The 56,656-nt window shown below is 65.9% G+C and carries 53 protein-coding genes, 1 pseudogene and 1 riboswitch (1 of these 55 cut by a window edge); of the genes and pseudogenes, 38 read left to right on the plus strand and 16 right to left on the minus strand.

The window, feature by feature from the left end:
* Positions 1–65: 65 nt before the first annotated feature.
* The 32 genes from Q362_RS23635 (at position 66) to Q362_RS0112525 (ending at position 27,563) form a co-directional block, all read left to right on the plus strand.
* Positions 66–569: a hypothetical protein gene (locus Q362_RS23635; protein WP_157470086.1), complete on the plus strand. Its 504-nt coding sequence runs from the start codon at positions 66–68 to the stop codon at positions 567–569.
* Positions 569–784 carry a TraR/DksA C4-type zinc finger protein gene (locus tag Q362_RS0112375; protein WP_157470088.1) on the plus strand — a complete coding sequence of 72 codons (216 nt, stop codon included), beginning with the start codon at positions 569–571 and terminating at the stop codon, positions 782–784. Before Q362_RS23635 ends, Q362_RS0112375 begins: the two co-directional genes overlap by 1 nt.
* Positions 781–1,152 carry a hypothetical protein gene (locus Q362_RS0112380; RefSeq protein ID WP_028318951.1) on the plus strand — a complete coding sequence of 124 codons (372 nt, stop codon included), beginning with the start codon at positions 781–783 and terminating at the stop codon, positions 1,150–1,152. Before Q362_RS0112375 ends, Q362_RS0112380 begins: the two co-directional genes overlap by 4 nt.
* 3 nt (positions 1,153–1,155) lie before the next feature.
* Positions 1,156–1,404: a hypothetical protein gene (locus Q362_RS0112385; RefSeq protein WP_028318952.1), complete on the plus strand. Its 249-nt coding sequence runs from the start codon at positions 1,156–1,158 to the stop codon at positions 1,402–1,404.
* The gene (locus tag Q362_RS24275) at positions 1,404–1,901 is read left to right on the plus strand and encodes a DUF1804 family protein (protein WP_028318953.1); all 498 of its coding nucleotides are present in this window, start codon (positions 1,404–1,406) and stop codon (positions 1,899–1,901) included. Before Q362_RS0112385 ends, Q362_RS24275 begins: the two co-directional genes overlap by 1 nt.
* On the plus strand, positions 1,898–3,589 hold the full coding sequence (gene terL, locus Q362_RS20470) for a phage terminase large subunit (RefSeq protein WP_084312664.1): 1,692 nt from the start codon (positions 1,898–1,900) through the stop codon (positions 3,587–3,589). The genes Q362_RS24275 and terL overlap by 4 nt, the downstream gene beginning before the upstream one ends.
* Positions 3,586–5,010, plus strand: a complete 1,425-nt coding sequence (locus tag Q362_RS20475; protein WP_157470090.1) for a hypothetical protein — start codon at positions 3,586–3,588, stop codon at positions 5,008–5,010. The genes terL and Q362_RS20475 overlap by 4 nt, the downstream gene beginning before the upstream one ends.
* Positions 4,991–5,965, plus strand: a complete 975-nt coding sequence (locus tag Q362_RS0112405; RefSeq protein WP_028318954.1) for a structural protein — start codon at positions 4,991–4,993, stop codon at positions 5,963–5,965. Before Q362_RS20475 ends, Q362_RS0112405 begins: the two co-directional genes overlap by 20 nt.
* A 47-nt stretch (positions 5,966–6,012) precedes the next feature.
* On the plus strand, positions 6,013–6,330 hold the full coding sequence (locus Q362_RS0112410; protein ID WP_028318955.1) for a hypothetical protein: 318 nt from the start codon (positions 6,013–6,015) through the stop codon (positions 6,328–6,330).
* Positions 6,327–8,447 carry a phage major capsid protein gene (locus Q362_RS0112415; RefSeq protein WP_028318956.1) on the plus strand — a complete coding sequence of 707 codons (2,121 nt, stop codon included), beginning with the start codon at positions 6,327–6,329 and terminating at the stop codon, positions 8,445–8,447. Before Q362_RS0112410 ends, Q362_RS0112415 begins: the two co-directional genes overlap by 4 nt.
* A 54-nt stretch (positions 8,448–8,501) precedes the next feature.
* Positions 8,502–8,981, plus strand: a complete 480-nt coding sequence (locus Q362_RS0112420) for a hypothetical protein (RefSeq protein ID WP_028318957.1) — start codon at positions 8,502–8,504, stop codon at positions 8,979–8,981.
* Positions 8,981–9,622, plus strand: coding sequence for a hypothetical protein (locus tag Q362_RS0112425; protein WP_028318958.1), 642 nt, complete (start codon positions 8,981–8,983; stop codon positions 9,620–9,622). Before Q362_RS0112420 ends, Q362_RS0112425 begins: the two co-directional genes overlap by 1 nt.
* An 11-nt stretch (positions 9,623–9,633) precedes the next feature.
* The gene (locus tag Q362_RS0112430) at positions 9,634–10,131 is read left to right on the plus strand and encodes a hypothetical protein (protein WP_028318959.1); all 498 of its coding nucleotides are present in this window, start codon (positions 9,634–9,636) and stop codon (positions 10,129–10,131) included.
* Positions 10,128–10,691, plus strand: a complete 564-nt coding sequence (locus Q362_RS0112435; protein ID WP_028318960.1) for a hypothetical protein — start codon at positions 10,128–10,130, stop codon at positions 10,689–10,691. The genes Q362_RS0112430 and Q362_RS0112435 overlap by 4 nt, the downstream gene beginning before the upstream one ends.
* Before the next feature lie 2 nt (positions 10,692–10,693).
* Complete coding sequence (locus Q362_RS0112440; RefSeq protein WP_028318961.1) at positions 10,694–10,981, plus strand: hypothetical protein; 288 nt, start codon at positions 10,694–10,696, stop codon at positions 10,979–10,981.
* A complete protein-coding gene (locus tag Q362_RS20480; RefSeq protein ID WP_035216622.1) occupies positions 10,978–11,163 on the plus strand; it encodes a hypothetical protein in 186 nt (61 codons plus the stop codon). Before Q362_RS0112440 ends, Q362_RS20480 begins: the two co-directional genes overlap by 4 nt.
* Complete coding sequence (locus Q362_RS0112450; RefSeq protein ID WP_028318962.1) at positions 11,163–12,587, plus strand: phage tail sheath subtilisin-like domain-containing protein; 1,425 nt, start codon at positions 11,163–11,165, stop codon at positions 12,585–12,587. The genes Q362_RS20480 and Q362_RS0112450 overlap by 1 nt, the downstream gene beginning before the upstream one ends.
* A 30-nt stretch (positions 12,588–12,617) precedes the next feature.
* Entirely contained in the window at positions 12,618–12,977 is a 360-nt protein-coding gene (locus Q362_RS0112455; RefSeq protein WP_028318963.1) for a hypothetical protein, read from the plus strand.
* On the plus strand, positions 12,974–13,333 hold the full coding sequence (locus tag Q362_RS0112460) for a hypothetical protein (RefSeq protein WP_028318964.1): 360 nt from the start codon (positions 12,974–12,976) through the stop codon (positions 13,331–13,333). Before Q362_RS0112455 ends, Q362_RS0112460 begins: the two co-directional genes overlap by 4 nt.
* Entirely contained in the window at positions 13,302–13,466 is a 165-nt protein-coding gene (locus tag Q362_RS23640; RefSeq protein WP_157470094.1) for a hypothetical protein, read from the plus strand. Before Q362_RS0112460 ends, Q362_RS23640 begins: the two co-directional genes overlap by 32 nt.
* Positions 13,459–15,336, plus strand: coding sequence for a phage tail tape measure protein (locus Q362_RS22295; RefSeq protein WP_051554247.1), 1,878 nt, complete (start codon positions 13,459–13,461; stop codon positions 15,334–15,336). The genes Q362_RS23640 and Q362_RS22295 overlap by 8 nt, the downstream gene beginning before the upstream one ends.
* Entirely contained in the window at positions 15,336–16,628 is a 1,293-nt protein-coding gene (locus Q362_RS0112475) for a DNA circularization N-terminal domain-containing protein (protein ID WP_028318965.1), read from the plus strand. The genes Q362_RS22295 and Q362_RS0112475 overlap by 1 nt, the downstream gene beginning before the upstream one ends.
* Positions 16,618–17,685 carry a phage baseplate assembly protein gene (locus Q362_RS0112480; RefSeq protein ID WP_028318966.1) on the plus strand — a complete coding sequence of 356 codons (1,068 nt, stop codon included), beginning with the start codon at positions 16,618–16,620 and terminating at the stop codon, positions 17,683–17,685. The genes Q362_RS0112475 and Q362_RS0112480 overlap by 11 nt, the downstream gene beginning before the upstream one ends.
* Positions 17,682–18,170: a phage baseplate assembly protein domain-containing protein gene (locus tag Q362_RS0112485; RefSeq protein ID WP_028318967.1), complete on the plus strand. Its 489-nt coding sequence runs from the start codon at positions 17,682–17,684 to the stop codon at positions 18,168–18,170. Before Q362_RS0112480 ends, Q362_RS0112485 begins: the two co-directional genes overlap by 4 nt.
* Entirely contained in the window at positions 18,170–18,535 is a 366-nt protein-coding gene (locus Q362_RS0112490) for a phage GP46 family protein (RefSeq protein WP_028318968.1), read from the plus strand. The genes Q362_RS0112485 and Q362_RS0112490 overlap by 1 nt, the downstream gene beginning before the upstream one ends.
* On the plus strand, positions 18,535–19,302 hold the full coding sequence (locus tag Q362_RS0112495; protein ID WP_028318969.1) for a baseplate J/gp47 family protein: 768 nt from the start codon (positions 18,535–18,537) through the stop codon (positions 19,300–19,302). The genes Q362_RS0112490 and Q362_RS0112495 overlap by 1 nt, the downstream gene beginning before the upstream one ends.
* The gene (locus Q362_RS20490; protein WP_051554249.1) at positions 19,292–19,852 is read left to right on the plus strand and encodes a putative phage tail protein; all 561 of its coding nucleotides are present in this window, start codon (positions 19,292–19,294) and stop codon (positions 19,850–19,852) included. The genes Q362_RS0112495 and Q362_RS20490 overlap by 11 nt, the downstream gene beginning before the upstream one ends.
* A complete protein-coding gene (locus tag Q362_RS22300) occupies positions 19,849–20,964 on the plus strand; it encodes a glycine-rich domain-containing protein (RefSeq protein WP_157470096.1) in 1,116 nt (371 codons plus the stop codon). Before Q362_RS20490 ends, Q362_RS22300 begins: the two co-directional genes overlap by 4 nt.
* A gap of 12 nt (positions 20,965–20,976) precedes the next feature.
* Positions 20,977–21,546 (plus strand): hypothetical protein, encoded by a 570-nt coding sequence (locus Q362_RS0112510; RefSeq protein WP_157470098.1) that lies wholly within the window; start codon positions 20,977–20,979, stop codon positions 21,544–21,546.
* Between the two features lie 320 nt (positions 21,547–21,866).
* A riboswitch (cobalamin riboswitch) is annotated at positions 21,867–21,994 on the plus strand.
* Positions 21,995–22,137: 143 nt separating this feature from the next.
* Complete coding sequence (gene cobT, locus Q362_RS0112515) at positions 22,138–23,202, plus strand: nicotinate-nucleotide--dimethylbenzimidazole phosphoribosyltransferase (RefSeq protein WP_028318971.1); 1,065 nt, start codon at positions 22,138–22,140, stop codon at positions 23,200–23,202.
* Positions 23,203–23,394: 192 nt separating this feature from the next.
* Positions 23,395–24,615, plus strand: coding sequence for an MFS transporter (locus tag Q362_RS0112520; RefSeq protein WP_028318972.1), 1,221 nt, complete (start codon positions 23,395–23,397; stop codon positions 24,613–24,615).
* A gap of 116 nt (positions 24,616–24,731) precedes the next feature.
* The gene (locus Q362_RS0112525) at positions 24,732–27,563 is read left to right on the plus strand and encodes an FAD-binding and (Fe-S)-binding domain-containing protein (protein ID WP_028318973.1); all 2,832 of its coding nucleotides are present in this window, start codon (positions 24,732–24,734) and stop codon (positions 27,561–27,563) included.
* A 101-nt stretch (positions 27,564–27,664) separates the two neighbouring features.
* Here Q362_RS0112525 and Q362_RS20500 read toward each other — a convergent pair whose 3' ends face one another.
* Positions 27,665–29,863, minus strand: a complete 2,199-nt coding sequence (locus tag Q362_RS20500; protein ID WP_084312666.1) for an EAL domain-containing protein — start codon at positions 29,861–29,863, stop codon at positions 27,665–27,667.
* A gap of 131 nt (positions 29,864–29,994) precedes the next feature.
* Positions 29,995–33,255 (minus strand): fused isobutyryl-CoA mutase/GTPase IcmF, encoded by a 3,261-nt coding sequence (icmF, locus tag Q362_RS0112535; protein WP_028318974.1) that lies wholly within the window; start codon positions 33,253–33,255, stop codon positions 29,995–29,997.
* A gap of 344 nt (positions 33,256–33,599) precedes the next feature.
* On the opposite strand from icmF, the gene Q362_RS0112540 reads away from it, so the two are divergent.
* Positions 33,600–34,664, plus strand: coding sequence for an MBL fold metallo-hydrolase (locus tag Q362_RS0112540; RefSeq protein WP_084312668.1), 1,065 nt, complete (start codon positions 33,600–33,602; stop codon positions 34,662–34,664).
* Positions 34,665–34,683: 19 nt separating this feature from the next.
* On the opposite strand, the gene Q362_RS20505 is transcribed toward Q362_RS0112540, so the two are convergent.
* From Q362_RS20505 to Q362_RS0112595, 11 genes are all read right to left on the minus strand, one after another.
* A complete protein-coding gene (locus Q362_RS20505; RefSeq protein WP_051554253.1) occupies positions 34,684–35,211 on the minus strand; it encodes an HD domain-containing protein in 528 nt (175 codons plus the stop codon).
* Between the two features lie 66 nt (positions 35,212–35,277).
* Positions 35,278–36,507, minus strand: a complete 1,230-nt coding sequence (locus tag Q362_RS22305) for a PAS domain-containing protein (RefSeq protein WP_028318976.1) — start codon at positions 36,505–36,507, stop codon at positions 35,278–35,280.
* Positions 36,508–36,726: 219 nt separating this feature from the next.
* Positions 36,727–37,380: a flavodoxin family protein gene (locus Q362_RS0112555; RefSeq protein ID WP_028318977.1), complete on the minus strand. Its 654-nt coding sequence runs from the start codon at positions 37,378–37,380 to the stop codon at positions 36,727–36,729.
* 179 nt (positions 37,381–37,559) lie between these two features.
* Positions 37,560–38,912, minus strand: a complete 1,353-nt coding sequence (locus Q362_RS0112560) for an alginate export family protein (protein ID WP_028318978.1) — start codon at positions 38,910–38,912, stop codon at positions 37,560–37,562.
* A gap of 175 nt (positions 38,913–39,087) precedes the next feature.
* Positions 39,088–41,556, minus strand: coding sequence for a helix-turn-helix domain-containing protein (locus tag Q362_RS0112565; RefSeq protein ID WP_245590221.1), 2,469 nt, complete (start codon positions 41,554–41,556; stop codon positions 39,088–39,090).
* A complete protein-coding gene (gene arfB, locus Q362_RS0112570; RefSeq protein WP_028318980.1) occupies positions 41,553–41,969 on the minus strand; it encodes an alternative ribosome rescue aminoacyl-tRNA hydrolase ArfB in 417 nt (138 codons plus the stop codon). Before arfB ends, Q362_RS0112565 begins: the two co-directional genes overlap by 4 nt.
* Positions 41,970–41,979: 10 nt before the next feature.
* Complete coding sequence (gene pncA / locus Q362_RS0112575; protein WP_028318981.1) at positions 41,980–42,591, minus strand: bifunctional nicotinamidase/pyrazinamidase; 612 nt, start codon at positions 42,589–42,591, stop codon at positions 41,980–41,982.
* Entirely contained in the window at positions 42,588–44,021 is a 1,434-nt protein-coding gene (locus Q362_RS0112580; protein ID WP_028318982.1) for a nicotinate phosphoribosyltransferase, read from the minus strand. The genes pncA and Q362_RS0112580 overlap by 4 nt, the downstream gene beginning before the upstream one ends.
* A 155-nt stretch (positions 44,022–44,176) precedes the next feature.
* Positions 44,177–44,449, minus strand: coding sequence for a hypothetical protein (locus tag Q362_RS0112585; RefSeq protein WP_028318983.1), 273 nt, complete (start codon positions 44,447–44,449; stop codon positions 44,177–44,179).
* Positions 44,450–44,662: 213 nt separating this feature from the next.
* Positions 44,663–45,670, minus strand: coding sequence for a serine/threonine protein kinase (locus tag Q362_RS0112590; protein ID WP_028318984.1), 1,008 nt, complete (start codon positions 45,668–45,670; stop codon positions 44,663–44,665).
* A 365-nt stretch (positions 45,671–46,035) separates the two neighbouring features.
* Positions 46,036–46,434 (minus strand): winged helix-turn-helix transcriptional regulator, encoded by a 399-nt coding sequence (locus Q362_RS0112595; RefSeq protein WP_084312672.1) that lies wholly within the window; start codon positions 46,432–46,434, stop codon positions 46,036–46,038.
* 114 nt (positions 46,435–46,548) lie between these two features.
* Between Q362_RS0112595 and Q362_RS0112600 the strand changes: the two genes are divergently transcribed.
* The 3 genes from Q362_RS0112600 to Q362_RS0112610 all read left to right on the plus strand — a co-directional run bounded on the left by Q362_RS0112600 (position 46,549) and on the right by Q362_RS0112610 (position 48,063).
* A complete protein-coding gene (locus Q362_RS0112600; protein WP_028318986.1) occupies positions 46,549–47,184 on the plus strand; it encodes a flavodoxin family protein in 636 nt (211 codons plus the stop codon).
* Between the two features lie 99 nt (positions 47,185–47,283).
* Positions 47,284–47,472: an NADPH-dependent FMN reductase family protein gene (locus Q362_RS24280; RefSeq protein WP_211248489.1), complete on the plus strand. Its 189-nt coding sequence runs from the start codon at positions 47,284–47,286 to the stop codon at positions 47,470–47,472.
* A gap of 81 nt (positions 47,473–47,553) precedes the next feature.
* Positions 47,554–48,063: a nitroreductase family protein gene (locus Q362_RS0112610; RefSeq protein ID WP_028318988.1), complete on the plus strand. Its 510-nt coding sequence runs from the start codon at positions 47,554–47,556 to the stop codon at positions 48,061–48,063.
* Positions 48,064–48,095: 32 nt separating this feature from the next.
* Here Q362_RS0112610 and Q362_RS0112615 read toward each other — a convergent pair whose 3' ends face one another.
* Positions 48,096–49,040 (minus strand): universal stress protein, encoded by a 945-nt coding sequence (locus tag Q362_RS0112615; protein ID WP_028318989.1) that lies wholly within the window; start codon positions 49,038–49,040, stop codon positions 48,096–48,098.
* 390 nt (positions 49,041–49,430) lie between these two features.
* On the opposite strand from Q362_RS0112615, the gene Q362_RS0112620 reads away from it, so the two are divergent.
* Positions 49,431–51,125: a potassium channel family protein gene (locus Q362_RS0112620; protein ID WP_028318990.1), complete on the plus strand. Its 1,695-nt coding sequence runs from the start codon at positions 49,431–49,433 to the stop codon at positions 51,123–51,125.
* A gap of 193 nt (positions 51,126–51,318) precedes the next feature.
* Positions 51,319–53,448, plus strand: coding sequence for an LTA synthase family protein (locus tag Q362_RS20515; protein ID WP_245590222.1), 2,130 nt, complete (start codon positions 51,319–51,321; stop codon positions 53,446–53,448).
* A gap of 139 nt (positions 53,449–53,587) precedes the next feature.
* On the opposite strand, the pseudogene Q362_RS20520 reads toward Q362_RS20515, so the two are convergent.
* Both Q362_RS20520 and Q362_RS0112635 read right to left on the minus strand, forming a co-directional pair.
* Positions 53,588–55,237 (minus strand): annotated as a pseudogene (locus Q362_RS20520) (MFS transporter).
* Positions 55,238–55,647: 410 nt separating this feature from the next.
* On the minus strand, positions 55,648–56,656 hold the 3' portion of the coding sequence (locus Q362_RS0112635; RefSeq protein ID WP_028318991.1) for a catalase. It continues 443 nt past the right edge of the window; 1,009 of the gene's 1,452 nt are visible here — the last part of the coding sequence; its start codon lies off the right edge, out of view; its stop codon occupies positions 55,648–55,650.

Consider the following 56,656-nt stretch of genomic DNA (forward strand, 5'->3'; position numbering starts at 1 on the left):
GTGGCCTGGTTGCAGGCCCTGCACACTATCTGGCGCTGGAAGCGCCGCAAACGTGAGGAAACACAATGACCGACCAAGGCAAGACGTATTGCAAACTGGGGGTGTTGATCGTCGGCGCGATGCTCGCCCTGACCGTGTCGTTTTTCGGGTGCCAACCCAACAGCGGGCAGTCGACTTTGGGCAACGGCCAGATCGACGCGGTCGAGGCGGCCACCATCCGGGTGGCGGTCGGCCTGGCCATGGCGGCAAAACCGGAAACCATTGCCCCTGCCTATGCCGTATCCACTGCGTTGCTGGCCATTCTGGCCGACGAATCCGGAGCGGTGGCGTCGGTTGCCATGATCAGGGACGCGGTCGCCGGAGAGACGGCGAAGCTCGATCTCGATCCGGTCACGGCGGCATCGTTTACCGACCTGGTCGGCTTGATCGAAGCGCGGATCGCCGAGCAACTGGCCGCCGCCGACATTCCGTCGTCGGGCCGGATGGTGGTGATCCGGGAGGTTATCCGCATCGTCCAGGAAGCCGCCGCTGCCCGCCTGCCCCTTGTAGGGACGAAGCTGGCGGCCTGATGGACGAGGCCGACATCGCCTGCGGCAACCAGGAATGCCTGAACAGAAGGGCGCTCGCCGAAGCGCTGGCGGCCATGCCCCAGGGCGAGGCGGCGAGGGAATGCGAGGATTGCGGCGAGGAGATTCCCGAGGACAGGCGGCGGGCGGCGCCGGGATGCACCCGGCGCATCCGCTGTCAACAGGCGTTTGAACGCCAACGGAAGGAGAGGGGATGAGCCCGAACGAGGCGGCAAGCATCGCGGCCATGGTCGCGATTATCAAGGAGATCGGCACCTGGCCGGCGATCGTCGTGCTGGCCATGTTCCTGCTCGCGCCCTGGCTGGTGATGCTGTGGGTGTCCAGGGGCGTGGAGAAGCGGCATGCGCAGGCCGTGAAAATGTACGAGGACAACGTGATTCTCGTACAGCAGCATGCGACGCTGGCCAAGGATTACGCGCGGTCGGTGGACCGGTGGGAGAAGATCACCGAGACGGTGCTGTCGGTGGTCAGTCTCAACACCCAGGCGCAGACCCGGTTGGTCGAGACCATCCGGAACAACGAGTTCTGCCCCGAACTCCGGCACCAGAAGCCGGTCAGGAGCTGACGAATGAATATGGAGCGCGCCGCCATGCGCGGCCGCCTGGCCGAGGCGGAACAGAAGCGGCAACGGCTGGAGCTGCTGATCGAGGGCTACTGCACATCGATCCGCGCCGGCCTCAACACGGCCCTCGCGCCACCGGCCGACCTGGAAATCCCGCAACTGGGGGCGACCTGGGAAGCCCTGGAAAATGCCTGGGGCGAACTGCAGGTGGCGATCGGCGAGATCGAGCGGCTTCGGCGGGGACTCGCGGACTGATGGCCGTCAAGGGCGACAAGGCGCGGCTGTACGACGTGGCCTTCCGCATGTATGCCGCCGACGGCAAGAGCCTGACCGAGATCGAGCAGGCCCTGGGCGTCAGCCGGCAGACGCTGTCGCAATGGAAGGCGGATACCCGCCGGCCGAGCGACAACCTGGACGAGTGGGACCGCGCCCGGGAACAGAAGCGGAGCAACGTGCAGCGGCTGCGCGCCCTGTTCGACCGCGAGCTGAACGCCCTGGAGGCGTCGGTGGCCGGCAGCCTGACCGCGGTGCAACTGGACGCGGTGACCAAGCTGGGCTCGCTGGTCCTTCGGGCCGAGCAGCACGAGGCGGCGGCCGCGCTCAAGGCCGAGGCGATGCGCGGAACGCTGTTTCTCGATTTCGTTCGAGACATGATCGTCTTTGCGGGCAAGCACGATCCGGCGCTGTTGCAGGCGCTGGAAGATAATTTTGACGACATGATCGCCTGGGGTCAGGAGAAATACGCGGCATGACTACGGCAGCGCGACAGAAGCGGTTCGACCGCGAGGTGGAATCGATCCGACAGACGATCCAGGCGGCAGCCAAGCCGTTCGCCGAGGACAAGCGGGCGCAGCGCGCCCGCAAGCAGCGCGCCGCCACCGACCTGGAGTTTTTCTGCCGTACCTATTTTCCGCATTACTTCAGCAAGCCGTCCAGCCGGCTGCACAGGTATTTCGCCGAGAGATACCCGGCCATGATTGAGCATTCGATCGCCACCGGCGAGGGGGACAAGGAGGCGGACGCGGCCCCGCGCGGCAACGCCAAGTCGACCTGGACCACCTTCGGCCTGGTGCTGTGGTGCGCGGCCTTTCGCAAGCGGTTCTACCCGATGATCGTTTCCGAGACCGGGCCGCAGGCACAGAGCTTTTTGTCCTTCATCAAGCTGGAGATCGAGAGCAACGAGCGGTTGGCCCAGGATTTTCCCGAGCTGGCCGGAGAGGGTCCGGTCTGGCGGTCGGAGTATGTCATCACCCGCAACGGCATCAAAATCCATGCCGCCGGCGCCGGCCAGAAGCTGCGCGGGTTCCGTCACGGCAGCAAGCGCCCGGACCTGGTGATCTGCGACGACCTGGAAAACGACGAGTCGGTGGAATCGCCCGACCAGCGCAAGAAGCTGGAAGCCTGGTTCTTCAAGGCCCTGATGAAGATCGGCAACAAAACCACGGTGTACATCCTCATCGGCACGGTGCTCCACGCCGAATCTCTCCTGCAGCGGCTGCTGGAGCGGCCCGGCTGGAAAGGACAAAAGTTCAAGGCGGTGATGCGCTGGGCGGACAACAGAATGCTCTGGGACGCCTGGGAAGCCATCTTCGCCGACATCTCGCGGGGCAAGGACGCGGCCGAGCAGGCGGCGGACGCCTTCTTCGCCGCCCACCGCGAGGCCATGCTGGCCGGGGCTGAAGTGCTTTGGCCCGAGGAGGAGGACTACTACTACCTGATGAAAATGCGGTTTACGGACGGGCCGGCATACTTCGACAGCGAGAAGCAGAACGAACCGCTCAACCCGGAAGACCAGGTGTTTTTGGAGGAATGGTTTCAGGACTGGGACGACGATGTCGACCTGGAGGGGCTGCCTCATGCCGGCGCCTGCGATCCGTCCCTGGGCAAGAAGAACAAGCGCAACGATCCGTCCGCGATCCTGGGGGGCCGCATGAAGGAGAAAGTCCTGTACCTCGACATCGCCGACATCGACAAGCGCCAGCCGGACCGGATCATGGCCGACATCATCATGTATCACGAGCGCGACCCGTTCGACAAATTCCGCATGGAGACGGTGCAGTTCCAGGAGTTCTTTGCCCGCACCTTCGAGATGCGCGCCCACGAAGAGGGCAAGACCATCAATATCGACGAACACATGCCGAACACGGACAAGGATCTGCGCATCATCAGGCTGCAACCCTGGATCAAGAACGGTTGGATCAGGTTCAGATCCGAGCATCGGGAGCTGAAGCGGCAACTGGTCTATTACCGGCCCAAGGGCCGGGGCGGCCACGACGACGGCCCCGACTGCCTGGAGATGCTGCTCGGCCTGTGCGAGGAGGGCTTGCACGGCGCGGCCGTGGCCGAGGTTCCGGCCGGTGACCGGGCCGACAACTACCATGCTCCGCGTGGCGGCCGCCTGTTCGGCGTCCTGCTGGGCGCCCTGCGGAGGGCCGTGTGATGGGCTGGGGCAAGCGATTCATAGGCAGGTTGTTCGCCGCCGAGATCGAGCGGCAGGTCGGCGAGCGGCTGCCGGCCGCGGTCGGGCAGGAACTGTCGATGATCGGCTGGCGCAAGCTGACCGGTGCACCGACCCGCGAACTGCCGATGATGGACCAGAACAGGGCCATCGAGGTGGCGTACTGGCTGTGGAAGACCAATCCCCTGGCCAAGTGGATCATCGAGGTGACCACCGCCTTCGTGGCGGCCAAGGGCATGCCGGTAAGTTGCAGGAACCTGGAGGTCGGGCAGGTGCTGCGCGATTTCTGGGACGATCCGGTCAACCGCCTCGACATCCACTGGGAGAATTTTGTGCGAGAACTGGGCATCTACGGCGAACAGTGCTGGCCAGCCTTCGTGGCCGAGCAGACCGGCAGGGTGCGCCTGGCCTACGTCGATCCGGCATGGATTCAGGAGGTGTTCGCCGATCCGGAGAACGTCAAGATCAAGATCGGCCTGACCGTGGGCAGCCCGGACGGCGGCGGCCACCCCAAGCGGTACCGCATCGTGCTCAACGAGGAGAACCAGCGGTTCCTGTCGCCAGCGGCCGAGGCGCTGCGCGAGACCTTCGGCGACGGCGAATGCTTCTTCTTCACCGTCAATGCCCTGACCAACGAGATGCGCGGCACCTCGGACCTGTTCACCGTGGCCGACCATCTCGACCACTACGAGCAGTTCATCTTCGACCACGGTGAGAAGTGGGCGAGGTTCAACGCCTTTTTCTGGGACGTGACCGTCCAGGGCGCCGACAAGAAGAATCTGGAGGCGGAGCGCGCTGCCTATACACCGCCCCGCAGCGGCTCGGCCTTCATCCACAACGAGAAGGTCAAGGCCCAGGCGGTCTCGCCGGATATGAAGCCGGACGACTCCCAGTCCGCCGGCAGGATACTGCGCAACCATGTGCTGGGCGCCTCCGGCCTGCCCGAGCACTGGTACGGCGGCGGCGGCGACATCAACCGGGCCACGGCCGCGGAAATGGACGGCCCGGCCAAGAAGATCATCGCCAACCGGCAGGAGAAGATCAAGAACATGCTGGAGATGATCTTCGATTACGTGCTGTGGCACGCGGCCGACTCGCGATACCTGAATGTGCCCGATGACGAGCTGTACGCATACGAGGTGCAGACGCCCGAGGTCGACGAGAAGGACGTGGCCAAGCTGAGCACCATGCTCCAGCAGGTGAGCGCCGCCTTGACCGCGGCCGAGACCCAGGGCTGGATCGACAAAGCCGAGGCGGCCAAGGCGTTTGCTTATTTTCTGGCCTTCATTGGCTACGAGTATGACCCAGAAGCAACCGATCTCGCGCCCGAGTATGCCGATTACCGCGGCAAGGGCCGGTCGGACAGGGACAATGGAGATAACGATGGCCTCGGTCAGCGCTGAGATCCTCCGCCTGCTCAAGGCCAAGGACCGGAAAATCGTTTCCGGCGAGGAGGCGCTGCGCGGCCTGATGGCCGACGTCCGCCGCCAGGTGCTCGACCAATTGCGCCGGGCGACCGGCGGCAGCTACACCGCCCTGCTGCTCAAACAGCAGTTGACCGACATCGAGCGCTACCTGAGCGCATTCGAGTCGGCGGCCGGCCTGGAGATGTCCTCGCTGCTCGACGCGGCCTGGGACATGGGCGGGGGCCTGGTGCCCGCCGCGGTCCGCGCCGGCGGCATGCATGTGGCCTTCGCCCATATTCCGGGCACGGTGCTGCAGGTGCTCAAGGACTACAGCTTCCATAAGATATCCGGCTTGGCCGCCGACGCCTTCACCCGCATCCGGGGCGTGCTGTCCCTGGGCATTCTCGGCCAGCAGACCCCGCACGAAGTCGTGCAGGCCATCGCCGGCAACCTGGTCAGCCCGGGCGTGTTCAACTCGCTGGAGGACCGGGCCGAGGTGATCGCCGGCGTGGAGATGGGCCGGGCCTACTCGACGGCCACCCAGGAGTCCATGCGCACCGCGTCCGGATCGGTGTCCGGCCTCAAGAAGCAGTGGTGGCACGCGGGCCATCCCAAGCGGCCGCGGCTGAACCACCTCAACCTGCACGGCCAGGTACGGCCGGTGAACGAGCCGTTCACCATCGGTTCCCTGGCCATGATGTATCCGCGCGACCCGAACGCGCCGGCCAGCGAGGTGATCCGCTGCGGCTGCGACCATGTGCCCTACCACGAGGAGTGGGGCATAGACGAGGCGCTGCCGATCTTCAACGAATGCGGCGAGGAAATCGCCCGGCGCGGCGAACGGAAGGCATCCGACCCGATCCTGACCGGGAAATTCGATGTGGGCCGCATCGGCAGCGCGGCGTCCGGATGCGCCCATGACGCCGGGTGTGTGTGTTATAAACGGTTATAACAGCCCTGACGGCCGCAAAAAGGGCCGGGCAGGCAAAGGAGGAATCAATGGAACAGTATCTGGCAGGATTGACCTTGCGCACCAGCGAGCGGCTGGAGGGGGAGAACGGGCGGCGATGGGTACCGGTCGAACGGCCGCTGACGCCCGCCGACGTGCTGGCCGTATCCGACCTCGGCGACACCGTGGTGATCGTGGCCGCCGATGGCCGCAAGCATGTGATAGCCAAGGCGACGGCGCCACCGGACGACCCGGATGCGGGCGGCGGACAGGGCGGGGACAACCCCGGCCCGGCCGAAGAGCGCGCACCGGAGCAAACGGCTGCCGATCCGGCCGGCGGCAAGAAGACCGGAGGCAAGGCAAAATGACGACGGTCATCGAGCGACTCCAGGCGGCGGTGACCGACATGGGGCAGGACGACCTGCTCCAAGCGGCCTCGATCCTGCTGGCCGCCGACGGCGATCCCGACGACGCGGACTACGGCTACAAGTGGCGGGTGCGGGTGGTGGAATACGGCCTGGGCCGGGACGGGCGGGTCAACTGGCCGCGCGGCCCGCTCCAGGCGGCCCTGCCCCTCTACGACGGGGCCAAGGTCTTTGCCCTGCAGGACCAGCAGCACCAGAGCCCGGGCAAGCCGTTCGGCAAGTCGGTGCGGGAGATCGTCGGCTGGCTGGCCAATCCGGCCGATACCGGCGACGGCATCGAGGCCGACTTTTACGTGCTTAAGTCCGCGCGGTGGCTGCGCGACAATCTCGTCGACAGCCACCGGCGCGGCAACCCGAACCTGTTCGGCCTGAGCCACGACGTTGCGGCGCGCTCCCGACAGGTTCGGGTTGGCGACAAGGTGGTCAAGGAACCGGTGGAGATACTCGGCGTCGAGGTCGACGTGGTGTACGCGCCGACCAACAACGGCAGATTTCTGCGCATGATGGCCGCGAGCGGCCAGGAGGAAAGCATGAAATACAAGGAAAAATTGCTGGCCGCGTTGAAGGCGGCCAAACCCCAGGTGTATGCCACCGTCGACGTGGAAACCGTGACCGAGGACGAACTGATCGGCCTGCTGGCCGCTGTCGAGCAGCCGGAGGACAAGGGTGCCCGCGACGCCGGCATAGAGGCCCGCATCCATGCGGCCATGGCCGCCCTCGGCGAGCCGGTGCAGCAGCAGTTGCGCGATCTGAAAATCGCCCGGCTCGACCTGGAACTGGACCGGCAGTTGGCCGCGAGCAAGCTGCCCGAGGATGCGCAGGCCAGCCTGCGCGGCCGGTTCGGCGGCACGGAATGGGACGCCGAGCAACTGACCGCCGCGGTCAGGGAGATGAAGGAGATCCTCGACAAGGCATCCGGATCGGGGCTGCCTTCCGGCGCGGGCGGTGCCCGGGTGGTGCTCGATTCTGTGGAGAAGATCCAGGCCGGGTTCGACAAACTGTTCCGCGTACAGACCGCCGATTCCGTGGCCGCCATTCCGGCGTTCGCCTCGATCCGAGCCGCCTACGTCGAGCTGACCGGCGACACCGAGGTGCGTGGCTATTATGAGAATGGCCAGCCGCCGGCGCGGCTGCACGCCGCCTACACCTCTGCCACCTTCGCCTATGCGCTGGGCAACACCCTGTACCGGCGCATGATGCAGGACTACCGTGAGCAATCCGACTTCGGCGTCGGCCGGCTGGTGGGAGCGCATATCCGCAACGCCCGCGACTTCCGCGCCCTGGAGTCGGTCAATATCGGCTACTACGGCGACCTGCCCGACATCGATCCTGAGGATAATGACTACACGGATCTGGGCGTGGTGAGCGACGAGGAGATTTCCTACGCCCTCAACCAGAAAGGCGGCATTATCACCATCACCCGCAAAATGATCGTCAACGACGACATGCGGGTGGTCGAGCGGATCATCTCCCGCCTGCCGCGCGCGGCGCGGCGCACCCTGGCCAAGCGGTGCTGGAACAAGTTCATCGCCAATGCCACCTACAAGGGCGACAGCAAGGCGGTGTTCCACGATGATCACGGCAACCTCGGCTCGGCGGCCTACAGCATCGCCGCCGCCCTGGCGGCCAAGACGGCCATGGCCCAGCAGACCGAGCCCGAGAGCGGCGAGCGGCTGATGCTGCGGCCGGTGACCGTGGCCTATCCGTCCGAACTGTACAACATCGTCAAGAACGTCAACGCATTCCAGCCGCAGGCGGTGAGCGTGGACAACGGCAACTCCATGGCCGGTTTCTTCCAGTCCGAGGGCCTGGTCGAGTGCCCGTTCATGACCGACGCCAACGACTGGATGATGTTCGCCGACCCGGCCGAGGTGGAGATACTGGAGCTGGCGTTCCTCAACGGCCAGCAGGAACCGGAGATGTTCGTGGCCGACCAGCCCGGCGTGGGCCAGATGTTCGTAGCCGACAAGATCCAGTACAAAATCCGCCACGAGTACGAGTGCGAGATCATGGATTACCGCGGCTGCTACAAGGCGGTCGTGGCTCCGCCCCAGGGATAATCACTCCCTGATCAACGAAACTTTGAACGCATGCGGAAGCATGAGGAGAGAAGCATGAATCGTCTGACCCTGATTTGCACAAAGGCCCCCTTTCTGGCCGTCGTGGCGCTGGCCGTCCTGCTGACGGCCCTGACGCCGGCTCTGGCGGCCACCAACACGCCGAACCCGAGCCCGGCCAGCCCCGGCTACATGGTGCTGCCGCTGCCGTTTTCGCGGACCGTGTCCTCGGCGTCGACCGTGACGATGGCGCGGATCGCGCTGCCCTTCCCGGCCACGGTGGTCTCGGTGACCGCCAGCGCCGAGACCATCGACCTGGCCAATGAGGACGAGACCTACACGGTCGACGTCAAGGAGGAGACCACCTCCATCCTGGACGATCCCATCGGCCTGGCCGCGGCGGACACGGTCTACCAGGGGGTGCTGGTCGACACCGCCCTGGCCGACGAGGCGGTGCTGACCGTCGAGCTGACCGCGGCCGGCACCACGCCGTCCATCACCGACGTGACCGTGCTATTGGTGCTCAAGAGGCTGTAATGGCGCTGATCGACCTGATCAAGGCCAGGGTCAAGGACGACTCCGGTCGCCTCACCGACCAGGCCGATTACCTGCCGGCGGTGGATGCCGCCCTGGAACAGTACGGCCAGGACCGGCCCCGGCGCATGGTGGCGGACCTGGCCGGCTCAGGCACGGCGGACATCGACCTGCCCGTGGACTGGGAGCCCGAACTGTCGCGGATGGTGGCGGTGGAGTGGCCGGTCGGCCTGGTGCCGGCCGCCATGCTGGCCCCCTGCGAGTGGGAGATATACCAGGCGCCCGGCGGCGAGGTGCTGCGGCTGCGCACCGCGAGCGTGCCGGGCGTGGATGATCCGGTACGGATCACCTATACCCTGCCCCGGACCGAGCAGCAGATCGCGCGCGGCGACATCGACGCGGTGGCTAACCTCGGGGCCTCGATGTGCTGCGAAACCCTGGCAAGCCTGTTCGCGCAGACCTCGGACCCGCTGATCGGAGCGGACGTGGTCAACTACCGCACCAAGTCGGCCGAGTTCGCGGCCCGGGCGAAACGGTTCCGGCAACTGTACCACGATCATTTCAACCTGGGCGACGACGGCGGCCCGGCGGCGGCCATGGTCACGGCCCAGCCGCCCCCGTGGCGAGGCCGGCTGACGCATTGAGGGGTAAGGCCATGATCGATTGCAGAATCACGACCAAGGGCGCGGCGCTCACCGGCGATCCGGCCGCCATCGTGCGCAGGAACATGCGGGCGGCCATGCACGAGGCGGTGCAGTTCGGCGTGCGCGCGGTCAAGGGCCGCACGCCCCAGGGCGTGATGGGCGCCCAGGGCGGCCTGCTGGCCTCCATCCAGGGCGAGGTGCGGGCACCGGGCGGCGACATACTGGGCATCGTCGGCACCCCCAGCATCTACGGCCCGGTGGTGGAGGCAGGGCGCAAGCCCGGCGGCAAGCTGCCGCCCAAGGGCACCATGGTGCGGTGGATCGAGGTCAAGATGGGCTTGAGCACCGAGGAAGCCAAGGGCGTCGAATACCCGGTGCGCCGGGCCATCGCCCGCAAGGGCACGGCGGGCGCGCACATGTTCGCGGAAACGCTGGACCAGGATGCGGCCGTGTTCGAGCGCATTTTCACCCGGCATGGCCTGAATATGATCAGGGAGCTGTCACGATGAGCGACCAGGCGCTCAGGGCGGCGATACGGTCCCGGCTGCTGGCGCTGGGGGCCGGGATCGGCAAGGTGCACGATTACGGGCGATGGGCCAACACCCCGGCCGATTTCAAAACGCTGTTCCAGGATGCGAACAGCAAGAAGATTTTCGGGTGGGAGATCAGCAGGATCGGGCTGAAGGTGAGCCAGGGCCGCACTATGCACACCCGGCGGGTGGCGCACCGGTACATGATCACCGGGTATTACGGCCTGGACGACGCCGCCGGCACCGAAAAGACGGTGGGCGCCCTGGTCGACCAGATCGTGGTGCAACTGGCCTCGGTCCGACTGCCGGGCACGGTCAACGACCTCATGCCCGCGGTCAATATCGAAACGAGGATGTTCGGGGGCCTGCTCTGCCACGTGGCCGAGATCGTGCTGCCCGAGGTAACCGAGATCCTCGACCTGAACGAACAGCCGGCGGACGAATACCTGGAGGCGGTGGGCCTGGAATACTATCTGACGCCCGGCGACGACCAGCCCGACGCGATCGACCTGGTCACGCTCAGTCCAGAGGGAGAATAACGATGGTGGGCGATGATATGGGAATACATGTGTTAGTAGCGTCCTGGGTGTCAATGAAGCCTTATTGGCTATGGGTTGTGTACGTTTGCATTCTTTTCAGTATTACGGTGGCGGCGGCAATCATTGGCATCGTGTGCGCGATAATTCAAACGGCCATCGATGAGGCTTACGAATGGGGAGGCATGCTGAAGGATGTGATCTGCCATATTGGCCATGCCAAGTATCTCAACGTTCGGCGGCGACAAGAATGGAAGAGCAGGACATTCCTCAACGAAAGGAGGGAATCATGAAGGTACAGGCGGCCAAGGGGCTGAAATGTCCGATGGAGGACGACCCCAGGCGATACATCACCGACGAGAAACCGGTCGCGGTGCCGGCCACGGCGTACTACCGCCGCCTGGTGGCCGACGGGTCCCTCGTTGAGATCAACGCGGCCGCGGGCAAAGCGGCCACCACCAAGGGAGCAGAGTGATGGCGTCGAAGAACATCAGCTTTGACAGCATTCCGGCGTCGATCCGCAAGCCGGGCAAGTATTTCGAGTTCAATTACAAGCTGGCGGTGCGGACCCTGCCGGCCAACGAGCAGCGGGTGCTGATCGTCGGCCAGCGGCTGGAAGCCGGATCGGTGGCGGCCCTGGTGCCGACCACGGTCTTTTCCGACGCCCAAGCCGCTGCCTGGTTCGGCACCGGCAGCATGGCACACCTGATGTGCCGGGCGGCGATCACGGCCAACGCCTACCTCGACCTGACCGTGGTGGCGCTGGACGACGGCGCCGGCGCGACGGCCACGGGCACGGTGACCATCGCCAACGCGGCGTCGTCCGCCGGCACGCTCAAGCTGTACGTCGGCGACCGGGCGATCGAGATCGCGATCGCATCGGCCCAGACCGCCGTCGACGTGGCCGCGGCCCTGAAGGCCGAGATCGACACCTACGGCGACCTGCCGGTCACCGCCACGGTGGCCGAGGCCGTGGTGACGCTCACGGCCAGGAACAAGGGAACGGTGGGCAACCAGATCGGCCTGGCCTACGAGCTGACCGCCGGCGCCACCACGGTGACGCTCTCCGGCGCCAGGCTCTCCGGCGGCACCCTCGATCCGGATATCGAGGACGCACTGGCCGTGGTCTTCGCCGAGCAGTATCACGTGGTGATCACGCCGTACAACGACCAGACCGCGCTGACCGCGCTGCGCACCCACCTGGACGTCGTTTCCGGCCCTTTGGAACAGCGCGCCGCCATCGGCGTGTACGGCTACGACGGCGCCCTGGCCGGCGCCACCACCCTGGCCGGGCAGATCAACTCGGGCCGGATCACCGGCGCCTATCTGCGCGGCACCCGCTCGCCGGCCTGGGAGCTGGCCGCGGCCTACGGGGCGGTGATCGCATTTGAGGAAGACCCGGCCCGGCCGCTCAACACCCTGGCCCTGACCGGCATCCATGCCCCGGTCATCGACCAGCGGCTGTCGCGCACCGAGCAGGAAAATTGCCTGCGCAACGGCGTGACACCCCTGGAGGTCGGCCCGGGCGAAGTGGTGCAGATCGTGCGGGCCATCACCACCTACACCCTCGACCCACAGGGGATCGCCGATATCGCCCTGCTCGACCTGACCACGATCCGCACCCTGGATTACACGCGCAAGGCGTGCCGGGAGCGGATCAGCCTGCGATTCCCGAGGGAGAAGCTGAGCAGCCGCACGCCGGACCGGGTCCGCGCAGAGCTGCTCGACGTGCTATTTAAGATGGAGGATCTGGAATTCTTGGAGGAGGTCGCGGCGAACAAGGACGGCCTGATCGTCGAGCGCGACCTCCAGGACCCGAACCGGCTCAACGCCAAGATTCCTGTTGACGTGGTCAACGGCTTGCACGTGTTCGCCGGCCGCATCGACCTGTATCTGTAACCAGGGCTGGACCCGCAAAGGAGGCAAGCCATGTCCGAGTATGTGACCAGGGTGCTGCTCGAGGTGAACGGGCAGAATATCGAGGATTTTTCCTCGGTGACCGAAGGCGAGTACGAAACCGCCAAGCCGATCAAGCTGATGAACGCCACCGGCTTCGGCGCGACCACGCCGCGCTACCAGGTGGAGGTGGACTACGTGGTGCCGTCCGACAAGCCGGAATTCGATTTCACGGCGGTGAAAAACGGCACCCTGACCATCGACAAGATGAACGGCGTGCGTGTGACCTACACCGGCGTGTACTGCCTCAAGGTCGGCCAGACCAAGTACGAGCAGGAATCCGAGGGCACCACCCGGACCATCACCCTTGGAGCGCGGGGGATGACGCAATGAGCATCGTGAAAACCGGAACCCTGCCCAAGGGGATAGAGATCGACGGAAGGGTGTATCGGGACTACGAGCTGCACGAGCAGATCGTGGCGCATGAGGTCGAGGTCATGGAGTCGGAGGACGCCGACCGGGCGGCAAAAAGCGCCCCCTATTTCAACGTGTGCATCATGGCTAGGCGGATCCGGATGATCGGCCTCGATCGATCGGTCACCCCGGCCGAGATCATGGTTATGTCCGTGGGCGATTTCAACCACCTGAGCTGTGCCGACAAGGAGGTGGCCGCCCAGCGGGCCACGTTTCGAGAGGAAGGCGCGGGCGGCGCGGCAGATGGAGCTGATGCTCCGCAAGCTGGGGTTTAGCGGCGGCGAGATCGCCGCCATGCCGGTCGGCGAGGCGCGGGGCTGGCTGGAAGCGCAGGCCGAACTGATGCGGCCGCCGGGTAAGAGACGGAAAAAATTCAGGGTGTTGCAACAGGACAAAAACAATGGCTGAGCGGATGCAGATCTATGTGGAGATGCTGGGACGATCCGGCAATCTCCGCACCGAACTGAACACCGCCAAGGGCGCAGTGCGATCCTGGGGCAACGCGGTCCGCAGCGAGTTCACCGCCTTGCGCAACCTGGGCGGATCGGTCCAGGGGAAATTGGCAGCACTGGGTATCGGCTTTTCCGCAGTCAAAATCATAGGCGACTCGGCCCGGCTGGACAAGAGCCTGACCCGGACCAAACAGACCGCCTCGGCCACCGCCGGCGAGATGGCCCTGCTGCGCCACGAACTGTTCACCATGGCGAAGCTGACCGGTCAACCGCTGGAAGAGCTGCGGGCCGCTTTCGACGCCCTGGTTCAATCCGGTCTGGACTACAAGTCAGCACTGGAAACAATCCGCGGCGTTAACATCGGCTCGGCGGTCACCGGGGCGAAATCCGAGGTGTTGAGTGGAGGGTTGACCGTCGGCGCCACGGCGTTCAATTATGATTTGTCAAAACCAGGGCTTGCTCTCGACTTGCTCGACAAGATGACTGTGGCCGGGCGGCAGGGCAATGCCGAACTAGAGAACTTGTCCGACATTTTTGCCCGCGTCGGTGTCAACGCGGCCAGCGCGGGCATGGGCTTCGAGCAGGCCCTCGCTTTTATTGAAGGGCTGTCTCTCATCGAGCGAAACCCTGAACGTCTGGCCACCTTGGCCGACAGCACTCTGCGGCTGTTCACAAACCAGAAGTATATGAAGACCGCACAGAAGGCCACGGGCGTGCGGTTTTTCGACCGGAATGGAGAACGGCGCGACGCCATGGCCATCATCGCCGACATCAAAAAACAGTATGATCGGCTGACCACAGACGCGCAGCGCGCCAACTTCATTCAGAAGGCATTCGGCGGCGCCGATCTGGATACCCAGAAAGGCATGCGCACTTTCCTACAGGGCGATGCTCTCGACAAGGTCGGCCAATTCACCCGTGAACTTGGCAACGCCGGCGGCACCCTCGTCCGCGATCTGGACGAGGCCACGGGCAACATGGTCGACCAGGTCGGCATGCTCAAAAACGATTTGAGGGAGGCGGCGGACGGTTTCGTCAAGCCGATGAACGCCACTCTGGCCGAATGGATCAAGTGGGCGCGGCGGTCCAAGGAAGACGGAGGCGCGGGCCTATCCGGCGAGGACATGATCAAGTACGGCGCCGGCGGCGGTCTCGGTCTACTGCTGCTCGGCCGCTACGGCGGCATGGCCGCCAAGCGACTGTTCAGCGGGCCGGCCGGTCTGGCCGCCGGCGTGGTCCAGGGCAAGGCGTTCGAGCACATGGCCGGTGTCACGCCGGTGTTCGTAGTCAATATGCGGGGGTCAGGGCTCGGCGAGAAGGTCGGCGGTCTTTCCGTGGGCACCGGCGCGGCGGGAGCGGGAGCGGCCGCATCTTCGATTGGAGCCCCCATTCTGTTGGCCGGGGCTGCCGGAGCCGGGGTTGTCGGCACGGCTCTGTATGGTATGTGGGATTCAGTTGCGCTGACCGTCAGACAATTGTCGGGGAGCGCACTGTCGGAGGCGGAACAGCAGCGGCTTCTCAACTACGCGGTCCTGCCGGAGGCCAGCGTGGCCGAGGCGGGCATGCATCAGGGTGCCGAGCGCCTGGCCGACATCGGCGGCAGCCTGGCCGGCGTCGACGGCGCCGCCGAAATGTGGATGCAGAACATGGTGGCCGAGATGGTCCGCGCTGAGCGGGAACAGGTGATTGAAAACAAGATCAACATGAACATCGCCATCGATCAGAACGGCCGCGTGGTCACCAGCACAAGCGACCCGAACACCCAGGCCACGGTCAACACCTCCCGCCGGGGCACCTTCGGCGAAACCGGGGAGGCTCCGCGCTGATGCCCGACCTCTACCCAGCCAGCATCGACGGCATCGATCTCGAAATCGAGACGGTCGGCGACGAGTTCAGCAAGGCCATCGTCAAGCACGAGTATCCGCATCGGGACGGTGCCCTCCTGGAGGACATGGGCCAGCACGCCCGCACCTGCCGGATCAAGTGCCATTTCTGGGACGACGGCGGCGGCCATGCCACCTACGACGCCCACCAGGATCTGCTGGCCCATCTGGAAAGCAGGGAGATTGTCGAGCTGGTGCATCCCCAGCACGGCCCGCTGCGCGGCGGCATCGAATCCGTGTCCGTGCAGCACGACGATACCGACCGGCACGCCGAGATCGAGATCGTCTTCGTCCACGGCCAGATCGAGGACACCGACGACACGGCCCACGAGGACGTGGAGGGCGCCGTCGAGTCGGCCTACATGGACAGCATCGAAGAGCAGAAGACCGAGTTCGGCGAGGACATGCTGGCCGCCATCGGCCCGGAGGCCAACGCCATCATCGGCACGGTGCTTGATCCGGCCATGGGCATCGTCGAACAATTCAACTGGGTGTCGGGCATGGCCCGTCAATACCTGCAAGGGGTGGAGTCGTTCGTCGGCCTGCTGGAGGGCACGCTCAACCAAGTGACCAACCCGGCCAACTCCCTGATATCGATCATCAGCTACGGATCGGACCTGCCCGGGCGGGTGATCGGCGCCCTGGCCAGATGCACGGAACGCTATTCCGAGTCGATCGGCGGCAAGGATGCCGATCCGTCGCGGTATGTCGGCTCGCTGATCGCCTGGTCCGACAACCTGACGGCCGAATCGGGCGATTTCTCCAAGACGGCCAGGATCGGCACGGCCAGCCAGGTGGCCGTGCATACGGCCTACTGCTACAAGGCGGACGAGGAATTGCGCCGGGTCCGGCGTCGCTCCGAGGTCCGGCCGGCCTTCGATGCGAAGGGCAAATACACGCCGCCGGCATATACGGCCGCGGACCAGCTCATGACCGAACGGGAACTGGAAAACACCCTGGCCGAGGTGCGGGTGCGTATCCAGGCGGCGGTCGGCCTGGCCCGGCAGGCCACCAGCTTGAAGCGGTCGGCCCTGCTGCTGATGCAGCACGTCGGCGAGGTGAAGATCGAGCGCGACAAACTGGCCACGGTGACAATCGACAATCCGCTGCCCCTGCACTTGATCTGCCTGCACCACGGCCTGTCCTACCGGGCCGCCGAGCGGCTGCTGGACGTCAACAGCGCAATCCGCAACCCCAACGAGGTGAGCGGCGAGGTGACCATCTATGCCGAGTGACGAGGTGAGACTCGAGGTGGCCGGCCGGCGGATCGAGCGGTTCGTCTCCTACGAGATCGGCGCCGACATCTACGTGGCCGACGACGCCTTTTCCCTGGAGGTGGCCAGACCGGAGATCACCATCGAACCTGGTCAGAAATGTGAGCTGTATGTCAACGGCGAGCTGGAATTGACCGGCATCGTCGACCGATGTTCGCGGCGGTTCGACAAGAACGGTTTGACCTACCGGATCGAGGGGCGAGACCTCATGGCGCTCCTCGTGGATTCCTACTGCGAGGAGTTCAAGTCGGTACAGGGCAAAAAACTCTCGGAGCTGGCTGAAATGCTGCTGGCCACGGTGCCGTTCATCAACCGCAAGACCATCGAGTATCAGGAGGACGTGGTCGGCAAACTCAAGGGCAAGAAAAAGACCGTGGACGATCCCCTGGTCGGCTACATGGACACCCCACAAAAGATCAGCCAGATCGAGCCGGGCATGACCGTGTTCGAGGTGCTTAAGAACTATGCCGCCAGCCGCGGACTGATGTTCTGGGCCAAGCCGGACGGCACCTTCGTGTTCGGACGGCCCAAGGTCGAGGGTGAGGCGGTGTACGAGCTGGCCAACCTCCTGAGCGGCCGGGGCAACAACATCATCGATGGCGAGGAAATCGACGACATCAGCCAGCGGTATTCCAAAGTGGTGGTGATCGGCCAACAGCAGGGCAGCGACGACCTGGAGGACGCAGCCGCCGTCAACACCCGCGCCGAGGCCGTTGACGAGACCTTTCCTTTTTACAAGCCCTACGTGACCACGGACAACAACGACGCCCAGAGTCCGGCGCTGCACGCCCGTTTCATCATGGAGCAACAGCGCCACGAGGGCTATCAGTTGATGTACACGGTGCAGGGACACAGCCAGCGCGGCCGGAACTGGCAGATCAACGAGCTGTGCGGGGTGCGCGACGAGGATCTCGGCGTGGACGAGGTATTGCTGGTCTATGCCCGGACCTTTTCCCGGTCGAAGACCGGCGGCACCACCACCAAGCTGCGGCTGGGCAAGCCGGGGGTGGTGGTGTGATCCGCGCCCGCATCGCCGCTATCGCCGAGGGCGCGATCAAGATGTTCAGCGCCGCCGGCAGGGCCGGCGAGAGCTTCGCCGGACGCGAATATTTCCAGCACTACGGCTTCACATCGCGGCCGCTGGCCGGCGCCGAAGGCGTCCTGATCAAGGAGGGCAACCACATCGTCATGGTGGCCAGCGACGACCGGCGGTACCGCATCGCCGTGGCCGATGGCGAGGTGGCTATTTACACCGACGAGGGCGATCATGTGCACCTCAAGCGGGGGCGGGTGGTGGAGATCGAAACCGAGACCCTGTTGATCAGGGCCGGCACCAAGGTCCGGATCGAAACGCCGCAGCTCGAAGCCACCGGCGAGATTGTTGACCGCTGCGACGCCGATGGCCGGAGCATGGAAGAGATGCGGACCATTTATACCAGCCACACACACACAAACACGCAGCCGGGCAGCGGCAACAGCGGCACGCCCAACCAGGGGATGTAATGGACTACGCCATAACCATCGCACAGGGCTCCCTGGCCGGGGCCATGACTTGGGACGAGTGCGGCGACCTGGCCAACAATGTGTATCTGAGCCTGGCGGTGGAAAAAGGCAGTTGGTTTCACAATCCCGATTTCGGTCTGCGGAGGCGTGAACGGATGAAAAATACCGAACAAAATGCGGCCCTGATCCGCCACGATTACCTGGAGGCGTTGCAGTGGCTGCTCGACACCGGCAAAGCCAAGGAAGTGCGGGTGAACGTGCGGCGCGACCGCGCCATTGACTTGGGCCGGCTGCTGATCGATGTCGAGGTGCGACAAACAAACGATCGCGCGGTGGCGTTCACGTTTTTCCAGGAGGTGGCCTGATGGCCTACGAAAAGGGATTCGACGAGATTCTCAACGACATCCTGACCGATTTCCAGAACACGTTCCCCGGCGTCGACGTGTCGCAGGGTTCGTTGGCTCGCATGAAGGCCACCGGGTATGCCTCGGCGCTGTGGGGCCTCTATAAATATATGGAATGGATCGGCCGGCAGGCATTCCCGGACACCGCCGACACGGCGGCACTGGAACACCACGGCTGGGTCAGGGGCGTGCCCAGGACCGCCGGCGAGACCGATGCGGCATACCTCGCCAGGCTGCTCAACTATTTGAGGCGGCCTCCGGCCGGAGGCAACGCCAACGATTACGAGGTCTGGGCTAAAGAGATCGACGGGGTAGCACAGGCATACGCTATCCCTCTCGCCCAGGGCGGCGAATCGGTAGACGTCATCGTGATCGCCGATACCACCACCGGCTCCGAAATCCCTGGCCAAAACCTGCTGGACGATGTGGCGGCACATATTGCCGAGGTGCGGCCGGTGGGCGCCCGTTTCGTGCGGGTGTTGGCTCCGGAAATAATCGAGCAGGACGTCATCATGACCGGGGTCGGCGTTGGACTGGCTGATATAGTTGCTGGCGAGATATCGGCGTATCTGTCTTCTTTTATTCCCGGCGCGGTTCTCTACTTGCCGCAGCTCGATGCGATCGCCGTGGGTAAGGGAGTTCCCAATCCCGTACTCACTCTCCCGGCGGCAGCTGTGACGCCCTCCAGTAATGAGATGATCCGCCCCGGAGTGATCGATGTCTCTTAGAGCCACGCTGCAATACCTGATGCCGATCGAATTGGGAGGCAACCATCAGCTCGATCTGTCACACGATGCCCGCATGCTCGATGCAGCGATGAAAACGGGCGAATCACTCTTGTCTGAGATGTTCGCCGATAGCGCGGCTATACTTCTGACCACCTGGGAGAGGGTGTACGGCCTGACAGCCGCGGCAGGTTTCGAGGAGCCCTTGCAAATGCGCCGCGACAGAGTCACCAAGACAATTCGGGCGAGGGGTGGGCTTTCAATCCCCTATTTCATCAACCTGGCGGCAGGGATGGGCTATGCCATCTCCATAGAAGAGCCGATTCCCTCTATGACGGGATGGTTGTGCGCCGGCGGGGAACTCATGAGCGGGGAAGTTCTATGGCAATGGGGAGCCAATGTGGGCGGCATGAACATATATTCTTTTCGGGCAGGGAACTCTAGCGTTGGGGAAAGGTTGTCGTGGTGGCCCGGATACGCCGAACTTGAAGCTGTTTTTGCCGAGCTGCGGCCAGCCCACACTTTTGTGTATTTCAACTACGAGGAGGAATGATGCAACGGATAGAAAGCGAATCCGGGCAGTTCAGTGGCGGCAATCCGGCCACGAACACCAAGGGCACGGTGGTCACGGCCGAATGGCTCAACACTATTCAAGAGGAAATCGCGAACGTGGTAGAGAACACCGGGGCGGCCCTCGACGAGGAGGACGACAGCCAGCTCGCCAAGGCAATTCAATCCGGTGCTCTTCGGAGCGCCTCCGCTGGCGGCACTGCGGACGCCATCACCGCCAGCTTTACGCCGGCCATCGGCGCGCTGACCAACGGCATGCTGCTCCTGGTGCGGGCTGGCGCAGCCAATACCACTCCGACGCCTACATTCAGCCCCAACAGCGGGGCGATCACCGCAACAATCGTCAAGGGCAATAACCTGCCGCTTGTGGCTGGCGACATCGCCGGCGCTGGGCATTGGCTCGCGCTGCAATACGATAGCGTCCTGGACAAGTGGGTGTTGCTCAATCCGGCCAGTCCTATCACGGGGCATGGAGTCCAAAAGTTCACCTCCAACGGATCATTTACCCTGCCACCCGGCATCAACACAATATGGGTATCCGGTTGCGCCGGAGGGGGTGGAGGCGGTGCTGGTGGGTGCCGCCCGACCACGTCGCTTTTGGGGGGTGGGGGGAGCGGTGGAGGAGCCGGCCAATTTTGCATCAAGCAGCCGCTGTCTGTGGTTCCCGGAAGCGTAATCAATGTCACAATCGGGGGCGCCGGCGCCGGGGGTGTACCTGTGGCGGGCGAGGCCGGAAACAACGGCACCGCCGGCGGCAACACTAGCATCGGCGCATACATATCTCTAGCCGGTGGCGGAGGGGGTGTAGGCGGTGGTGGTGGGGCAGGCAGCGGTGGAGGGCGGGGGGTAGTGGGGTATCCGGTGGGTAACGATGGCTCAGATGGGCTGGGGGGCGGCACCGGCAACGGGGGCATGGGGGCATCGGGTCCTTTTGGCGGCGGTGGCGGTGGGGCTCGCTCGACCTCGGCGGCCTCGGCGGGCGGAACCTCCGGGCGGAATGCCGGTGGATATGGGGCTGGTGGTGGTGGCGGCAGCTCTGGCATTGATGGCGCAGGTGGGGCAGGATCTCCTGGATTAGTGATAATCGAATGGTGAGTGGTGATCATTATGGCAAAATATGCATATTACAACCCCCGAGATGGTCACATCATGCAATGGATCGATACAGATGTGCGATTGTACCACCTCCCTGCTGCGTCGTTGCTACACGAGTGCGACGACGATGAGTGGCAGATGCAGCATCAGGGCGAGATGATGGTTTCCGGCGGCGAGATCGTGCCGTATGTGGCACCGACGGTGCCGGCTGTCCCCTCGATGGACGCCGTGCAGCAGGAGCGCTCCCGCCGCCTTGCCGGCGGCTACGACTACGATTTCGGCGACGAGCGCGGCACGCACCGCATCGGCACTACGGATGCGGACATGGCTGGCTGGGATGAGGTCTCAAAAGCGGCGGCGGCTTATATCGCGGCCGGGGATCCGGACGCCGAGATCGGCATCGTCACAGATACCGGGCCGGTGATTGTCACCGCCGCCGAGTGGCAGCAGGTGTTGATTGCCGCACACCAGGCCCGTCAGCCCATCTGGATGGCCAGTTTCGCCCTCCAGGCCATGGACCCGATTCCGGCGGATTTCACTGATGATAGATGGTGGGATGCTGGAGGTGCCCAAGGCGCCTGATAACAAGGATGGGACTGGGGAGGGCAGCCACCCTCCCCGAACATACCGTGCGCCAACACGGAAGGTCAAGACAGAGGAGAGTCGAGCTAAGTTGCGCACAGAACTTTTGGTGAGGAATTTTTAACCCTCGCTCAAAATTTTTTTGATTATATCAAACGGTTTCCGGCGGTCAGTTATCGCAATTTTTCTGGTCGAGTTTTCTCGCGCCGCTCCAGGAACAGGCCCTGTCCCGGATCTCCGGTTGACACTTCCTGATTTTGTCGTACACTGGCGAACGCCGTGCCGGGACGCGCGGCGACAAAGCAGGCAGCTCTATAAACGGAACACGGTGCGAGTCCGTGACGGTCCCGCCGCTGTAACCGGAAGTTGAAGCCGCACGCCATCGGGCAGGCCACTGACCGCAACCGGTCGGGAAGGCGCGGCCGGTAGTCTCCGGAAGTCAGAAGACGTATAGAGCGGGTATTCGAGGAACACGATGGCAAAGGGTTCTGGCAGGGCGACGACCGCCCTGGGGAACCCTTTTTTTTGCGTCCCGGCCAGCGTCCCGGCGCCGGCCCGGCCCGACATCACGCGTGTACGAGAGAGGAAACCATGCAGAGACTGACCACCGCGATAAAGACCATCCGGCCGCTGGACGCGGCCATGCACCGGGCCGCCACGGAGCGCCTGGCCGACCAGGCCCGGCCCAGGGGGAGCCTCGGCGTCCTGGAGCCGGTGGCGGCCCGGCTGGCGGCGATCGCCGGCACCCTCGATGTGCGGCTGCGCGCGAAGGTCATCGTCACCTGCGCCGGCGATCACGGGGTGGTGGCCGAGGGGGTCAGCCTCTTTCCCCAGGAGGTGACCGTCCAGATGGTCCACAATTTTATCGACGGCGGCGCCTCGATCAGCGTGCTCGCCGCCTATGCCGGGGCCGGGGTCCGGGTGGCCGATCTGGGGGTCAACCATGATTTCGAACCGGACCTGCCCATTTTTCATAAAAAGGTCGGCAGGGGAACTGCCAATTTCGCCAAGCAGCCGGCCATGAGCCGGCAGGAGGCAATCCGCTCGGTGGAGGCGGGCATCGAGATCGTCGACGAACTGGTGGCGGCGGGTCCGGTCGACCTGCTCGGCACCGGCGACATGGGCATCGGCAACACCACCGCCTCCTCGGCGATCATCGCCGCCTTTTCGGGCCTGGAGGTCAGCCGGCTCACCGGCCGGGGCACCGGCATCGACGACCTCATGCTGGCACGCAAGATCCGGGTGATCGAACGCGCCCTGGCGCTCCACATGCCCGATCCCGACGATCCTCTCGACGTGCTGGCCAAGGTGGGCGGCTATGAAATCGGCGGTCTGGCCGGCCTGGTGATCGGTGCCGCGGCCCACGGCATCCCGGTGGTCTGCGACGGCCTGATCGCCACGGTGGGCGCCCTGATCGCCTGCGAACTGGCGCCGGCGGCCAAGGCCTATCTCTTCGCCGGCCACCATTCGGTGGAAATCGGGCACCGGTTCATGCTGGAGCGGATCGGGGTCGCGCCGCTGCTCGATCTCCAGTTCCGGCTGGGCGAGGGCACCGGCGCGGCCATGGCCATGCATCTCTTGGATGCGGCCACCCGCATTCTGGCCGATATCAGGACCTTTGCCGAGGTCGGCATCGGCAACGCCCAGAAAAAATAGACGAATGAACCGGGCAAACGGCTCTTCGGCCGGATGGCCGGTACGGGTCCGCACCCGCCCGGCGCCGGCTTCTTTGCCGTGGAATTGTGCATGCCGCCGGCGCGCGGACGTGGTAGAGAGGGGAGGGACGTGCGGGCCGGCCATGGGGCTTTTCCGACGACGGCCCCAAACGCATCAAGGACAGACCCGACCATGACGCAGCCCGCAGCAACCGGCACCAACGCCGCCGCCCGTCCGGAGCGCATCGCGCTCAAGGTCCTGGTGGCGATCAGCATCTCCCATTTCCTCAACGACCTGATCCAGTCGCTGATTCCGGCGATCTATCCCCTGCTCAAGACCGGCTTCGATCTCAGTTTCACCCAGATCGGGCTGATCACCCTGACCTTCCAGATGTCCGCCTCCCTGTTGCAGCCCCTGGTCGGCCTGTACACGGACCGCCATCCCTTGCCCTATTCCCTGCCCTGGGGCATGGGCTGCACCCTCGTCGGGCTGATCGCCCTGGCGTACGCCCCCAACTACGGCCTGCTGCTGTTGGCCGTGGCCCTGGTCGGCACCGGTTCGGCGGTGCTGCATCCGGAATCCTCGCGGGTGGCCCGCATGGCCTCGGCCGGGCACTACGGCCTGGCCCAGTCGATTTTCCAGGTCGGCGGCAACGGCGGCACCTCGGCCGGACCGCTGCTCGCCGCCCTGATCGTCATCCCCTACGGGCGCCTGAGCCTGGCCTGGTTTTCCCTGGTCGCCCTCCTGGCCATGATCATCCTCTGGCGGGTCGGCGGCTGGTACGCCCGCAACCACCGGCAGGGACGGCGGCTCAAGGTGGCCGCACCGGCCGGCGACGACACGAACCGGTCCTCGGCGGTCTGGCCGGTGGTGGTGCTGCTGGTGCTGATGTTCTCCAAATTCTTTTACACCACCAGCCTGCACAGCTATTTCACCTTCTACCTGATGCACAAGTTCCAGGTCTCGGTGCAGACGGCGCAGCTCCATCTGTTCGTCTTCCTCTTCGGCGTGGCCGCAGGCACCATGCTCGGCGGGCCGATCGGCGACCGCATCGGCCGCAAGCAGGTGATCTGGTGGTCGATCTTCGGCGCGGCCCCCTTCGCCCTGATCCTGCCGTACGCCTCCCTGTTCTGGACCGGGCCGCTCACCTTTGTCATCGGCCTGCTGATGGCCTCGGCCTTTCCGGCCATGGTAGTCTATGCCCAGGAACTGTTCCCCGGCAAGGTGGGCATGATTTCCGGCCTCTTTTTCGGTCTGGCCTTCGGTTTGGCCGGGATCGGCGCGGCGCTGGTGGGCCGCCTGGCCGACGTCCACGGTATCGAGGCGGTCTACCGGTTCTGCGCCTGGCTGCCCCTGCTGGGCCTGGCGGCGGTGCTGCTGCCCGACCTGCGGCGGCGGCCGTCCGGAGACTGAACGGGCCACTCGGTATTCCTTCGGAAAAACGGCCTTTTCTTTCCCGTGGCATTCTCTCCGGGAATACCGTATCCTACGGCATCATTCCCCTGCAACCCGAGACCAGGAGGTATGCCATGCTGACCGGAAAATACCGCGACTTTTTCCGCCGGATCAAGACCACCATCCCCGCCGACCGGCTGGTCATCGACCCGTTGCGCACCATCGCCTACGGCACCGACGCCAGCTTCTACCGGCTGATCCCCAAGATCGTCATCGACGTGGAGAATGAAACCGAGGTGCGCCGCATCCTGCGGGAGGCGGGCAGGCTGGAATTGCCGGTCACCTTCCGCGCCGCCGGCACCAGCCTGTCGGGCCAGGCCATCACCGATTCCATCCTGGTGCGCCTGGGCCGGGGCTGGAACGACTACCGGGTGCTCGACCAGGCCCGCAAGATCCGCGTGCAACCGGGGATGATCGGCAGCCACGCCAATCGCATCCTGGCCGAGTTCGACCGCAAGATCGGGCCGGACCCGGCCTCCATCGACAGCGCCAAGATCGGCGGCATCCTCGCCAACAACGCCAGCGGCATGTGCTGCGGGGTGGAGCAGAACAGCTACCGCACCCTGGATTCGATGCGCCTTATCCTCATGGACGGCACCGTGGTCGATACCGGCGACGACAAGAGCCGGGCCGCCTTCCGCCGCAGTCACGGCCACATCCTCGACGGCTTGGCGGATCTGCGCGCCCGGGTGCTGGCCGACGCCGAACTGGCCGAGCGCATCCGCTACAAGTTCAGGATCAAGAACACCACCGGCTACAGCCTGAATGCCCTGGTCGATTTCGACGATCCCTTCGACATCATGCAGCATCTGCTGATCGGCTCGGAGGGCACGCTCGGCTTCATCGCCGAGGCGGTCTACCGCACGGTGATCGAGCACCGCCACAAGGCCAGCGCCCTCATGTATTTCCCGGATATCCGCACCGCCTGCGAGGCGGTGATCGCACTCACGCGGCAGCCGGTGGCCGCCGCCGAGCTGATGGACCGGGCCAGCCTGGCCTCGGTGACCGGCCAGCCGGGCATGCCCGAGTTCCTTGCGGAACTGGCGCCGGCGGTGACCGCCCTGCTGGTGGAGACCAGGGCCGAGACCGCCGAGGCGCTCGCCGCCCAGATCGACGGCATCAAGACGGCGCTGGCCGGCACCCAGACCGTGCGGCCCATCGAGTTCACCGCCGTCCCGGCGGAATTTTCGCAACTGTGGAAGATCCGCAAGGGGCTCTTTCCGGCGGTGGGCGCAGTCCGCCGCACCGGTACCACGGTGATTATCGAGGACGTGGCCTTTCCCATCGAGCACCTGGCCGACGCCACCCTCGACCTCCAGGAACTGCTGCTGCGCTATCGCTACACCGAGGCGATCATCTTCGGTCACGCCCTGGCCGGCAACCTCCATTTCGTCTTCACCCAGGATTTTTCGACCCAGGACGAGGTGGTGCGCTACCGCGATTTCATGGCCGACGTGGTCCGGCTGGTGCTCGACACATACAAGGGCTCGCTCAAGGCCGAGCATGGCACCGGCCGCAACATGGCCCCCTTTGTCGAAAAGGAGTGGGGTGAGGCGGCCTTTGCCCTGATGCGGGCGATCAAGCACCTGTTCGATCCGGGCAACCTGCTCAATCCGGGGGTGATCCTCAACAGCGACCTGGAGGCCCATATCAAGAACCTCAAACCGCTACCGCCGACCCACGAACTGGTGGACAAGTGCATCGAATGCGGTTTCTGCGAACCGATCTGCCCGTCCAAGGACCTGACCTTCACTCCTCGGCAGCGGATCGCCGGCCGGCGCGAGATCAGCCGGCGGCTGAGCGGCGGTTCGGGCGAGGCGCCGGTGCGCCGGCTGGTGCGCTCCTACCGCTATCAGGGGATGGACACCTGCGCCGCCGACGGCCTCTGCTCGACCCTGTGCCCGGTGGGCATCGACACCGGCAAGATGATCAAGGCCCTGCGCGAGGAGGCCCACGGTTCGCTGGCGAACGCCGTCGCCACCTGGACGGCGGACCATTTCGGCGGCGTGGCCCGGACCGCGGCCGGGGCGCTCAACACTGTCGACCGGCTGCACCGGCTGGCGGGAACGCCCGCGATGGAGACGGTGACCGCGGCGGCGCACCGGGGAACGGCGGGCCTGGTGCCGCAATGGAACCGGGCCATGCCCACCGGCGCGCCCAAGGTGGCGGCCGAAGTCCCGGCGGCCGCGGACCCGCTGGCCGTGGTCTATTTCCCCAGCTGCGCCAGTCGGGCCATGGGCGGGCCGGCCCGCGAGGAAACCGACCGGCGCGGCCTGCCCCAGCAGACCCTGTCGGTGCTGGCCAAGGCCAACTGCGCCGTGATCCTGCCCGAGAACCTCGACGCCCTCTGCTGCGGCCAGGCTTTCGAGAGCAAGGGCTTCCGGCTCCAGGCCGACCGCAAGGCGGACGAGTTGAGCGATGCCCTGCTCAGGGCCTCGCGGGACGGCGCCATCCCCGTGCTCTGCGACACCAGCCCCTGCCTGATGCGGATGCGCGCCACCCTGGACAAGCGGCTGCGCCTCTTCGAGCCGGTGGCATTCGTCCTCGAGTTCCTCAAGGACCGGCTCCGCTTCACCCGCAAGGAGGCCAGAATCGCCCTGCACGCCACCTGCAGCGCCCGCAAGATGGGGTTGGACGCCAAGCTGAGGGAACTGGCCCTGCTGTGCGCCACCGAGGTGGTGGTGCCGGAGGACATCTTCTGCTGCGGCTTTGCCGGCGACCGGGGATTGAATTTCCCGGAGCTGAACGAATCCGCCCTCCATGGCCTGGCCGATCAGGTCTACGGCTGCGAAGCCGGCTATTCCACCAGCAAGACCTGCGAGATCGGCCTCGCCCTCCACGGCCGCATTCCCTACCGGTCGATCTTCGCCCTGGTGGACGAGGTCACCGCGCCGCTCGGCCCCTAAGGGCGAAGCGATCCGCGTTGCGGCTCACCCCGCGGCCGCCGGTGGGAAGACGGTTCGGGACCGAGGTCCCCGGCCCGTCAGCGGCCGCGTGCGGTTCGATGTCAGGCGTGGTGCGTTGCTGCGCCAACGGAGGGGGAGGCGGGAGAGCCCTGGCCGCCATTGTGTCGGCGGATATAGTGGAGGCAGTCCTCGCCGGAGACGGGCCGGCAGAATACGTAGCCTTGGAACATGTGGCAGCCCATGTGGAGAAAATGTTCCAGTTGTTCCTGGTTCTCGATACCTTCGACCACGGTGTTGAACCCGAGCGTCCGGTTGAGTTTGACGATTGAGCGCACAATGGGATCGTTGACCTCCCGGTCCACGACAAGGGTCAGGGAACGGTCGATTTTGACCGTGTCCACGGGGAATTCGCGCAGGTAACGGAGCGAAGTGTGGCCCATGCCGAAATCGTCGATGGCCACACGCACCCCGCTTAAGCGCAACCGGCGGAGCATGGCCAGGGCGGCGGCATCGGGTTCGAGCATGGTCGACTCGGTGATTTCCAGTTCCAGCAGCTGCGGCGGCATCCCTACCTCCTGGAGAATTGCCGTGACATCGAGATCGAAACCGGGTTCGAGGATCTGCCGCGGCGTCACATTGACCGATATGACCACATCCTCGGCGACCAGCCCCCTCCAGGCGATGCGCTGGACGCACGCTTCCCGGAGGATGAAACGGCCGAGCCAGCCGATGCCGGCGGTATCTTCGGCCAGGGCGATGATGAGTGGCGGCGGGATGAAACCGAAGACCGGATGCCGCCAGCGCAGCAGGGCCTCGACGCCGCACACCCGATTGTTGGCCGCGTCGATCTGCGGCTGGTAGACAAGGAACAGTTGATCGTCGCGGTACAGCGCCACTTCGAGATCCTTGGCCAGCAACTTGGCGATGCGGCCGGATTCGCCCGGCTGATCGAGGCATTTGCGGCCATTCGGTCCGACCGCGTGGCTTTCGGCGGCGTGCGCCAACACACCCAGCACGCGCTTGCCCCGTTCCCACCGCAGGCGGTCACAGATCCGGACAAAAGGAAAATAGAGCGCCGTGCCGATGGCGAGGTTGACGAGTTGCATGCAGGCGCCGGCGAGCGATCCGGTGGCGATGTAGCCGCTGAGCAGGGCCGGGGTGGTCCAACTGGTGGTTGCGATTGTCCGGGGCAGCAGGTCGAGCACCGTGGCCAGGTAGGCGGTCGCGGTCTGGATGAGCGGGACGAGGAGAAAAGGGAACAGATAGACGGGGTTGAGGACGAGCGGAATGCCGAACAGCAGCGGTTCGTTGACGTTGAACAGGGCGGGAAGCAGGGCGAACAGGCACAGCTTGCGATTGCCGTCGTTCCTGCCGCGGATGAGGATCGCCAGGATGAGGCAGAGCGTGCAGCCCGACCCGCCCATGCGGGTGAAGGCGTCGAAAAAGGCCTTGGTGAAGATGTGGACCGGCGGGGTCCCCGCCGCCAGGGCGGCGGCGTTGGCCGCGCCGGCCGGCATCAGGATATTCTCTTCGACCGAAAAGAGGATGTTGGGGCCGTGCACGCCGAAAAACCAGGAGAGCTGGGAGAGGCCGGTATAGACGAGCCCCATGCCGGGATGATCCCAGCTTTCCCTGAACGGGGCGGCGAGCAGACTCCGCACCTGGTCGTACAGGTCCGCACCGCCGGCGGACGAGATCAGGAGACGGATCAGGGCGAAGACGAGAATGGTGACCATGCCGGCGGGCAGGACGGTGAGCACGTCGCTGACCACCGGGTCGTGCCCCACCGCTCCGAGGGAGAGCCGCAGGGTGGCAACCCGGCAGAGCCGCAGATAGAGCAGGGTGGCCGAGGTCGCCACGGCCAGCGCCGTCACCAGGCCCCGGTCCATGGAAAAAAACGTCGGCCAGGAGTTGGTCTCGGCGGGCGCACAGACGATGAAGAAACACGACAGCGCCACGATGGTGGTCATGACCGGGCTGACCATGATCAGGGGGTTGCGCTGGTTCGCCAGCAGGGTCATGCTGCTGCTGAAGGCGCAGAGGACGGCCAGCGAGGCGATGCCGAAGGAACCGGCGATGAGATTGTCGCAAATCAGCCTCCAGCCCGGCCCGAACGACTGATCCAGGCCGCCCTGGAGGGGGAAGTCCCTGAGCAGCAGCGCCAGGGCACCGATCATGACCAAGGGCAGGCTCAGGGCGAGGCTCCGCTGCACGGCAAGGAAAAACGGCCGATTTCCCAACCGTTCCGCAGCCTCGAGGAAGTTGAACCTATGCTTGGGGTTCGGGGAAGTCTCATTCATATCGCGAAATTATACACGGAAGACGGACGAGGTACCAGTGTTTCCTTGAGGCGATCGGCACCCGGAGGTCGGGCGCCGGCTCGTTTGAAATCCGCCGCCCGACCCGCCCGGGCAATGCCGTTTGCCTGCCGTCACATCGAACGCCGGTACTGGCCGCCCACCTCGTAGAGGGCTTCGGTGATCTGGCCGAGCGAGCAGACCCGCACCGCGTCGATCAGTTCGGCAAAAACGTTGCCGTTGTCGATCACCGTGCGCTTGAGCTTCTCCAGCATGGGGCCGGCAGCCTCGCGGTTGCGGGCCTGAAAATCGCGCAGCCGCCTGATCTGCGACTGCTTTTCCTCCTCGGTGGAACGGGCCAGCTCAATGTCGACCGGCACCTCGCCCCCGGGGTTGCGGAAGGTGTTGACCCCGATGATCGGGTAGGAGCCGTCGTGCTTCTTGTGCTCGTAGTAGAGCGATTCCTCCTGGATTCTGCTCCGCTGGTAGCCGGTTTCCATGGCGCCGAGCACGCCGCCGCGCGAGGCCAGGGCCTCGAATTCCTTCAGCACCGCCTCCTCGACCAGGTCGGTCAGTTCCTCGATGACAAAGGCGCCCTGATTCGGGTTTTCGTTCATGGCCAGGCCCCACTCGCGGTTGATGATCAACTGGATGGCCATGGCCCGCCGCACCGATTCCTCGGTGGGGGTGGTGATGGCCTCGTCGTAGGCGTTGGTGTGCAGGCTGTTGCAGTTGTCGTAGATGGCGATCAACGCCTGGAGAGTGGTACGGATGTCGTTGAAGGCCATCTCCTGGGCGTGCAGGGTGCGGCCCGAGGTCTGGATGTGGTATTTGAGTTTCTGCGAGCGTTCGTTACCGCCGTACTTGTGCTTCATGGCCACGGCCCAGATGCGGCGGGCCACCCGGCCGATCACCGCGTATTCGGGCTCCATGCCGTTGGAGAAGAAGAAACTCAGGTTGGGCGCGAAATCGTCGATGCGCATGCCGCGCGCCAGATAGGCCTCGACGTAGGTGAAGCCGTTGGCCAGGGTGAAGGCCAACTGCGAGATCGGGTTGGCGCCGGCCTCGGCGATGTGGTAGCCGGAGATCGACACCGAGTAGAAGTTGCGCACGTTTTCCCGCACGAAATATTCCTGGATGTCGCCCATCATCTTGAGGGCGAACTCGGTGGAGAAGATGCAGGTGTTCTGGCCCTGGTCCTCCTTGAGGATGTCGGCCTGGACCGTGCCGCGCACCGTGGAGAAGACGCGGGCGCGGATGGCCTCCCGCTCCGCGTCGTCGGGCTGGCGGCCGTTGTCGGCCGCGAACCGGTCGATCTGCTGGTCGAGGGCGGTGTTGAAGAAGCAGGCCAGGATGATCGGCGCCGGGCCGTTGATGGTCATGGACACCGAGGTGGAGGGCGCGCAGAGGTCGAAGCCGTCGTAGAGCACCTTCATGTCGTCCAGGGTGGCGATGGACACGCCCGAATTGCCGATCTTGCCGTAGATGTCCGGCCGTTCGTCCGGATCGCAGCCGTAGAGGGTGGCCGAGTCGAAGGCGGTGGAGAGGCGGATGGCCGGCATGCCCTCGCTGACCTGCTTGAAGCGGCGGTTGGTGCGGAAGGCGTCGCCCTCGCCGGCGAACATCCGGGTCGGGTCCTCGTTTTCCCGCTTGAAGGGAAAGACACCGGCGGTGAACGGAAACAGGCCGGGAACATTCTCCCGCATCAGGAAACGGAGGATCTCGCCTTGATCCGTATATCTGGGCAGATAGACCTTGCGGATGGTGGAGCCGGAGAGCGAGGTGCGGGTCAGCCCGGTGCGGATCTCCCTGCCGCGAACGGCGACCACGTGTTCGTCCCCGGCATACTGCCGCACCAGTTCCGGCCAGGTGTCGAGCAGGTGTTTCGTGCCGGCGTCGAGTTCGCCGTCCTTGGCGTCGAGCAGCACATCGAAACTGGCCACCGGCTTGCCGCAGAGCGCGAACAGATCCTTGGCCGTGGCCAGGGCCTGGCGTTCGCGCACCTTGTTCGCCTCGGCGGCGGCATGGGCGTGGTAGCCGCGCACGCAGTCGGCGATCTCGGCCAGGTAGCGGGTCCGCTCCGGTGGCACGATCGCCCGGTCGCCCGCGGTTGTCGGCACGGTGGCCCGGGGCAGCCGGCCCGGTTCGAGGGCGAGCCCCGATGCGCTCAGGGTGGGCAGCATGGCCTGGTAGAGGGCGGTGACGCCTTCGTCGTTGAAACGGGCGGCGATGGTGGGAAAGACCGGCATCCGTTCCGGCGGCGTGCCGAAGGCCTCGTGGTTGCGCTGGTACTGCTTGCGCACGTCGCGCAGGGCGTCCTCGGCGCCGCTGCGGTCGAATTTGTTGATGGCCACGAAGTGGGCGAAATCGAGCATGTCGATCTTCTCCAGTTGCGAGGCGGCGCCGAATTCCGGGGTCATGACGTAGAGCGAGACATCGACGTGCGGCACGATGGCGGCGTTGCCCTGGCCGATGCCCGAGGTTTCGACGATGATCAGGTCGAAGCCGGTGAGTTTGCAGGCGGCGATCACCTCGGGCAGGGCCGCGGAGAGTTCCGAGCCGGTCTCTCGGGTGGCCAGCGAGCGCATGTAGATGTTGGCGTGTTCGATGGCGTTCATGCGGATGCGGTCGCCCAGGAGCGCTCCGCCGGTGCGCTTGCGCGAGGGATCGATGCTGATGATCGCCAGTTTGAGACGGTCGTTCTGGTCGAGGCGGAAGCGGCGGACCAGTTCGTCGGTGAGCGAGGACTTGCCGGCGCCGCCGGTGCCGGTGATGCCGAGCACCGGGGTCGTGCGGCCGGCCGCGCCTTCCCGGATCGCCCGGCCGAGCGGCGCCGGCGCCTCGCCGTTTTCGAGCACGGTGATGAGCCGGGCCAGCATCCGCCGGTCGCCGCCGGCAAGCCGGCCGAGCAGTTCGCTTTCGTTGGCGGGTAGCGGCGGCAGGTCGACATCGGCCATCCCGACCACCTCGTTGATCATCCCCTGCAAACCCAGCCGCTGGCCATCCTCGGGAGTGTAGATGCGGCTGACGCCGTAGTCGTGCAGCTCGCGCACCTCGTCCGCCACGATGACGCCACCGCCGCCGCCGAACACCTTGATGTTGTCGCCGCCGCCCGCCTTGAGCAGGTCGACCATGTATTTGAAGAATTCGACATGGCCGCCCTGATAGGAGGTCACCGCGATGCCGTGCGCATCCTCCTGGAGGGCGGCGGTGACGATTTCCCGCACCGAACGGTTGTGGCCGAGGTGAATGACTTCCACCCCGGTGGCCTGAAGGATGCGACGCATGATGTTGATGGTGGCGTCATGGCCGTCGAACAGCGAGGCGGCGGTGACGAAGCGGACCTTGCGGCTGGATTGGCAGTGCGTTTGCTGACCGGCAGGGGGGTGGGGCATGGCGGATCTCCTTGCAAGGGTTGAGGGGATGCCGGCGGGCGGCACCCGCCGACAGATCGACCAGACTTCAGGGAGAACACAAAAGGGTGCGGTGAGAGTACGATACCCTTTGAAAATACGCAAAATAAATCTGCCCGTCGGGGCGGCACGACCATGGTGCGCGGGGCCGAGCGCGGTTCTTCATGGGCGATCCGGAGACTGCCCTGGCAGTGCGGCATGACGCGACCGGCGGGTAAAGATGCCGCCGGGAAATTGTTTTTCCGCCGGGACCGCTTATTGTACCTACACCCTCAACCCGCGCCGGCGGCAACGACCCGGTGCGAAAACCTCCACGGTCATGCACCATGCGGTATCCGATCCTCTCTTTTTCCCTCCTTATGCTGATGCTCCTTTCCTGTTCCCCACGGTCGTACGACGGCCCGGTTTCCGACCATTTCGACGGCGAGCGGTTTTTCAATCCCGGCACGCCGGCCAACAAGGGCTTCTTCCGGGTGCTCAAGTGGTACGCCACCCGCGAGCGTCAGCCCTGGCCCGCCTTCAGCGAATTGCCCTCCACCGACAAGCCGCCGCAACGGGTGGAGGGCAATGGGTTGCGCATCGGTTTCGTCGGCCATGTCACCCTGCTCATCCAGACCCAGGGGCTCAACATCCTCACCGATCCGGTCTGGTCAGACCGCGCCAGCCCGTTCACCTGGATCGGCCCCAGGCGGGTCCATCCGCCGGGCATTCGTTTCGACGACCTGCCGCCCATCGACGTGGTGCTGATCAGCCACAACCACTACGACCACCTCGATCTGGCCACCATCGAACGACTGTGGCGGCGTGACCGGCCCCGGTTCATCATGCCCCTGGGCAACGATGCGCTTATCCGCGACCGTATTCCCGATGCCCGCATCGAGGCCCGCGACTGGGGCGAACAGGTGGTGGTCGCGCCGGAGATGACGGTGCATCTGGAACCGATGCACCACTGGTCGGCCCGCAGCCCCTGGGACCGCAACCGGGCCCTGTGGGCGGCCTTCGTGCTGGCCACGCCTGGCGGCCAGATCTATTTCGTCGGCGACACCGGCTACGGCGGCGGCGACAATTTTCGCGCCGCCGCGGCCAAGTACGGCCCGTTCCGCCTGGCCATCCTGCCCATCGGTTCCTACGACCCCCGCTGGTTCATGGCCGACAACCACATGAATCCCGAGGAGGCGGTCCGGGCCTGGAACGATCTGGGACAACCACCCATGCTGCCCACCCATTACGGCATGTTCCAGTTGGCCGATACCGGCTACGAAGTGCCGTTGCGCGACCTGGAGACCGCCATGCGGGCCGCGGCCGTCCCCGAGGGTCGTATCCGGCCGCTCAGGGCGGGCGAGCACTGGCAGGTGGAGGAGCGGGGTGGGGCGATCCGGCCGGAGAGGTGAAGTGACGGCGGGTCCCGGTTCAGGGCGCGGGTGCGGGCAGTGATTGCAAAGCCCGGCCGAGGAGGTTGTCCGGGACGGTGCCGGCGCGGCTGCGCTCGCTCGCCCAGGCGATGAGCTGCGGGTTCCTGGCGGCCTCGGTGCAGAGGAAGGCCGGGTCCACGGTTGCGCCGATGCGGGCCAGATCGAGCCGGTCGGCATCGAAACAGGTCCGCACCGTGGGGTCGTCGTGGGTGCGGGCGGCGGTGTGCAGGCGGCAGGCGGTGAGCAGGAGGCGGAGCGGCTGTTCGTCCAGGCGCAGGAGACCGTCGCGATGATAGCGCTCGGCGAGCAGGGTGCCCCGGGGGCCGTGGTCGTGGTCGGCCTGGTCGGTGAGCCTGCGGCTGTCGTGAAACAGGGCGAACAGTTCGACGACCTGGCGGTCGGCACCGGTTTCGGCAGCCAGCCGCAGCCCATTTTCATACACCCTGGCCCAGTGGGAGAGGCCGTGCCGTCCGCGGGGATCGATCGCCATCTGACCGATGATCGCCGTAACGAGTTCGCTGGTCATGGTTGTGATCCTGCAAGGTGATGGGGACAGGCGAAGAGGCGCGTCGTAAGCGGCCACCGCATCCGCTCAGATCTGCTCCCGCAGGGACCGGCTGTAGCAGTCGGGGCAGATGCCGTGGCTGAAACGGGCGTCGCTGTGCGCGGTGATGTACTTTTCCAACTGTTCCCAGGCATCCTCTTCGGTGCGGATTTTCTTGCAGTACATGCAGATGGAGATGATGCCCTCGAGCCGCTTGATCCGGGCCAGGCTCGCCTCGACCTCCTCGTTCCGGCGGGTCAGCAGCTCCTGCTGCCTTTTCTGCTCGGAAATGTCGATGACCGAGAACACGGTGTAGGTTTCGGGGCGATGGTCGCCGAACACGATGGTCTGGCCGTGGTCCTTGGCCCAGAACCGTTCGCCGTTGTGGCGCCGGTAGAGCACCTCGCCCTCGAACCGGCCGGTCGCCTCGATTTCGGCGTAGATCACCCGGCCGAACGCCTCGAACATCTCCTCGTTCTCGTACAGGCAGCGCACCGACCGGCCCGGCAGGGTTCCGGGGAGAAAGCCGAACATGGCTTCCATGGCCGGGTTGCATTGGACGATCACCCGGTCGCGGAGGATGCAGAGCCCGGTCGGCAGGGCGTCGAGGATGGCCTTCTGTTCCTGCATGGCCTCCTGCAAGCGCTGGTCGGTCTGTTCCTTGGACAGCACCAGCATGCTGATGCCGTTGGCCAGCATCAGGTAGAACAGGATGGCGAAGCTGACGAACTGAATGGGATTTCGGGAAAAGAGGATGAATTCATCGGCGGTGGCGAGGGCCATGAACCCGCGGATGCCGGCGGTCAGGGCCAGCAGGCCGATGCTCCAGCCCATGAAGGCCCGCAGGGGGGAACTCCGCGAGCCGCCCCGCAGCATCGCCCAGGCCGCCAGCGCCAGAATCGGCACGGACAGCAGGGTGGAAACGGCCAGCCGGCCGCTGGCCGCAAGCGGTGTGGCCAAAAGGACGCCCAGCAACGCGTAGATGAGGCTGGCCCCTTGCAGGATGGGAGGAACCGGCCGATTCGAGATCCGGAAAATCGCCCAGCATTCGTAGGCGAAACCGGCGAGCAGACAGAAGTCGCCCAGAGTGTAGCTGAGGACGTCGGCGATGGTGTCGCGCCCGGCGAGCAGCAGCCAGCCCAGGCCCTGCAGGAATTTGGCCGCGGTCCAGAAATCGTTGCGCAGGCGGTGCTCCCGCCGCGTCTGCAGCAGGATGAGCACCACGCCGAAGACAAGGTTGCCGAAGGCCAGCGTCAGAATGATCGTTCGTATATCCAAAAGTCCTTCCATCCCTGCCGGGCAGGGGATTCGCACCCATCGGTGATGCCGGGGGCCGGGCGGCCGGAGCGGTCAACGGCCGGACAGAGACGGCCCGGGGCTGCCGCCCGGCAAAAAACGCGGCCGCACCATAGCCGGAAAAGATCGGAAAAGCAACGGTGTCGCCGCGGATGTCCGTGGGGATCGCCGGGACGGAGACCGGCGGCAGGACGGTCGCGGTCAGTCCTTGGCCGCCAGCCGTTCTCCCAGCGTGAACGCCCGCCGGCAGTCCTCGGGAAAGACTTCGGCCCGCCGCGCCGCTTTCTTGGCCGGATCCATGTATTCCATGATCACCTTGCCGTAGTCGGGGAACTGGTAGGTATCGAAGCTGCACAGGGTCTCGGTCTCGAAGCCGAAGGCCCGGGAGAGCGCGGCCTCGGTGGCGTCGAACATCGCCGGGTAGCCCATCTGCGCGCACCGCTCCTCGTCGACGTTCATGGTGTAGACGACGGCGGTCCGGATCGTCCGGGGAAAGATCGAGCGCGGCGGCTGGCTGTAGATCAGCGGCGGGAACAGCAGCCGTTCCAGAAAGGAGCGCATCTCGCCGGTCATCTGGCCGAAATAGATCGGCGATCCCAGGATGAGCGCGTCGACCGTGGTCTCGATCCGTTCCAGCACCGGCCGCAGTTCATCCTGCATGGCGCAGCGGCCGTTGCTCGGCCCATCGATCATCTTGCAGGCAAAGCAACTGGTGCAGCCCTTGTAGGCGAGGTCGTAGAGATGCACCAGCTCCGTTGTCGCCCCCCGCCCGGCGGCCCCGTCGAGCGCCTTGGTCAGCAGGGTGGCGGTGTTCCACTTTTTTCTCGGGCTGCCGTTGATGGCCAGAACATGCATGGCATTCTCCTCGGTCGTTGCGCTTGCCCGGCCAACCGGGCGAAGCTGGTTTGCGGATACGCGTTCGGGGACCATGGGCGCGGCACCTGGTGGCGGTATTCCTTGCCGCCGTGCCGGCTCCGACGGCCGGTGCCGGCTGGGCCGGACGATCGGGCCAGGCCGTCATCCGGCCGACCGTTCTAATACCGCACCGTGGCCATGACCATGGTGGCGGTCCAGTTGTCGTCGCCGCCGAAGCGGGCCGTGGCGCCGTCGCCGGGAACGGCCAGGGCGCCCACCAGGCTGAGGGTCAGGTGGCGGCCCACGGTCCAGTCGGCGATCAGGTTCCACTCGTCGACATAGTGATCGCTTCGCACTCCGAAAAAGCGCGGATCGTGGAGGCTGAAGCGGTAGTAGAACAGGTTGAGCGTCAGGGGCTCCGTCGGCCGTATCTTGAGCCGGAGCATGTGGGCGTCGAGGTTGGTGTTGAACAGGTCGTACTCGCCGGTGATCTCGCCCTGGAACCAGGAACCCCAGTCGGTGGCGCCGTAGAACAGGACGTCGTAGTCTTCGTCGAAACTGGCGTAGCGGTAGGTCAGCTCGGGCTCCCAGGGCAGGGTGCTCCACCGGTAACCGGCGGCCAGGTACCAGCCGAAGCCGGCGTCCAGGCCGTTGTCGCGGTGCTCGCGGACGAACTCGCCGTCGAGGGTGAGCGGATGCAGGACCGCGGGGCCGTTGCCCAGGGCGAAGGGTCTGACGCTGCCGCGCAGGTTGGTCACCCGCATGCCGTCGCGGCTGGGCAGGTCGGATTCGATGGCGGCGAGGCTGCCGCCGAGGTTGACCGCCGGCGCGGGGGCGTAGGCCAGGGTGCCGCCGCCGGCCCAGGTGTTGTTGGGGAAGACGCTGTTGTTCTCGAAATAGAACAGATCGCCGGCCCAGGCACCGCTTTGCATCCGGGCGATGGCGGCGTAATCGGCGCTCTTGCGGCCGCCGAGATACCAGGCCGCCCGCCGGAATCCGGCGCCGCCCTCGCTGGAGAAGAGGAACCCAGTGCCGGTGGCATAGATCTGGCGGCCGAAGGAGAGGTCGAGGAAATCGCGGTCCAGACCGCCGAACAGGGTGCCCGAGCGCCAGCCGGCATAGGCCTTGTCGATGCCCAGCCAACTGACGTCGCCCATGCCGGCGGTGGTGGCGTCGGCGTCGATGCCGCCGAAGGTGTTGGCCTGGACCGCATCGATCCTGGCGTACAGGCTCTGGGTGTTGGGCAGCACGTGGCGGCCTTCCAGGCCGGGGCGGACGAGCGATTCCCACCAGGAACCGACCGTGTGCCCGCCGAGGATGCCCCTGTCGTTGCCGTACCAGGCGTTGTCCTGACTGAAGAAGGCGAGATCGAGGCCGAGAGTGACTTGAAGGAAGCTGCCGTCGGCGTTGTGGTAGAAGAGCAGCGGGCTGGCGTCGTTCTCGGCGGCCAGCGGTACGGAAGGCGGGACGAGCACGGCCAGCAGACCGGCGATCAGGATGGAGACGGGAAAGATAGACCGGGGTGGGCTCATGGCATCATGGAACGGGACGGCAAGGGAGTGCGGGCCGGGCAACGCTTCCCGCACCCGGTGGAAGCGGCCGGGGATATCCTCGGCGGATTTTTACGTGACCGTGTCGCGCGCGTCAAGGCTTTGTCGCTTCTTTGTATCGAAGCGGCCGGATGTCCGGCAGGGCGCAAGCGGAACCCTACCGGTTGGTTTGCGAATGGAGGTGGGCCAGGGCCAGGTTGATCTCGCCGAAGGAGTAGCCGTCGCCGAGGGCGGCCTTCAGCGCCTTGAGGGAACCGGTGGGCAGCGAGGCGATGGTGGTTTCCAGTTCGCGCAACCGGTCCGGGGCGAGCAGGCCGTCGATGGCCAAGGTCCCGTTCTTGACGAAATGGGCCAGATGCCCCTCGACGGTCTGGAGGGTGAGGCCGCGCTGGGCGGCGATCTCCGGGATGGAGTGGCCCGCCTGGAGCATTTCCAGGCTGACGGCCTTGGTGTCGGACCGCTGTCCCGCTGGCTTCGGTGCGCCGGTCGGACCGATGGCGGCCGGGGTGGGCAGGGTGACCGTTTCGATGCCGTGCTCCCTGCGGTAGTCGGTCACCATGGCCACGATCTCCTTGCCGTACCGCTCGGCCAGCCGTTTGCCGATGCCCTTGATGGTCTGCAGGGCCTTGACGCTGTCCGGCAGATGGACGGCGATCTGGATGAGCGTTTTCTGGTGCAGGACCAGGTAGGGGGCAACGCCCGCGGCCGCGGCCGTGTCGTTGCGCCACTGGCGCAGGGTGCGGAACAGGACGGGATGGCCGACGTCGGCTTCGGTGAAGAGCGCGTCGGCGGCTGGAGCCGGCCGTTTCTCTTTTTCCATGGCCGCGACCGACAAGGCGCGGAGATACCGGCCGGGCGAGAACTCCTCGCCGCAGGCCGCCACCACCGCCAGCTTGATTGCGCATTCCCGCCGAACCAGCTCGACGGTTTCCGCGATCCGCTTGCGCACCTCCTTGTTGTCCGATGCGATTTCCAGCGTCTCAAGGCAGGGTTGGAGCACGGCGGCGAACCGGTCCCGGAAATAGACGCCGGCCTTGGCCAGCCGTTCCCGGACGACCGGATCGGCGGCCGGTTCGCGGTGCGGCGCGAACAGCGACTGCAACTGGAGCCGGAACCGGTCGCCCACGGCGCAGATGGCCTCCTGCGCCTGCTGCCGGACCGTGAACGGGTCGGCCGCGGCGTTGACCTGCACGATGCCGGCATTGTCCCGGAGCAAGCCGGCCAGGCGGCCCAACAGCCTGGACAGGTTCCGGAAATCGAAGCAGGCGAGCAGCAGTCCCTGCTGGTAGCGAATCCTGGCGGCGGCGAGATCGGTTTCGGTCGGGGGGTGGGACGCGGTCCGGCTGACGAAGTCGTGGACCGCCGGGTCGGCCGCCACCGTCCGGGCGGCCAGCGGCGAGCTGAGCACCAGCCCCTCGAAGCTGCGGCAGCGGCTCAAGCCCACATAGACCTGGCCGTGGGCAAAGGCGGCCTGGGCGTCGATCACCACCCGGTCGAAGGTCAGCCCCTGGCTTTTGTGGATGGTGATCGCCCAGGCCGGCTTGAGCGGGACCTGCTCGAAACTGCCGACCACCGTGGGCGTGATCTCGGCGGTCTCGGCATCGACCGCGTAGTCGATGTTCTCCCAGCGCACCGGCCCGACCTCGATGGGCTCGGTTTCGCCCGGACAGACCACCCGGACGCTGTGCCGTCCCATTCCGGCGACGGTGCCGATCTTGCCGTTGAAGAACCGTTTCTCGGGCGAGGCGTCGTTGCGCACGAACATCACCTGGGCGCCTGTTTTCAGCTCCAGGCCGGCGGCGGTGGGATAGGCGTATTCCGGGAAGCTGCCCTCGATTCCGGCCTCGAACCGGCGGACATCGCCGGACAGGGCGGCGAGCCTGGCCGAGTTGATGGCGTCGGCATGGCGGTTGTGGGTGCAGAGGGTGATGACGCCTTCCTCGGGCGCATAGTCGGGGCGATAGCGGGCGTTGAGCGCCGCCAGGCCGGCGGCGTCGAGGCGGTTGTCGCGCACCTTGCCCAGCAGGTCGATGAAGCGCCGGTCCGACTGGCGGTAGATCCGCCTGAGTTCGATCGCCACCAGGTCGAGCCGCTGCAGGGCGAGGCTGCTGAAGAAGTAGGGCGAACCGTAATGGGGCCGCAGGACCTGCCACTCCGTGTCCTTGACCACCGGCGGCAACTGGTGGAGATCGCCGATCATCAGCACCTGCACGCCGCCGAACGGCTGCTCCGAGCGCCGGTAGCGTCGGAGCACCGCGTCGACCCCGTCGAGCAGATCGGCCCGGACCATGCTGATCTCGTCGATGACCAGCAGGTCGAGGCTTTGCATGAGGTTGCGCTTGTCCCGGCCGACCCGGTGCCGGTCGTTGCGCAGGGCGGCGCCGGGGACCAGGGGGCCGAAGGGAAGCTGGAAAAAGGAGTGGAGGGTGACGCCGCCGGCATTGATCGCCGCCACCCCGGTGGGGGCGGTGACCACCAGCCGTTTGTGGGTCTGCTCCCTGAGCCGGTGGAGGAAGGTGGTCTTGCCGGTGCCCGCCTTGCCGGTCAGAAAGACAGTGCAGTCGGTTTCCTCGACAAAGGCGCGGGCAAGGCCGAGTTCGGGGTTGGGCTCCTGCATGACCATCATTCGGGTGTGCGGCGCAGGGCCTTGAGCCGGGATTGGCGGGCCTTGGCCTCCCGTCGCCGCTGTCGGGCCGCCGGGGACGGCTGGGTGGGCCGCCGCCGCTTGCGCGGGGTCGCGGCCGTGCGGATGATTTCGGCCAGCCGCTCCAGGGCCGCTTGCCGGTTTTTCTCCAGGCTGCGGAATTCCTGGGCCTTGAGCACCAGGACCCCGTCCTCGGTCAGCCGCTGGTCGCGGCGGGCCAGCAGCCGCTGCTTGACCGCTTCGGGCAGGCTGGAGGCGCGGATATCGAAGCGCAGATGTACCGCACTGGCCACCTTGTTGACGTTCTGGCCGCCCGCGCCCTGGGCGCGGATGCCGGTCAACTCGATCTCATCGCTGTCGATGGCCAGGGTGGGGGTGATGACAATGGCGGGCATGATGCGCTCCTTACGTCGCTGTTCCCCGACGGGCCAATTCGGCGACAACCTCGTCGGTGGTGCACAGGCGCGTCCCGGCCCGGTGCATGGCTGCGAGGGCGCGGTCGCTGTCGCCCGGTTGCAGGTCCACGCCGGCGACGGCGTCGATGAGCACCGTCACCGCCAGGCCGCGTTCGCGGGCGTCGAGTGCCGTGGCCCGCACGCAGTAATCGGTGGCCAGGCCGCCGATGACCAGATGATCGACCCCCTGTGCCGCGAGCACCTCCGCCAGGGTCGCGCCCGCTGCGGTGATGCCGTCGAAGGCGGAGTAGCCGTCCAGGCGCTCGTCGATCCCTTTGGATAACAGGAGGGTGCCGGCGGGCAGTTGCAGGTCCGGATGGAAGTCGGCACCGGCGCTGCCCTGGACGCAGTGCACCGGCCACAGACCGCCATACGCCTGAAAGTGGGCGGTGTGCGGCGGATGCCAGTCCCGGCTGGCCAGCACCGGCAGACCGGCGGCGGCAAAGGCGGCGGCCGCCCGGTTGAGCGGGGCCACCACCCGGTCGCCGTCGGGCACGGCCAGGGTGCCGCCGGGGCAGAAATCGTTCTGCACGTCCACCAGGATCAGGGCCGGGCCGTTCATGCGTCGTGCCTCCCCGCGTGCGTGGCCTGGATCAGGGCGCAGCGCAGCTCCTTCAGGCGGGCCGAGATCGACACCTTGTAGCGGTGCGGATTGACGAAGCGGCGGCAGCCCTGGGGCAGGAGCGCCAGCTGATGGCGGCAGCGCTCGGCCATCCGGTCGAGCGGTTCCGGGTCGAGCAGGCGGCGGCCATCCGCCATTACCGGCCGGCGCAGGTCGACCAGCCGGACGTGTGCGGGCAGGGTGGTCCGCTGCAGGGGGTTGACCGGATCGAAGACCGTGTCCCCGGCGGCAACGGTGTCGTCGTCCAGGCAGATCACGTCCTGGACGAAGCCGCCATCCGGATCGACGGCGCGCAGCAGTCGCTTGCTGCCCGGCAAGGTGGCCTTGGCCATGTCGCTGGTGATCTTCATTTTCGGTTGGCCGTCGATGGCCACCAGCTTGTAGACCCCGCCCAGGGCCACGCCGCCGGGGCCGGCCGCGGTGGCCAGCTTGGTGCCGACGCCGTAGATGTCGATGCGGCCGCCCTCGTTGCGGATGGAATCGATCACCAGTTCGTCGAGTTCGTTGGAGGCGAGGATGCGCACCTCGGGAAAACCGGCCGCGTCCAGCATGCGCCGGGCCTCGCGGGAAAGGTAGGCCAGGTCGCCGGAATCGAGCCGGATGCCGCGCAGGCTGTGGCCGCGCGCGTGCAACTCGCCGGCCACGGTGATGGCGTTGGGCACGCCGCTGGCGAGGGTGTCGTAGGTGTCGACCAGCAGCACCGAACTGTCGGGAAAGGCGGCGGCATAGGCGCGGAAGGCGGTCAGTTCGTCGGCAAAGGACTGGACCCAGCTGTGGGCGTGGGTGCCGCGCACCGGCAGATCGAAGCGCATGCCGGCCAGGACGTTGCTGGTGCCCGTGGCCCCGCCGATACAGGCGGCACGGGAGGCGGAGAGGCCGCCGTCCGGCCCTTGGGCGCGGCGCAGGCCGAATTCGATCACCTCGCCGTCGCCGGCGGCGTGGCAGATGCGGGCCGCCTTGGTGGCCACCAGGGTCTGGAAGTTGATCAGATTGAGCAGCACGGTCTCCACCAACTGGACCTCGGCCAGCGGACCCGAGACGGTGAGCAGGGGATCGTTGGCGAAAACCACCGTGCCCTCGGGGGGCGCCACCACCGTGCCCCGGAAGCGGAAGTCCCGGAGAAAATCGAGAAATCTGGGCTTGAAGAGGCCCAGGCCGCGGAGATAATCGATTTCGTCCGCGGAAAAGCGCAAGTGCTCCAGGCAGGCCAGCGCCGGCTCCAGGCCGGCGAACACCGCATAGCCGCCGGCAAAGGGATTGGCGCGGAAGTAGAGATCGAACACCGCCTGTTTGTCGGCCATCCCCTCTTCGAGATAGCCGGCCAGCATGGTCAGTTCGTAGAGATCGGTGAGCAGGGGCGACAGGCGCATGGGGCACCTCCGGGCGAAGATCGTTGGCGGCTACCGGCCGGAAGGGCCGTCTGCCGCCGCTTCGGGTGAAGGACGTGGAGGATGGGGGCGGGTTGCCGTTTCGTCGGCGTCGGCACGGCAACCCGTCGTGTGTCCGGTTCGGTTCCGGTGCGGCCTTAACGGCAGGGCACGGCGGTGCGGAAACTGTCCTTGGTCCAGATCATCTGGCCGTCCGGCGTCTTGCCGTCGGCCTTCCACTTGTCCATCACCTGGAGGCAATAAGACCCCATATTGATGATTTCCGGCTCTTTCTGGCCGGGGGTGTCGCCGCCGATGCGCATCAGGTCCGGATTGGTCGACTGGTAGTTGGGGGCGATGGTGGCCGCGCCGCAACCGGCCAGGGCCAGGGCGGCAACGGCGTAGGCGGCAAAGACGCACATTTTTTTCATGGTTCGTACTCCTTGAAGATGATGAGTTGCTGATGCATTACGTCTGCGTCCGGTGTCGTCGCTGCGGGCGGCGTCGGGCGCGGGCGGGTGGTTCGTTGTTCCGGCGGCCGTGGGACACGGTCGGGACCAGCCGGTCGAAATGTACCGGACCGCAGCCGTTTGCGAAAGTCTTTTCAGCCAACCGTACCGGCCGGTTTTCGCGCCGGCGCGGTCCTATTCCCGCAGGTTGCCGAACGGTCGGCCGCCCTTGCCGATCCGTTCCAACTGGTCGTGGAGATCGTCGATCTCGACCTGCCAGTAGGTGCGTGAACCGAAATCCGGCACCACGGCGGTGGCCCCGTCCTCGACGACCTGATGGGCGCACCAGGCCGAGTAGTGGATGAAGCGCATGGCGCGCAGGGGTTCGATCAGGCGGAGCGTGGTCCGGTCGAAGGGCCGGAAGGTTTCGTACCCCTCGATGAGCAGGTCGGTTTCGACAAAGGCGTCCGCCAGACGCCCCGGCAGGAGCATCCAGAAGTCCTGCACCGGCGGGCCGACGACCATGTCGTCGAAATCGATCAGGAAAAAGGAGCTGTCGGGACGGTACACCAGGTTGCCGGTGTGGCAGTCGCCATGGATGCGGATGGTGTCGAGACCGGCAAACAGCGGGGTGACGGCGGCGATGAGCCGGGCGGCGGCCCGGGTGTAGGGTTCGAGCAAATCCGCCGGAATCAGGCCGCTGTCGCGGATATACGCCACCTGGGCCGCGGTGGTGACCGTCGGGTCCAGGCGGAACCGGTGCGGCGCCGTCTGCCGCGCCCCCACCATGTGCATCCGGCCGAGCAGCCGGCCGACGGCCAGCCACTGTTCGTCGTTGAATTCGTCGACGGCCCGGCCGCCCCGGCGCGGAAACACGGCAAAGAAGATGGCGCCGCACTGGCCGATGGTGCCGCCCTGCCGCAGGGGCAGCGGCGCGATCACCGGAATCTCCTCGGCCGCCAGTTCCCGCAGGAAATCGTGTTCATCCCGGAGCGCCCGCAGGGACCACCGTCCCGGCCGGTAGAATTTGGCGATCAGCCCGTCCCCCGCGGTGCTCTCCAGTTCGTAGACCCGGTTGATGTAGCTGTTGCAGGTCCGGCAGAGATTGGTGCAGGCGGTGCCCAGCGCCGTCTCGACCGCCTCCAGGATCCGCTCGGGGGTGAGGCCGTGGAAAGCGGCGTGGGAAGGGGTGGGGGTAGCCATGGCCGGTCCTTGTCGGTGGGAGAAGCGGTTGTCCGAAAAACCTGCCTGTGGCGCAGGTCCGGGGGTATGCGATGTACTGCAATTATTTTACCACGTCCGCGTAAAAAATGGTCGCGGTTCTCCGGGGCGCAAACGGCTTGTCGGGAATGCATGGGGAAAATATAAGAAATTCCAATGGATAAAAATTGTGCCGCCAGGCGTTCACTGCGGTCCCAGGGGGAGGCATGGCTGGAGGGCGCTCGGGCGTGGGCCCGTGTGGACGAAAGGAGACGGTGGTGGCGGGCCGGGGAATCGTCGGCCGGCGGCCGCCCGCCGTTCATCTCTTCCCGGAATTGGTCCCGGCTCAGAGACCGGCGGCGGATACTTCAGGAGCGGAGATAGTCCTGCCCCCAATCGCACATCATTTCCAGGACAGGGGTGAGGCTCCGCCCCTTGGCGGTCAGCGAATACTCCACCTTGGGCGGCACCTGTGGGTAGACCTCGCGGTGCACCAGGCCGTCCGCCTCCAGCTCGCGCAACTGCTGGGTGAGCATCTTGCGGGTTGTCTCCGAGAACTGACGCTGGAGCTCGGAAAAACGCATGGTTGTCTGGGCCAGGTGCCAGAGGATGGAGGCCTTCCACTTGCCGCCGACCACGGCCAGGGTGACGTCGATGCCGCAGGTGTAGGCCTTGTCCCGGTACACCAGAATGCCTTTGCCCGCCTGGCCCGAGGGGCTTGCCGCCCGCGCCGGCAGTGTTCCCGTTTTGGTACTACGTTCACTCATAGATACTACGTTCCAGAAAAGTACGTTATTGACGTGGCGCAACCTATGGCGCATTATAGGCGACACGATGGCGGAAGGGAAGAACAACATCACTCATACCCAAGGAGAAAGGACATGAAAGTCGTCGCATTCAACGGCAGTCCCAATGCAAAGGGCAACACCTGGCACGCGCTCACGATGGTGACCGACGAGCTGGAGAAGGAAGGCATCGCCACCGAGATCGTCCACGTCGGCAACAAGGCGGTGCGGGGCTGCCTGGCCTGCGGCCAGTGCTTCAAGAAGAGAAACGAGCAGTGCATCCAGACCGAGGACCCGGTCAACGAGTGGATTCAGCTGATGAAGGGCGCCGACGGCATCCTCCTGGGCTCGCCGGTTCACTATTCGGCCGTTGCCGGCACCATGAAATCGTTCCTCGACCGGGCCTTTTACGTCACCGGCTGCAACGGCAGCATGCTGCGGCACAAGGTCGGCGCCGCCGTGGTGGCGGTGCGCCGTTCCGGCGGCCTGCCCGCCTTCAACCAGTTGAACAACTTCCTCTGTTATTCCGAGATGCTGCTTCCGACCTCCAACTACTGGCACGTGATCCACGGGGCGCGGCCGGGCGAGGTGACCAAGGACGAGGAAGGCATGCAGATCATGCGCACCCTGGGCCGGAACATGGCCTGGCTGATGAAGCTGGTCGAACACGGCAAGGGCGCGATCGCCCCGCCTGCGCCGGAAAGCAAGGTATGGATGAATTTTATCCGCTGAGGCCGGGCACGGCGGTCCGCCGGGGCCGCCGTGCCGTTCCGGTTCGCGGGAAAACGTATCCGAAAAGCGCATGGTCTGCCGGGCGGGTTCAACGGCGACATGCTCGGCATCCTCAGGCCCATTCATCGCGGCATGCTGCAATTCGTCGGTTTTGATGTCCTGGCCCCGCAGATCGTCTACGGACCGGCGCATATGGACGAGCGGCAGCGCCGATCCGAACTGGAGCGGTACCGCCTTCGTCTGGCCCGCATCGCCGGCGAGGAACCGATCGAGGCCGGCCGGTATTGATACTGACATTGAATCGTTGAATCGACCCGGTGGTCGCCGCTGCCGTCGGGTCGGTTTCGGCGGTCCCTCACAGGAGACACCATGGAACTCATCGAAGTCCTCGCCACCCGGCGAAGCGTGCGCCAATTCCGGGACCGTCCGGTCGCCGACGAACACATCCGGGCGATCATCGAGGCCGCCATGCTGGCCCCGTCGGCGGGCAACCAGCAGCCCTGGCATTTCGTCGTGGTCACGGACAGGGCGAAACTCGCCCGCATCCCCGACTTTCATCCCTACAGCGCCATGATGCGCACCGCGCCGGCGGCGATCCTCATCTGCGGCGATCCCACCGGCACGCCCTGGCCGGAATTCTGGGTCCAGGATTGCAGCGCCGCCGCCCAGAACGCCCTGCTGGCGGCGCGCGATCTCGGCCTGGGCACGGTCTGGGTGGGCGTCTATCCGGTCGAGGAGCGCATGGCCGGATTCCGCCGGCTCCTGGCCATCCCCGAGCACGTCCATCCGTTCGCCCTGATTCCGGTGGGCTGGCCGACCGGCCCGTTTAAGGCCGCCGACAGAAGCAGGCCGGAGCGCATCCACCGGGAGAGCTGGTAGGCCCCGCAATCCCGCCCCGGCCGGTACCGGGATCAGTAAGCCTTCACCGGCGACACGAACCCGTTCGGTTTCAGGGCCACCAGGGCGCAGGACAACTCCTTCATGATGTTTTCGGCGGTGTTGCCCATGATGAATCCCTTGATGCCGGTTCTGGCCACCGAGCCCATGACCAGGATGTCCACCGCTTTGCCCCGGGCAAAGGCCGGAATGCGTTCCTCCGCCCGCCCCTTCAACCGGTGGACATGCATGATGCCGCCGTCGATGCCGGCCTCGTGGATCAACCCCTTCAGCCCGGCGTGGTGGGAGGATTGGGCATAGTCCACGGCGCCCTGGATGTTCTTGTCCGGGATGTTCGCCTGGTAGCTGCGGCGCAGGTAGCGTTCGAACTCGAAGTCCCAGCACGAGACGATGTCCAGCTCGCCGCTGCAGGTGTCGGCCAGGGAGCGGGCCAGGGCGAGCATCCGCAGGGAGAGGTCGTGCTCGGCCTGATCGCGGCTCTCGGGATTGATGGCCACGGCGACCCGGATCTCCCGGTGCGGGTGCGAGATCGGGCGCGCCAGCCACACCGGGCAGGGGCACTTGCGCAGCAGGGTCATGTCCAGGGCCTTGAACCCCTTGGGCTCCTCCTGGGATTCCGCCTCCTTGATCAGGAGGTCGTGGCCTTCCCGCAGGACATGGCGGATCATGCCGATCGCCTGCGGCGCATGGTCGCCCGCCACCTCGATCCTGACCGGAACCGTTCCCTCGTCCAGGGAGAGGGCGTCCCGGGCCGCCCGTACGGCGATCTCCGCCTGCTGCTGCATGAATTCCCGGAATTTTTCCCGGTACCCCTCCTGACTCTCCGGCAGTTCCGTGTAGACGAGCAGGATGGTCAGGGGGGCCTCGTTGGTCCGGCACAGGCTGAGCGCCTGTTTGAGCCCCTCGATATCGTCACTGAGGCCGGTGCTGGCGTAGAGAATATTATGAAAATGGCGCATGCGGTACTCCTTGTTCATGAAAGCGGCTGGTTCGGTTGGAAACGAGGCGCCGGCCGCCGCTGCGGGGAGTGGCGGGCTCCGGGCGGCTGGTCTTCATGTATTACCATAAATTCTTTCGACCGCATCAAGAAAAGGTCCCATGGTTCGGCCCGGCCTGTTCTCACGGCATCCGTCCGGGCGGTCGGGCCGCCCGGCAGGCATTTTCCCGCCGCCGCGCCCTCGTGGCCTGTGCGGCCTTGACGTCTTCCGGAACTTTTCATACTGTGGTTGCACCCCACGGCGCTCCGGCCGGCGGCCAGCGCCGCCGCCGTCCGGACCGCGGGCATCGCGGGACGGGCCCACGTGCGTTCCGCCTGTCCATCAACCCGAACCGGTTCAACCTCGGCAGGCATGAAATACCTTCCCTCCCAGCTCGTCTTTCTCCTGCAGGACAGAAGAGCGCGCCGCAACATCCGCTCGCTCGCCGAATTCGCCCTGTTCCTGCTCGTGATGGTGGTGATCTACAGCTACCTCTTTCATGTGATCATGGCCCACGAAGGCCGCGATTTTTCCGCCATCACCGGCCTGTACTGGACCCTGACCGTGATGTCGACCCTGGGGTTCGGCGACATCACCTTCCACAGCGATCTGGGCAAGCTGTTCTCCATAGTGGTGCTCTTGTCCGGGATCATTTTCCTCCTGGTGATGCTGCCCTTCACCTTTATCCAGTTTTTTTACGCCCCCTGGCTGGAGGCCCAGAACAAGTCGCGGGTTCCCCGGGATCTGCCGGCCGAGATCGGCAACCACGTCATCATCACCTGCTACGACCCCATCGCCATCGCCCTGGTGCAGCGGCTCAAGCAATACGGCCACGAGTACGTCCTGCTCGCCTCCGAGATGCAGCAGGCGCTCGATCTGGTCGATCAGGGCTACAAGGTGCTGGTGGGCGAACTCGACGACTCGGAAACCTACCGGCGGGCGCATGTCGAGCGGGCGGCCCTGGTGGTGGCCCTCAACGACGACATGAAGAACACCAGCATCGTCTACACGGTGCGGGAAATCGCGCCCCGCGTGCCCATCGTCGCCAACGCCGACCTGGACGACTCGGTGGACATCCTCGCCCTGGCGGGGTGCAGCCACGTCTTCCAGTTCATGAACATGCTGGGCCGGTCGCTGGCCCGGCGCACCCTGGGGGCGCGCACCCATGCCAACGTCATCGGCCGCTTCGAGGATCTGGTCATCGCCGAGGCCCCGGCCATGCGGACCCATCTGGTGGGCAAGTCGATCCGCCGGCTCGGCCTGCGCCCGGCCACCGGCATCACCATTGTCGGCCTGTGGAACCGGGGGCATTTCACCCTGCCCCGCCCGGATACGGTAATCGAGTCGAGCACGGTGCTGGTGCTGGCGGGTTCGGAGGCGCAACTGGCCACCTATGGCGCCTATATCGGCGAAACCGAGACGCCGGCCTCGGCACCGGCGCTCATCCTGGGCGGCGGCCGCGTGGGCAAGGCCGCGGTGGGCACCCTGCGGGAACAGGGGATGGCCTGGCGCATCGTCGAGAAGAATCCCCGGATCAGCGAGGAGGAAGAGAACTACATCGTCGGCAGCGCCGCCGACCACCAGATCCTGATCAAGGCCGGCATCGAGACCGCGCCCTCGGTGTTCATCACCACCCACAACGACGACGTCAACATTTACCTCACCATCTATTGCCGCCGCCTGCGGCCGGACATCCAGATCATCAGCCGGGCGACTCTGGACCGCAACATCAATCTCCTCCACGCCGCCGGCGCCGACCTGGTGATGTCGCACGCCTCCATGGCCGCCAACACCATCATCAACATCCTCACCCCCGACCGGGTGCTGATGCTCACCGAGGGCCTCAACATCTTCCGTTGCAGGATGCCGCAGCCGCTGGTCGGCAAGGACCTGCTCACCAGCGGCATCCGCGAGAGCACCGGCTGCAGCGTGATCGCCATCTTCCGGGAGGGGAGCCAGCGCATCAACCCAGATCCCACCGAGACGCTGGCGGCGGACGACGAGCTGCTGATGATCGGCACCGCGGCTTCGGAAAAAACCTTTGTCGAGAAATACCCCGATACGTGAGCGCCGCCGCCCCCGCCGATCGACGCCGGTCCGCCGCTTTTGCTTTGCATTGCCTCCGCCGGCGTGTATACATCCGTATGAACGCCCGTTCGCCGCTTGCCGGCGGAGGCGCGGCCCCCGCCGCCGGTGCGTCAACCTTCCCCTGGCCCGTGTCGGCCGTTTTTTCGCAACGTTCCGTATGATCGCTTCCTCGTTGACCAAAATACATGCGCTTTCCTCCATTGCCCTGGCGACGGTCTGTTGCCTGCCGGTGGCCGGCCGCCTCTGGGAAAACGGCCTGACCGAACCCATCGGCCTGCTTTCCGACGTCGCCGCCGCCGTTCTCCTCTTCGCCGTCGCCCGGTGCAGCCCCCCCTGGCTGCGGGTGGCGCTGGTCGTGATCTGGGCGGTGTTCCAGGCGGCGGCCATCGAGTTGTTCGCCGCCCTGCAGCGGCTGCCGACCTGGCACGATCTGCGCTATCTGACCGATCTCGACTTTGTCAGCGCCAGCATCGCCGGTTTCAACCTCTCCGCCCCCTGGCTGGTCGGCCTGCTGCTGGCCGCATCGCTCGCGGTCGCGGTCAGGCCCGCTCCCCGCCGGGGCAACAAGATGCTCATGCCGGGCATGGCGGCGGCGCTCTGTCTGCTCGTGGCCCAGGGCCTGGTCAGCCGCCGGTACGACGAACAGCCCGTCGCCGCCCGGTACAACGGCCTGCACTGGTTCGTGGAAGACGCCCTGTCGTCGGTGCTGTACCGGGAACCGGGCCCGATAACCGAGGCGGCGCTGCCCGAGGGGCTCCGCCGGCTCGATCTGGAAGGCAACGCCCTGATCGCCGGCAAGGGGCGGGCCAAAAACGTGCTCATCGTCGTCCTCGAGGGCATCACCGGCCTCTATCACCCCGAGATGCGCAAAGCCATGGCGGTCGAGACCGACGAGCTGACCATGGACAACCTGAGCCGGAGCACGGCCGAGGGGATGCTCATCCCCGATTTCGTCGTCCACAGCCACCAGACCATCCGCGGCCTCTATTCGCTGCTGTGCGGCGACTACAGCAAGCTCTCCTACGACACGCCCAAGGCCTTCGAACTGCTCCAGAATCCGTCCCGGGCCGGGGAATGCCTGCCGGCGCAACTGGCGGCCAACGGCTGGTCCACCCATTTTCTCCAGGCCTCCGGCCTCCAGTTCATGGCCAAGGACAAGGTCATGGAGACCATCGGTTTTCAGCGGGTCCACGGCAGCGAGTGGTTCACCGAAGCCAATCCCTTCCCTTTCGAATGGGGCGCGATCGACGAGGTCTTCTTCCGGGGCGCCCGCCAGTACATCAGCGGCCTGCGCAAGAAGCGCGCCCCTTGGATGCTGACCCTGCTCACCGTGGGGACCCATCAGCCCTACGGGGTGACCGACGAGGCCGCCGAGCAGTATCCGTCGCGCAAGATCGCCAGCGTGGCCGAACTCGACCGGACGGTGGCCCGGTTCATCGACGGCCTGCGCCGCGACGGCGTGCTCAAGGACACACTGGTGATCGTCACCTCCGACGAGTCGCACGGTTCCGACCTTGCGGACTGGATCAGCAGTTGGGGGCTGGGCATCGTGCTGGCACCGGAGCAGCGGCAGTTGCCGCGGCTCAAGGCGGGCGGCTACGGCCTGGTCGACATCACCGTCTCGATTCTCGATTACCTGGGGCTGGCCGCCCCGCCCTCGGTGATCGGCCGCAGCTTTTTCCGCGACTACGACCGGCCGCGGGACATGGTGTCGTTCACCGCCTCCAAGCTGCGCTGGCTGACCGGCGGCACCCTGCGCTACGAATGCACCGACAACGGCAGTTGCCGGGTGGGCAGGGCCGCCAGCATCCTCGGCGAGCCGCCCGAGGATTTCCGCCGCGACAGAAAGGGGGAGGGCGCCCGGATTTTCCCCATTGCCCGGACCCTGGACAACAAGCTGCTGGCGCATCCGGGACCGAAGGTGTTGCAGTTCGCCAGCGGCGAAATGCGCAAACTGCCCGACAAGGTCGGCAGCGAGTGGTCCGAGAACCTGGTCGGGGCGCAGTATCTCGATTTCCCCGCCGAATCGACCGTGCACGTCTCGGTGCGGGTCAAGGCGGTCAAGGCCCCGGCCAGGGGGATCAACCTCAACTTGCTGATCAAGGAGTGGGACGCCGACAGCCACGAGATTCCCTTCGACAACTTCCCCGTCCTCCATGCCGGCGACGAGGGCCGGGTGGAATTTTCCTTCTACAACCCCAAACCGCGCCAATCCTTTTCCTTCTTCCTGGTGGGCGAGGGCAAGAACGGCCTGGTCCGGCTGGAAGACTTCACCGTGACCATCGACCAGAACAGGAGTTGAGGCCGGCGGCGATTCTCCGGTTGCCGGCGGGACCACCCCGGGCGCAGGACCTGCGCCGCCGGTCGTGCCATGGCCCGCAGCAGGCGCGGGTTTCTTTTCGTGGAAAACAGCCGGTCCTTGCGGCGCATGTCCTTCTTGCCTACGGTTCGCCTCCGGAAGCGTCGGGACGTGCCGACAGGGGCGGCATGCGACGCCCGCCCGCGGCGAGGAGATGCGAGACCAGGGGCATCCGCCCGCCGCTCTGCAGGGCCTGGATGCGGAGTTGTACTTCCCGGCCGCTGACCGTCACCCGCTCGTGCTGGCGCAGGTGTTCCAGCCAGGAGGAGACGAGGAAATATTCGATATAGCGGCCGGGCTGGGCCGCGTCTTCAAAAAGTCCCCAGGAATAGGCGCCGTCATGGCGGCGCTCCGCATGCAGTTCCCGCATGGCGTTCAGAAAATCCGCCACGTTTTCGGGGTCCACACGGTATTCCACGGTCACCAGCACCGGTCCCCGGTCTTGGTCGATCTCGCCGTCGACCAGCGGCTCCGGCCAGTGCATGGAAGGCGCCAGTTGCAGGGCGAGACCCTGCTGCAGTTTCCAGCGGGCACTGAGCGGGATGAAGAGCAGGGCCAGCAGGGCCGCGGCGATCAGGGCCGCCTGGATGCCGAACATGCCCGCCGTCTGGCCCTAGACGAGGCTGCCGGCGGTCATGGAGCCGAAGAAGACCGTGACGAAAATGGACAGCCCGCGGGCCCGCACCCAGTCGGGCAGCGCCGTCTGGGCGGAGACGCCCAGCGAGGTGAGGATCGCGATCCAGGAGGTCCCGGCCACAAGGCTGGCCAGGCAGGCCGCCGCCGGGTTGTTCACCATGGCCAGGACCAGCATGGCCAGGGCGGTGCCGCAGGTGCCCAGGTGCACCAGCCGGTCCGCATCCATGCGGGCGCGCAACCAGGGCAGGGCAAAGGCGCCCAGGACCGCGCCCGTGCCGACGCAGCCCAGGACAATGCCGTAGAGTCCGACGCCGCCCCCCAGGACGCGGCGCACCACCAGGGGCAGCAGGGACCAGAAGGCGTTGGCGAACAGGAAAAAGGCGACGGCGCGGATCAGGGTCGTCTTCAGGGGCGCGCTGTGGCGGGCGTAGCGCAGCCCGGCCAGCATGGCGCCGAGCAGGTGTTCCGGCGGCAGCGACGGTTCTTTGCCGGCCTGCGGCCGCCACCAGAGGAGGGCGGCGACCACGGCGAGAAAACTGACGGCATTGGCGAAAAAGGGCACGGTGATGCCCAGGGCGGTGATCAAGAGGCCGGCCAGGGCCGGGCCGATGGCGCGGCTGATGTTGACGCCGACGCTGTTGGCCGCGATGGCCCGCTGAAGGGAGCCGGGAGGCGCCAGACTGGGAACGATGGCCTGCCAGGCCGGGGCGGTCAGGGCCGCGCCCGTGCCCATGAGCAGGGTGAAGAACAGCAGGCTCCAGGCGTTGACCAGGTCCAGCAGGACGATGCACCCCAGACAGGCGGCCACCAGGCCCATGAAGATCTGGACGGCGAGCAGCAGGCGGCGGCGGTCGAGGATGTCGGCCAGCGCCCCGGCCGGCAGGGAGAAGAGAAAGACCGGCAGGGCGGTGGCGCCCTGCACCAGGGCGACCATGAGCGGGGCAGGCGAGAGCGATGTCATCAGCCAGCTGGCGCCGACATCGTGCATCCAGGTGCCGATGTTGGACAGGACGGTCGCGGTCCACAGTACCGCGAAGGCAGGGGAGGAAAAGGGGGAAGGGCCGGCCGCGCTGCTTCTGTCTGTTTCAGCGTCCATGTTTTTTCCTTTCCGGAGAAGTGGTGGCAAAAGCGGTGGCAGACGGTCCTGATAAAAAATGCAGGGGAGAGTGGCGAAAATCCGGAAAACAGGCGGCCCCCCGGAGGTCAAGAGGGGCGGCGGTTGCGCCGCGAGCCGCGTTTTGTCGGAATATGCAATGGCCCTCCACACACAGAATGTCCGTCTGATCGGGGCGCGGAACAGGGAGGCGGTCGCCGGGGCGCGCGGTCAGCGGAGGACGCCGGGGCTGGCCGTTTTACGCCGAGGCAACACCCCCCGTGGTCGAAATCAGGAAGGCCGCCCGCAAGGCGCGTCAGGCGCCCCGCCGCCCGGCCGGCCGGAGCATAACCCCGGTCCGGCCAAGCGGCGGCATCGCCCGCACTTCCCGATTGTCCGCCTGACCGGGGCCGTCAGCCTTTGACGCCCTTGGCGATCCGGTCGCCGATTTTCTGGTCGATCTTGCGCCAGTATTCGAAGGCGCGCTGCAGGACGGGCTCCGAGACCCCATTTTTCAGATGGCCGACCACATTGGCGACGAGTCGGTCCCTCTGGGCGTCGTCCATGACCGTGCGGACCAGGGTGCCGGCCTGGCCGAAGTCGTCGTCATCCTTGCGCAGGGTGTAGGCGGCACGGACGAAGTCGCCGCTGGCCTTCCAGACCTCCACCTGCGGATAGCGCTCGCCGTCGGCCTTGGGGCCGCCCTTCGAATTGGGCGCGTAGACCGGGTCGGACACATTCTCCACCCGCATGGCGCCGTCCTTGCTGTAGCTGTGCACCGGGCATTTCGGCCGGTTGACCGGGATCTGCTTGTAGTTGACGCCCAGACGGGCGCGGTGCGCGTCGGCATAGGAGAAGAGGCGGGCCAAAAGCATCTTGTCCGGGCTGGGGCCGATACCCGGCACCAGGTTGTTCGGTTCAAACGCGGCCTGCTCGATCTCGGTGTGGAAATCGGTCGGGTTGCGGTTGAGGGTCAGCCGCCCCACCTCGTGCAGGGGATAGTCCTCGTGCGGCCAGACCTTGGTGAGATCGAAGGGGTTGAACCTATAGGTTTCGGCCTCGGCAAAGGGCATGATCTGCACCCTCAGCGTCCAGGTGGGATACTCGCCCCGCCTGATCGCCTCGAACAGATCCCTCCGGTGGCAATCGGAGTCGACGCCGGCCAGGCGGTCGGCCTCTTGCTGGGTGAGGCATTCGATGCCCTGGTCGGTCTTGAAATGGTATTTCACCCAGAAACGCTCGCCCTTGGCATTGACCCACATGTAGGTGTGGCTCGAGTAGCCGTTCATGTGCCGCCAGGTTTTGGGGATGCCCCGATCGCCCATCAGCCAGGTGACCTGGTGTGCCGACTCGGGCGAGAGGGTCCAGAAGTCCCACTGCATGTCGTTGTCGCGCAGGCCGTTGTCGGCACGGCGTTTCTGC

Origin of the sequence: Desulfobulbus elongatus DSM 2908 (assembly GCF_000621145.1) — a bacterium.
Lineage (GTDB): Bacteria > Desulfobacterota > Desulfobulbia > Desulfobulbales > Desulfobulbaceae > Desulfobulbus > Desulfobulbus elongatus.

Excerpts from the sequence above, each read along its gene's own strand:
- Q362_RS23635 (WP_157470086.1), top strand. The coding sequence starts at position 66 with ATGACCGACCAAGGCAAGACGTATTGCAAACTGGGGGTGTTGATCGTC.
- Q362_RS0112375 (WP_157470088.1), top strand. The coding sequence starts at position 569 with ATGGACGAGGCCGACATCGCCTGCGGCAACCAGGAATGCCTGAACAGA.
- Q362_RS0112380 (WP_028318951.1), top strand. The coding sequence starts at position 781 with ATGAGCCCGAACGAGGCGGCAAGCATCGCGGCCATGGTCGCGATTATC.
- Q362_RS0112385 (WP_028318952.1), top strand. The coding sequence starts at position 1,156 with ATGAATATGGAGCGCGCCGCCATGCGCGGCCGCCTGGCCGAGGCGGAA.
- Q362_RS24275 (WP_028318953.1), top strand. The coding sequence starts at position 1,404 with ATGGCCGTCAAGGGCGACAAGGCGCGGCTGTACGACGTGGCCTTCCGC.
- terL (WP_084312664.1), top strand. The coding sequence starts at position 1,898 with ATGACTACGGCAGCGCGACAGAAGCGGTTCGACCGCGAGGTGGAATCG.
- Q362_RS0112405 (WP_028318954.1), top strand. The coding sequence starts at position 4,991 with ATGGCCTCGGTCAGCGCTGAGATCCTCCGCCTGCTCAAGGCCAAGGAC.
- Q362_RS0112410 (WP_028318955.1), top strand. The coding sequence starts at position 6,013 with ATGGAACAGTATCTGGCAGGATTGACCTTGCGCACCAGCGAGCGGCTG.
- Q362_RS0112415 (WP_028318956.1), top strand. The coding sequence starts at position 6,327 with ATGACGACGGTCATCGAGCGACTCCAGGCGGCGGTGACCGACATGGGG.
- Q362_RS0112420 (WP_028318957.1), top strand. The coding sequence starts at position 8,502 with ATGAATCGTCTGACCCTGATTTGCACAAAGGCCCCCTTTCTGGCCGTC.
- Q362_RS0112425 (WP_028318958.1), top strand. The coding sequence starts at position 8,981 with ATGGCGCTGATCGACCTGATCAAGGCCAGGGTCAAGGACGACTCCGGT.
- Q362_RS0112430 (WP_028318959.1), top strand. The coding sequence starts at position 9,634 with ATGATCGATTGCAGAATCACGACCAAGGGCGCGGCGCTCACCGGCGAT.
- Q362_RS0112435 (WP_028318960.1), top strand. The coding sequence starts at position 10,128 with ATGAGCGACCAGGCGCTCAGGGCGGCGATACGGTCCCGGCTGCTGGCG.
- Q362_RS0112440 (WP_028318961.1), top strand. The coding sequence starts at position 10,694 with ATGGTGGGCGATGATATGGGAATACATGTGTTAGTAGCGTCCTGGGTG.
- Q362_RS20480 (WP_035216622.1), top strand. The coding sequence starts at position 10,978 with ATGAAGGTACAGGCGGCCAAGGGGCTGAAATGTCCGATGGAGGACGAC.
- Q362_RS0112450 (WP_028318962.1), top strand. The coding sequence starts at position 11,163 with ATGGCGTCGAAGAACATCAGCTTTGACAGCATTCCGGCGTCGATCCGC.
- Q362_RS0112455 (WP_028318963.1), top strand. The coding sequence starts at position 12,618 with ATGTCCGAGTATGTGACCAGGGTGCTGCTCGAGGTGAACGGGCAGAAT.
- Q362_RS0112460 (WP_028318964.1), top strand. The coding sequence starts at position 12,974 with ATGAGCATCGTGAAAACCGGAACCCTGCCCAAGGGGATAGAGATCGAC.
- Q362_RS23640 (WP_157470094.1), top strand. The coding sequence starts at position 13,302 with ATGGAGCTGATGCTCCGCAAGCTGGGGTTTAGCGGCGGCGAGATCGCC.
- Q362_RS22295 (WP_051554247.1), top strand. The coding sequence starts at position 13,459 with ATGGCTGAGCGGATGCAGATCTATGTGGAGATGCTGGGACGATCCGGC.
- Q362_RS0112475 (WP_028318965.1), top strand. The coding sequence starts at position 15,336 with ATGCCCGACCTCTACCCAGCCAGCATCGACGGCATCGATCTCGAAATC.
- Q362_RS0112480 (WP_028318966.1), top strand. The coding sequence starts at position 16,618 with ATGCCGAGTGACGAGGTGAGACTCGAGGTGGCCGGCCGGCGGATCGAG.
- Q362_RS0112490 (WP_028318968.1), top strand. The coding sequence starts at position 18,170 with ATGGACTACGCCATAACCATCGCACAGGGCTCCCTGGCCGGGGCCATG.
- Q362_RS0112495 (WP_028318969.1), top strand. The coding sequence starts at position 18,535 with ATGGCCTACGAAAAGGGATTCGACGAGATTCTCAACGACATCCTGACC.
- Q362_RS20490 (WP_051554249.1), top strand. The coding sequence starts at position 19,292 with ATGTCTCTTAGAGCCACGCTGCAATACCTGATGCCGATCGAATTGGGA.
- Q362_RS22300 (WP_157470096.1), top strand. The coding sequence starts at position 19,849 with ATGATGCAACGGATAGAAAGCGAATCCGGGCAGTTCAGTGGCGGCAAT.
- Q362_RS0112510 (WP_157470098.1), top strand. The coding sequence starts at position 20,977 with ATGGCAAAATATGCATATTACAACCCCCGAGATGGTCACATCATGCAA.
- cobT (WP_028318971.1), top strand. The coding sequence starts at position 22,138 with ATGCAGAGACTGACCACCGCGATAAAGACCATCCGGCCGCTGGACGCG.
- Q362_RS0112520 (WP_028318972.1), top strand. The coding sequence starts at position 23,395 with ATGACGCAGCCCGCAGCAACCGGCACCAACGCCGCCGCCCGTCCGGAG.
- Q362_RS0112525 (WP_028318973.1), top strand. The coding sequence starts at position 24,732 with ATGCTGACCGGAAAATACCGCGACTTTTTCCGCCGGATCAAGACCACC.
- Q362_RS20500 (WP_084312666.1), bottom strand. The coding sequence starts at position 29,863 with ATGAATGAGACTTCCCCGAACCCCAAGCATAGGTTCAACTTCCTCGAG.
- icmF (WP_028318974.1), bottom strand. The coding sequence starts at position 33,255 with ATGCCCCACCCCCCTGCCGGTCAGCAAACGCACTGCCAATCCAGCCGC.
- Q362_RS0112540 (WP_084312668.1), top strand. The coding sequence starts at position 33,600 with ATGCGGTATCCGATCCTCTCTTTTTCCCTCCTTATGCTGATGCTCCTT.
- Q362_RS20505 (WP_051554253.1), bottom strand. The coding sequence starts at position 35,211 with ATGACCAGCGAACTCGTTACGGCGATCATCGGTCAGATGGCGATCGAT.
- Q362_RS0112555 (WP_028318977.1), bottom strand. The coding sequence starts at position 37,380 with ATGCATGTTCTGGCCATCAACGGCAGCCCGAGAAAAAAGTGGAACACC.
- Q362_RS0112560 (WP_028318978.1), bottom strand. The coding sequence starts at position 38,912 with ATGAGCCCACCCCGGTCTATCTTTCCCGTCTCCATCCTGATCGCCGGT.
- Q362_RS0112565 (WP_245590221.1), bottom strand. The coding sequence starts at position 41,556 with ATGATGGTCATGCAGGAGCCCAACCCCGAACTCGGCCTTGCCCGCGCC.
- arfB (WP_028318980.1), bottom strand. The coding sequence starts at position 41,969 with ATGCCCGCCATTGTCATCACCCCCACCCTGGCCATCGACAGCGATGAG.
- pncA (WP_028318981.1), bottom strand. The coding sequence starts at position 42,591 with ATGAACGGCCCGGCCCTGATCCTGGTGGACGTGCAGAACGATTTCTGC.
- Q362_RS0112580 (WP_028318982.1), bottom strand. The coding sequence starts at position 44,021 with ATGCGCCTGTCGCCCCTGCTCACCGATCTCTACGAACTGACCATGCTG.
- Q362_RS0112585 (WP_028318983.1), bottom strand. The coding sequence starts at position 44,449 with ATGAAAAAAATGTGCGTCTTTGCCGCCTACGCCGTTGCCGCCCTGGCC.
- Q362_RS0112590 (WP_028318984.1), bottom strand. The coding sequence starts at position 45,670 with ATGGCTACCCCCACCCCTTCCCACGCCGCTTTCCACGGCCTCACCCCC.
- Q362_RS0112595 (WP_084312672.1), bottom strand. The coding sequence starts at position 46,434 with ATGAGTGAACGTAGTACCAAAACGGGAACACTGCCGGCGCGGGCGGCA.
- Q362_RS0112600 (WP_028318986.1), top strand. The coding sequence starts at position 46,549 with ATGAAAGTCGTCGCATTCAACGGCAGTCCCAATGCAAAGGGCAACACC.
- Q362_RS24280 (WP_211248489.1), top strand. The coding sequence starts at position 47,284 with ATGCTCGGCATCCTCAGGCCCATTCATCGCGGCATGCTGCAATTCGTC.
- Q362_RS0112610 (WP_028318988.1), top strand. The coding sequence starts at position 47,554 with ATGGAACTCATCGAAGTCCTCGCCACCCGGCGAAGCGTGCGCCAATTC.
- Q362_RS0112615 (WP_028318989.1), bottom strand. The coding sequence starts at position 49,040 with ATGCGCCATTTTCATAATATTCTCTACGCCAGCACCGGCCTCAGTGAC.
- Q362_RS0112620 (WP_028318990.1), top strand. The coding sequence starts at position 49,431 with ATGAAATACCTTCCCTCCCAGCTCGTCTTTCTCCTGCAGGACAGAAGA.